The sequence below is a fragment of the Sinomonas cellulolyticus genome, assembly GCF_014656475.1.
GTDB lineage: Bacteria > Actinomycetota > Actinomycetes > Actinomycetales > Micrococcaceae > Sinomonas > Sinomonas cellulolyticus.
In genome coordinates this window covers 1-47,955 of record NZ_BNCM01000019.1, presented here as the reverse complement: position 1 = coordinate 47,955, position 47,955 = coordinate 1, and the positions used below count along the sequence as shown (strand labels likewise).

The window sequence follows — 47,955 nt, the reverse complement described above, 5'->3', positions numbered from 1 at the left end:
CGGCATGAGGAGGCGGAGGCCTCCTTCCGGCAGGCGCACGCCCTCTACACCGAGGATGACAACCCGGGAGCCGCCGCGCTGTGCCTGGAGTGGATCGCGGACACCTACGCCGCACGCGACCGCCACGCCGACGCCGAGGAGCACCGCAGAGCCGCCGTAGAGGCGTACGAGGGCCTCGACCGTCCCGTGGATGCGGCCCGGATGCTGGACCTCGTCGCTGACTCCATCCGGTTCCAGGGGAGGCACGAGGACGCCCTGGACGCGTACCGGAAGGTCGTGGACTGGGAGGAGGAAGTGGCGGCTGGAACCATCGCCCGGGCCTACCACGGCAGGGCCTTAGCCTTGGGCAGATTGGGCAGGCTCAGTGACTCGTCCCTCGACTACCGTCGAGCCTGGTGGGCATACAGGGCGTTGGGGGATTCAACAGCGGCCGCTCGGTCTATGCTCGGAATCGCACGCAACCATCGCAATGAGCAGAGCCCGCACAGGGCCGTACATGCTTGCCGCGCCGTAATCCGACTGCTGCGTTCGCGGCCTGATCCTGATGGACTATGTGGCGATGCGCACCAGCTTCTCGGACAGATATTCGCCTCTTCCGGTGAGACTGTCTGGGCGGTAGAGGAATACGGGAAAGCCATCTTCGAGCACACACGTGCCAGGTGCCTTGGGGACGTCATACGGGACCAGATGCTGCTGGCCATTGTTTCCCTCGATGATGGCTTAAACAAGGCAAAGATCCTTCACCTAGGCGCCCAGGCAAAAGCGGTGGCCGCCTCGGACCGGAAGTCAATGCTGACTGCAGCGGGAATCTTTGCGCATGCGTTGGCGTCAAATGGGGACCCCGCAGGTGCTCAACGCGTCCTCGAATCCGCGGGTGTCGGGCGAGATGAGGCGGATGAGGAGGACATCCCCGAGCTCCGGCTCGCCAAGGGTGCCCTTGCAGTGGTCCGCGACTTCAGCGCCGACGGTTCTGGCCGATCATCAGGATCAGGCCGACCGGGTTCGCCCCTTGCACGGGCAAGCCTGGCGCTCATGGGACAGGATTGGGAGGCTGTGATCTCCATCCATCGAGAAGTCAACTCAGACCCGACGGCCCGGTGCAGCCAAGGAACAGCCGCATTCGGCGCGTTCCTCCGCATCTGCGCTGCGGCCTACATTGCAAGGGATCGGTGGCTTGAGGCCGAATCCTGCCTTGATGAATGCCTCAATGTCGTCCACCGGCTGCCTGAGGGGCCGGCGAGGTGGAACCTCAACTCTGGCGCGGAGGCCCTGCTGGGCCAGGTCCGTCTGGAGACCGGCAGGGCAGAAGAGGCCTACGAGCATTTCCGCGCAGCGCACGCTTCGGCCCAGAAGTCGCCGGTCCCCGCAGTGAGGGTACAGGGCCAGGTGATGCTGGGGCAGGCAATTGCGCATCCGGGGGCTTCGGAGAAGATGCTTCGCCTTGCGGCGCGGGTCCTCTACGGTGCCGCAACAGAGGCGTTCGATTCTGGCCTGTCTGCACAGGCCATCGGCGGGGACTGCCTGCGAGCGATAGTCCACGCGAAACTCGGCGACAACGAGTTCGCACTCAAGATCCTCGATTACGACATCGGCTACGCACGCCGCCACGGGATGCCCCAATCACTGTCCTCGCTGCTGACGACCAAGGCAGTCCTCCTCGAGGCGTCCGGGGCGGCCGAGGCATCAGCCGACGTTCTCCGCGAGGCCGCCGAGGCTGCCGAGGCCGAGGGCCTGTTCGAGGCGCTTGGCGATTCGCTCCGGGATCTCGCACGTGTGACCGCAGGCCTCGGCCGGGACCTCGGCGAGGTCCAGAGCATCGCAGATTCGGCGGCAGATGCCTACTGGAGGGCCGGGCTGCCCCAAGAGATCGCGCGGCTGAGACTCGACATCGTCGATGAGCTGTGGGAGAAGTCTGATGATCGAGGACGCGCACGTACGCGTTCGGAATTCCTGGCCACCGCGCTGCCGGCAATGAGGTACCTCGACTCGATCCGCTACGACTTCCTCTCCGCTTCCGAGCGGGCTTCGTGGCAGCGGCAATACCTGTGGGGCCGAAGCCTCACGTTCGAGATGGCCGCTTCGGGGGGCGGATCCGACACGGTGTCAGACCTGATAGAGACCCAGATCAATGCCTCCGTCTTCGGATCCGCCGGGCAGCAGGGGGCCAAGACCCTTGGGGCCCCGCCCGCCGTTCACGACCCCCATGGTCAGGGGCCGATCGAGGCGAAGCCGACCGCCGGACTGATGGCGGGCTTCCAGCTTGCTGCCACCGCCAGCGGCACCGGGGTCCATCTCGTGAGTTCGGCGCTGCCTGTCTCCCCGCCGCCGAACCTCCTCATTCCCTCGGCAGGGGGATGCCGTGTCGCCCTCGCCCGGTTTCCGGCCGGCGAAGACCTCACCATCCCTGCCGATGAGGCGTCCGTCCGGACATGGTAGCCGGCAGCGGAGCCGCCCGGGTGGCGGCTCCGACCCGCTGGGCTTGTGCATTCTCCACGATGCGCGCCGCTGGGCTGCGGTCGGGTGCCATGGGCCAGGGCAGCTGCGCAGGGTTCAGGTCGGTGCGTAGGCGGCTTTGGCTGCTTGGATCTCTTCCTCGGTCAGGGGTGCGGGGGTGGGTGCGTGGTGGGTGGTGAGGGCGGCCCAGACAAGGGGATTCGAATCAGCTCTGCCGTCCCCGCTGGTCCAGTCCCGGAGGCGCCGGAGCTGCCAGTCCCGGATGGCGCGGATGGGGTCGGGCCCGGTGTGGGCAGTGTCGACGGCGAGGACGGCCTCGGTGGTGACCATTTCGACGGTGCCGCAGGCGTCGTGGAAGGCACTGTCGGTGGGCAGGGTCCAGCGGGTGGAGGTGACGGTCTCGGCGCCGGCGTTGAGCAGGGCGATGACCATGCCGAAGGTCTCCAGTGCCCGGTGGTCGGCTCCGCTTTCGCAGCCGATGAGCGCTGCGCGGGAGGGGATCGGCCAGATGGCGTGCCCGGGGGTTTCGTCGGGGCCGGGGTAGTCGAGCCCGTCGCCGTCCCGGCGGTAGGCGTCCATGGTGCCGCGGAGGAGGTCGAGGGCGGTGAAGGGCCTGTGGCCGTTCACCGGTGAGGCCTGGCCGTAGACGGCGGCGTCGTCGGTGAGGTGGATCGCGGCGGAGCCGGGCTCGTGGGGCGTCGAGTCGGCGTGCCCGTAGTAGAGCAGCCTGGTGGGCAGCTCGCCGGCGGTGAATCCTGTCGCTTCCGCGGTGTCCTTGTCGGTGGGTTCGCCGCGCAGCAGCCTTCCGAGTGTGGTGCGTCCGAGTTCGACCCCGGGCACTGCCCCGTGGTGTTCGAGGCGTTCGATCAGGAGGTCTTGGGCGGCGGAGGCGATGACCTCGTTGCCGTTGTGCCGTCCTGGCCGGTTGGGCGGTTCGAGGAGGTAGAGGGGCCGGTCGGGGGTCTGGGGGTCCCAGGGCTCCGGGTAGCGGCCGCGGTTGGCGTTGACCACGGCCGGGGCGTCGAGGCGGACGGTGGCCGCCTCGAGGATCCGGCGGCCGGAGGGCAGGGGAAGCAGGTCCCAGGGGACGCGGGCCAGCCGTGGGCTGGGGATGATGCGCAGGACTATGTCCTCGCCTGCGCAGCTGCGGCGGTCCAGGTCCTGGGCGAGGCCAGGGGGCAGGAGCCGTTGGGCCAGCTCGGCGGACCAGGCTGCCTCGCGGGCGGGGTTCGAGAGGGGCCCGTCGCGCAGGGCGCGGCGGGTCGGGTCGAACCTGTCGGGGCCGTCTCCGTCGATCCGGTCGACCATGGCGGAGGCGATGAGGTCCTGGGCCTGGGCGACCGTGTCGGGGGTGAGGACGGTGTGCTGGGGGTTGTCGGGGTCGTCGAGCCAGCGCCAGTATGCGTAGGTGCTGCCGCTGTCGGCCATGCGGAAGAGGACCTCGGTGGGTCCTGTCCCGCTCATGCTGCTGTTCGCGCGGTCGTTCATGCGGGCAGGGCCTGGGGCGCGGCCAGTGCCCCGGCGAGGTCCAGTTCGGCCAGGGTCACCGGGGCCGGCAGCTGTCCCCGGAGCGCTGGCATTGCGGTGACGCGGATGGCCTTGGCGGCGGTGCGGTCGAACAGCCGGGGGGATTCTGCAAGTGCCGTGCGTTCGCGGGTGCGGGCTTCCCTGATCCAGCTGAGGGCGTAGGCCGGGTTGGAGCCGGGGATCTTCTCGAGGCGGTCGGACAGCTCGGCCGCGGCCTGGGCGGTCTGCTTCCAGGCCAGGGAGGCGGTCTTGGCCAGGCTGCCCAGGGCCTCGTCGGGTGCTCCGCCGGCCTGGGCGGCGGCCACGAGCCGGTGGACGGAGAAGGCGCGGGCCGCGCAGCGGCGGACCTGGTCGATCCTGCGCCGGGTGAGGTCGGTCTCGACGGCCTGGGCGGAACCGGGGTGGCGGATGTCCAGCACGTCGGTGGGCACGAGGGGCCGGGCGAGCGGTCCCGTGCCTTCGAACATCGTCCGTGCGGCGTTGGGCATCAGGGGGATGAATGCGAGGACGTCGCCGTTGATAGCGTCGGTGATGATGCCGTGGTAGTAGGGTGCGTCGGCGGGGTCGTAGTCGCCCGCCTCGGGACGGCCCTCGGCTCCTTGGACGGGGACGCGGATGAGGACCTCGTCACTGTCCGTTCCGGTGCAGACTGCTGTGATGGTGTCCTCGGCGGTGGAGGCCATGCCGATGCCGGTGAGGCGCCAGTCCGGGGAGTCCACGAGACGCTCGACGTGCCCGTCGTCGCCCATGTGGGGGGTGTGGGCGACGGGTGCTCCGAGGCGGAGGTACCCCAGGCGGGAGTCCACGATCATCCCGACATCCGTGAGGTCGTCCTCCTCGGCCGCTGGGAGGGACTGCGGTTCGGTCTGCCAACCGGCCGCGGACGCGGCGTCGGCGACGATTGCGGCCGCGGCCGGGACGAGCCTGCCGTCCTGCCCGAGCGGGGCGAGGCGGTCCAGGGCGGCCCGTGCCGCGGGGCGGGCTTCGCGCTGCGCGCCGATGCCGAAGGGACCGGCGGCCGCGGCGGCGGCGAGCCGGTCGACCGCCATCAGGCCGGGGTCGAGGGGGAAGCAGTTCCAGTGCAGGGACCACTGCTGGAATGCACACGCGGCGAGGGCTTCCCAGAAGGGGCCCGGGATGAACGGGACCTCCAGTGCCTGGGGGTCGTCGAGGAGGTCCGCGGCGGCTGAGCCGAGCAGGCCGCGCAGGTCGATCTCGGCGGCCTCGGCATCGAGGATCTCCACGGACACGGGTGCGCGGACGTCGGTCGGGTCGACCTCGACCCGGATCCAGTCGCCGGCGTCGACGGTGGCGGTGGGGACCGGCCCTGCGGCCGGTCCGGACAGGCGTATCCGGCCGCCGTCGCGGAGCACCCGCAGCCTGGCGGGGGACGTTCCGGTCTCGGCGGGGACGGTGCCCTGTGAGGGGGTGGCCTGTTCCATCAGCCCTCCTGTTCGGTGTAGGCGTCGAGGATGAGGCCGGCTGCCAGGTGCAGGCAGGCCTCGGTCCGGGCGGGGTCATCCTTCCAGACCCGCTTGGCGTAGTCGGCAAGTGCTCTCTGCAGCGTCGCAGCCTTGGCTGCCGTGGCGCCGGGGTTGGCGCTGAAGGCCGAGATGGTCTGGGCGGCTTCGCGCAGCCTGCGCCCGTTCGGGGGAACGGGGCAGACCGTGCGGGCCGCCTCGGTCACCGGCGTGTACGAGGCATCCTCGGACGCGGTGGACAGGGCGCCCAGGCGTCGTCTGACGGTATCCGAGCGCAGGGCCGTCAGCCACAGCGGCGAGCCGTCCTCTTTGACCTTCTCGGGCGATTCCGTCCCTGCCAGGTGGCGGTTTGCCAGGACTGCGCCCGGGATGAGGTCGAGGTCGGGGATGTCCTCGAGCGGTGTCCCGGGTTCCAGTCCCGCCCTGAGCATGGCGGTCCGGGACTGGTCGTGCAGGGCCTCGGTGAGCCGGTCGGGGGCCGTGTCCTCGTAGTAGGCGCGCCCGCACCCGGACGGGATCGCCGCACCGGGGCGGGTGAGGGAGTGATGCTCGGTGCGGATGCGGGTCAGGACGCGGTCGTTGATCTTCCTGAAGCGGCCCAGCTCGGCACTGGCCTGGTGCTGCAGCTGCCCGCCGCCGAGGAAGGCGTTGGTCGACAGCAGGGACATCCGGCGGAAGGCCCGCGGCTCCGGCTCAAGGTCCGTGTCCTGCACGTCGTCGGGTTCCTGGGGCGTGCCGGGGCCGGCCTTGCCGGTCTCGGTGTTGACCAGGACGTTCCTGAACTCGTGCAGGGACCGCATCCTGATGCTGGTGCGCGCGTGCTCGGCATGCGGCAGGCTGAAGGGGCCCGGTCCGTCGTCCATGGGGGTGCCCCCGTCCGCCTCCTCGCCGTCGCGCGGGGCGGGCGTGCCGCCGCGCTGGGCCTGGAGGTCCCGGTGGATGATCTCCTCGATCCGGCGCCCTATGGACTCCCAGTCGTTGTCCGTCCAGTCCGGCGTCTCCGCCAGTGGCACGGCCTCGGCAAGGAGCCGGGGCCCTTCATCGGTCTGCGCCCCGCCGCGCAGGAGTTCCTTGAGCACTCCCGGCGGCCACCCTGCTCCCGTTTCCGGGGCGTGCTCCTCGCCCTCGGCGGCGAGGGCGCCGCCGAGGATGCGGAGGAAGTCCAGGCCGGAGAACGCGGTTGTGCTCTCGCGGTGGCGGGCCGGGGCCAGTGCTGCGGCTGCCATCGGGTTCCCCTCGGCCCGCTGCCGCACATCGGCCGCCCTGCCGCGGATGTCGGCTCCGGGAGCGATGCCATGGACGAGGAGGACGGCCGCGGCCATGGTGGCGATGGATTCCCGGTCTTTGAGCCCGAACGGGTAGGCCGCCCTGGCGGCGATCTCATGCCGGCGGGCGCCCAGGTCCGTGGCCGGGGGGTAGTGCCGTGCGAGGTCCTCGGGGCGCCAGTCCAGCAGGCTCCGCCGCTGCCCGGCGCGGCGGCGCCTGTCCGGGTCGTGGTCGGAGGCAAAGGTGTACTCGTCGTCGACCAGCGGGGCGAAGGCCAGGACCTCGCTCAGGCCAGCGCCGGCCTCGGCAGCTGCGCCCTGTTCGGCTTCGCGTGCCTCGGCGGCGAGGGCGGCAAGGTCGGGTGCCGGCCCGTCCGCGTGGAGTCCGGCGTAGTCCAGGACGCTGTTCCAGTAGCTGGCCGTGGCCTGGCTCAGGGTAAGGCTCATCTTCCGCACGGCGGCCAGGTCCCGTCGCTCGCCGTTGCGCAGGTGTGCCTCCGCCTCGCGGATCCGCTCGGGCGAGAGGCCCGGGGGAAAGCCGGCCTGCGATTCGAGCATGGCCTGGATCTCGTCCCTGAGCAGGCGGAGGCGGTCAACGGTGGTGCTGCTGCACCTGCGGAACGCCGCTCCCACTGCCCCCGGGGTGATCCCCTCGGAGGCCTGCGGCGGCAGGTCCGCGGTGAGGCCCGCACGGTACTCGGGGCCGTTCCCCTTCAGGTCCTCGGCAAGCTGCCTGGCCAGGATGCAGGCCAGGGCCTCGGGCCCGTCGGGCATGCCCTCCAGGAGCTGCGGGCGCTGCCGGTAGAAGGCACGCGCGATATCAAGATAGGAAGCCACGATGCGCTGTCCCCCCCAACTGCCGAATCCGTCAGGAGCAGACTATCCCCTCCGGGCAGGTGCACGGCACCCCGTGCCGTCAGGTTCCCCGGCATGTGAAGCATCGTTCCCCGCGATGTGACGCGCTCGGTGTTGGCGCGAGGGATCGGGCCCGTGATGGACTGTCCCCCAAGCACACCTTTGAGGAGATCCGCATGGCACCTGCACCAGCACCGCAGCCTGCCGGGGAGGCCATCGCCCGGGAGATCCTGCGCCCCGGCCGGCGGCACCCCGTGGTGGTGGTCTCGCAGAACCGGCAGTTCCCCGAGGCGGTGATCGATGCCAGGTCCCTCGAGCGCGACCTGAACGGCATCGCCGCCGTGTACGTCATCGACGACACGGCCGCGCATGGCCTGCCCGGCCGCCTTCCATCCCAGGCGGACGTGTACGGCAACGCCGCCCGCGTCTACGAGCCCCGGGCCCTCGCCGACGGCCGCCCTCCCCGGTTCCCGCCCCGCGTCGCCTTCGACCGCCGTTCCGCCTGGGACGCCGGCGGGAAGGCGATCGACGACGCACGGGCCTGCGCGGCGCCGAAGGACAGCCCGAGCGCTGCCGGCGGCCCCCGCACCGTGGACGCGACCGTCCACGGCTTCCTCCAAGGCGGACAGCACGCCCTCGCCCGCACCGCAGAAGGCTCCCTGGCCACCATCGACGCCGACAGGACCGTCCCCGGGATCCCCCTGGACTGGTACCTCTCCCCCGGCCAGCGGGTCACCGGGAAGGTCCTGCCCGGCGGGCAGATCGACATCAGCTCGATGCTCCTGGGCCACCGCCTCAGCCTCGTCTACCCGCCGGGCAGCACCGTCCTGGCCCTCGCCCGCAACGTCACCGCCGCCGCCGCCGAGCTCACCCTCTTCCCCGGCACCGCATGGACCGTGCCCGCCCCCGACGGGATCGCGGCGGAGGGCGAAGTCGTCTGCGCCCTCTACACCCATGACCGCGGGGCCGTCCGCCTCTCCCTCACAGATGCCGCGGACGAGCCCACCGCCGAAGCCCCGCCCCTCGTGGCCGACGGCCCCCCCTGGCTCGTCCTCGGCCGGTCCCTGCACCCCTCGGCCCCGGAACCGGAGGGCCCCGCAGCCGAAGCGGCTCCCCCCGCCGATCCGGCCGGCAGCACGGTGCCCGGCACCGACGGCTCATCCGGCCCCGCACCGGGCCCGGACGAGGACCCCACGGCGCAGGACGGCGTCACGGACGGACCGCTCCCCGGCAGCCCGGAGGCCGGCACCGGACCTGCCCGGCAGCAGGCCCAGGCGGATCCCCGGCCCGCGGCACCCGGTCCGGCCGGCGCCCGGCCAGGGCCGGCTCCGCTCCCGCGCCCCGGAACCGTGCACGTGGCCCCCAGCGCCGAGGACCTCGAAGAGGGACAGACCCGGCTGGCCGCCGAGCTCCGGCACGTCCTGCAGGAAGGGGCGGAGCTGCGCAGACAGCTCGACATCGCCCAGGACGAGATCCGGCACCTGCGGGCCGAGGCCGCCGGGCTCAGGAAGAAGCTCAAGGCCCAGGCCCGCGCCGCAGCCCCCCGGACGGGCCTCTTCGCCGACCCCCTCGACGGCCTCAGGCACGAGATCTACACCACCTGGGCCAGCTACCTCGGGCCCTTCGACAAGGACCGCTACCCGGCACCGTCCGGGTACAGCATCGGCCCCGAGCTCCCCGGCACCCTGGACGCCCTCCAAGACCCCGCCGACCGGGAGAAGGCCCTCGAGACCATCGTGGACCTGCTGGTCCACCGCGTGGAACGGCAGCGGACCATGGCCATCAAGCCGCTGCTGAGCACCAAGAGGAGGCAGCACCAGCGCTGGGACGGCGCCCTCGCGTGGCGGGTCCGCATCGAGAACAGGACAGCGGCCGCGCTCCGGCTCCACTACTGGGCGCTCCCCGACGGGTCCGTCGAGCTGTGGACCGTGAACAGCCATGACGACTACCCCCGCTCCACCGCAGACTCAGGCCCGGCCCTCCTCGTCGGCTGACGCCCCGGAGCCCTCGAAGGCCGCGGCCTGCGCCTTCCGCCTGGCGAGCCACTCGTCCAGGAAGGAGCTCCCCGAGCCCGCCGGGGCAGGCCGCTGCGGGGGACGCTGCCCCGGCCGCGGCGGCGGGAGCTGTCCGGGGGCCTCGTCTTCGGGATCGTCAGGTATCCCGCCGGCGCTGCGGCCCAGGGCCTGATGGGTGGACTCCTCCAGCGCGCGGAGCCCGTCCGGGCCCCTCTGAGTGCGTCCATGAGCCACGGTGAGCGTGTGCGGGTGCGCCGTCGTCGGCCCTGCCGTGCGCTGGAGGAGGGCGGAGAGGTCGGGCAGTGTCGTGTACCCCTCAGCGGCCACCACTGCGCCCATGCGGTGGTGCAGGGCCTCAGCGTCGGCGCGGCCCGCCCGGAAGGCGACCTGCGTGGCGGTGTTCCCCGCCAGGGCCCGGGAGAGCTCGGCAGGCAGCTGCCCCAGGTACTGGTGCGCGAGGACGACCGACAGGCCGAACTTCCGGCCCTCGGAGAGCATCTCCGGCAGGGCGCCCGCCATGAAGGACTGGGCCTCGTCGACCATCACCGTGAACGGCCGGGTGCGGGTCTTCGCCTGTGCCGCCGTCCAGGCCCGCGTCATGTACACGAAGCCGAGCAGCTGGGCCGCCGGCCCCCCGACCGCGCCCTTGGACAGGTCCACCAGGACGATACGGCCCGCATCCATGGCCCCCTCCAGATCCAGTGAGTCCTCCCCCGAGCCCAGCACCGCCCTCAGCGCGGCCGTGTTCGTGAAGCGCTCCCACTTCGAAGTCACCCAGGCGACCACGTCGCCGTACTCATTGCTGCGCGCCGCAGCATCCTGGTTCTCCCAGAACCTCGCCAAGGCCGGGTCCGTGAGGCCCCGGCGCGCACGATGCTGGAAGGCCCGGTCCGTGAGCAGCCGCGGAACCTCCAGCAGGCCCGCACGGGGACCGCGGAACTCGACCAGAGTCCGAAGGCACATCCCCACCATCTGCTCGAACCTCGGCCCGACAATGCCCGTCGACCCAGGGTCGAAGATCGTGGCGAACGCCGCGAGGATGTCCGCGACCGCCATGTCCCTGCGGACCGGGTCCGCCACGGCCAGGGGATTCACCGGGACCGGCCGGTCAAGGTTCCCCGCCCGGATCAGAGACGCCCGCCCCAGGGCATCCTCCGGGAGCTCCCCGGCGATCCTGTCGACGAGGGCACCATGGGGGTCCAGAACCAGCATCCCCTGCCCGGCTTCGGCCGCCGACACCGCCATCCCCGTCAGCAGGGTCGACTTTCCCGTTCCCGTGCGCCCCGTGACGTGCACATGACGGAGCTGCTCCTCCTCGCCGAGCAGCACCGGTTCGGCCTGCCCGCTGAACGAGACAGCACTGCCCAGCAGGACTCCAGCAGCGGGCCTCACGCTCCCGGGCCTGTGCCGGACAGGAACCGGCGCTGCGGGTGCCGTGTCCATTCCGGCAATCGTGCCCGTGCCATCTAGTGGCAGCAGCGGCAGGCGGACCGCGTCCCCATAGCGGAGCACAACGCTCCCATCCCCCGGAAGGAGCCGGCACCCCGGTATCGCCCGGTCCAGGACAGCCGCTATGTCCAGAGGGGGAGCCTCCCCCGCGTAGTCCGCTGCAGCGGCAGTAGCCTTGACGGTGAAGAGGGGAACCACCTCGCCCCGTACCCCAGGGCGGGCCTCAAGGGTCACACGCACCGTCCTCCCGGGCGAACCCAGGACTGCCTCCACCACATCCCGGAACCTCGGAGCAGGCATGCCGACCTCGCCGACATCCACAGGACGGACAGCCTCCTGAGGGACGAACCCCGCACCGGTTGCACGGACAATCGGCCCCAAAGCCCACCGCGCCGGTACACCGCCCTTCGGGACATCTCCCTCCGCCAGAAGAGCCAACGGCGTAAGCAGGCGCACCACCGCCTCACCCAGCTCCACAGCCCGCGCACCTGCGCATTCCACCCCGACCCTCGCGGCACCCGCTCCGTCCGACGCGAATGAGAAGGCCAGCGACGTCCCTTCGCCCGCAGCCGTCAACGTCGACAGCAGCGCGGGAAGGGTCCGTTCCCCCAGCACCTCGAGCGAACGATGGTCGAGCTCCCGTACTCCCGCTACACGGAAGCCAACCAAATGTTCCACCAAGCATCCCCTCGCCGTCATCCGATCCTGCAGGGACTCTACAAGGACTGCCAGACGGGGCACGAGGGCAACCGGTTACCAGGTTCGGATGGGTGTGGCGGTGGTGTGGGGGCGGGGGTAGGGGGTGGTGGGGAGGTTGAGGATGATTCGGGCTGGCGCGTTGCCTGTGGGGGCGAGCAGGGGTGGGGGTGGTGCGGCGGGCAGGACTGCGGTGGCCACAAGGAGGGTGGTTCCCGCGGCGGTCGCGGCTGGGCCCCCATCGGCGGGGTCCGGTGTGAAGGGGTGGGGTGTGCGGGCGAGGGCGGCTTCTGCGGCCTCGATCCCGAGGGCCCGGGCCGCGTCGATCACTTGGCCGGGGCCTCCGCCTGTTCCGGCTGTCCCGGTGGTGTGGGCGGTGCGGTTGAGGTGGGTTTCGACGGTGTCGGCGATCAGGGCCGGGTTGCCGGTCTCCGCGGCCAGGGCGAAGACCAGGTCCAGGGCGTCGGAGGCCTTGGCGGACCAGGCGATGCGCTCGGGCGCGGTGGCGAACTGGAACCGGACCGCGTCCAGGTGCAGGGCCGCCGGCAGGGCCAGGGACAGGGCATCGGCGGCCGGGAGCAGCCCGTTGGTGTAGAGCGCGCGGGCGCAGGCGATGTCTGTGGAGGCCGCCTCCTGGGACAATCCCTGGGACAGGAACGCCTCCCGTGCCAGCCCGTGATGCACCTCGGCCTCGACCGGGTTCCCCAATTCCGCGGACAGCACCGCCAGCCCTTCATGGGCCCGGCCCACACCCGCCAGCAGGCCCAGCCCGGTGTAGAGGTCCAGAGCCGCCTGGTATTCGGTGCGGGCCTGCTCCCACCGGCCCGCGTCACTGTACAGCGCCCCGAGGTTGTGCCGCACCATCGCCTGCTTCTCAGGCAGTCCCCGGTCTGTGAAGAGGCCCAGCGCCGCCTCGTACTCGGCCAGCGCCTCCTCCCACCGGCCCGCAGCCCGATGGAGGGCCCCGAGGTTGTTCCGCACACTCGCCTGGTCCCCGGGCAGGCCCAAGCGGGTGTAGAGGCCCAAGGCCGCCTCGTATTCGGTGCGTGCCTGCTCCCACGAGCCCGCATCCTGATGCAGGTTGCCGAGGTTGTTCCGCACCCGTGCCTGTCCCTCACGGTCTCCGATGGTTGTGTAAAGGTCTAAAGCCGCACGATACTCGGCCAGCGCCTCCTCCCGCCGGCCCGCATCCTGGTGCAGGCCGGCGAAGCTGTTCCGCACACTCGCCTGGTCCCCGGGCAGGCCCAGGCGGGTGTAGAGGTCCAGGGCCGCCTCGAACTCGGTGCGGGCCTGCTCCCACCGGCCAGCATCCCGGTGCAGAACCCCGAGGTTGCTCCGTACCCGCGCCTGCCCCTCACGGGCCCCGAGCTCGGTGTAGAGGTCCAGCGCCGCCCCGAACTCAGCCAGTGCTTCCTCCCATCGGCCCGCGGCCTGGTGCAGGTCCCCGAGGTTGTTCCGCACTCTCGCCTGGTCCTCGAGCAGGTCCAGGTCGATGTAAATGGCGAGGGACGCCTCGAACTCAGCCAGTGCTTCCTCCCATCGGCCCGCGGCCTGGTGCAGGTCCCCGAGGTTGTTCCGCACTCTCGCCTGGTCCTCGAGCAGGTCCAGGTCGATGTAAATGGCGAGGGACGCCTCGAACTCAGCATTGGCCTGCTCGCATCGGCCCGCATCCCGGTGCAGAACCCCGAGGTTGTACAGTACTCTCGCCTGGTCCTCGGGCAGGTCCAGGCGGGTGTAGAGGTCCAGGGCCTCTTGGTATTCGGTGCGGGCCTCGTCCGACCGGCCCGCATCCCGGTGCAGAACCCCGAGGTTGTACCGGGCCCGGGCCTGCCCCTCACCGTCCTCGAGCTCGGTGTGGAGCCCCAGCGCCGCCTCGAATTCAGCCAGCGCCTCCTCCCACCGGCCCGCGTCCTGGTACAGGTCGGCGAGGTTGCTCCGGACCCGGGCCTGCCCCTCACGCTCCCCGAGCTCGATGTAGAGTCCCAGCGCAGCCTGATACTCGGTGCGGGCCCCGTCCGACCGGCCGGCGTCCTGGTGCAGGACCCCGAGGTTGTATCGGACCCGGGCCTGCCCCTCACGGTCCCCGAGCTCGGTGTAGAGGCCCAGCGCAGCCTGATACTCGGCCAGCGCCTCCTCCAACCGGCCCGCGTCCTGGTGCGTGCCCGCGAGGTTGTTCCGCACCACTGCCTGCTCCTCGGCCAGGCCCAGCTCGCTGTAAATGGCGAGGGCCTCCTGGTATTCGGTGCAGGCCTCGTCCGACCGGCCCCCGGCCCGGTGCAGGCCGGCGAGATTGAACCGCGCCACTGCCTGCTCCTGACGGTCCCCGAGCTCGGTGTAGAGGCCCAGCGCAGCCTGATACTCGGCCAGCGCCTCCTCCCACCGGCCCGCGGCCCGGTGCATGCCCGCGAGGTTGTTCCGCACCACTGCCTGCTCCTGACGGTCCCCGAGCTCGGTGTAGAGGCCCAGCGCAGCCTGATACTCGGTATGGGCCTCCTCCCACCGGCCCACGGCCTGGTACAGGACCCCGAGGTTGTTCCGCACCCCCGCCTGTCCCTCACGGTCCCCAAGGCCGGTGCCGAGCTCGAGCGCCGCCTCATACTCGGTATGGGCCTCCTCCCACCGGCCCGCGGCCTGGTGCAGGCCGGCGAGGTTGAACCGCACCCGCGCCCGCCCCTCACGGTCCCCAAGGCCGGTGTGGAGCTCCAGCGCAGCCTGATACTCGGTACGGGCCTCCTCCCACCGGCCCGCATCCTGGTGCAGGGTGCCGAGGTTGTCGCGCACCCGGGCTTGCCCCTTACGGTCGCCAAGGCCGGTGTAGAGGCCCAGCGCCGCCTGATACTCGGTATGGGCCTCCTCCCACCGGCCCACGGCCTGGTACAGGACCCCGAGGTTGTTCCGCACCCCCGCCTGTCCCTCACGGTCCCCAAGGCCGGTGCCGAGCTCGAGCGCCGCCTCATACTCGGTATGGGCCTCCTCCCACCGGCCCGCGGCCTGGTGCAGGCGGGCGAGGTTGAACCGCACCCGCGCCCGCCCCTCACGGTCCCCAAGGCCGGTGTGGAGCTCCAGCGCCGCCTGATACTCGGTACGGGCCTCCTCCCACCGGCCCGCATCCTGGTGCAGGGTGCCGAGGTTGTCGCGCACCCGGGCTTGCCCCTTACGGTCGCCAAGGCCGGTGTAGAGCTCGAGCGCGGCCTCATACTCGGTACGGGCCTCCTCCCACCGGCCCGCGGCCTGGTGCAGGCCGGCGAGGTTGAACCGCACCCGGGCCTGCCCCTTACGGTCCCCGAGCTCGGTGTGGAGCTCCAGCGCCGCCTCATGCTCGGTACGGGCCTCCTCCCACCGGCCCGCAACCTGATGCAGGACCCCGAGGATGTCCCGCTCCCGCGCCTGCTCCTCGCGGATGATGCGGGTATTGAGAGCCAAGGCCGCCTTATATTCGGCCAGCGCCTCCTTCAACCGGCCCGAGCCATAGTGCACGTCCCCGAGACCGTCCCGTACTCGCGCCTGCCCCTCACGGTCGCCGAGTGCGGTGTAGATGTCCAGAGCCACCTCGAACTCTACGCAGGCCGCGACATCCTCCCCGCGTTCCTGCCGGACGCGACCAGCTACTGCATGGAAGGCGGCGGCCTTGGACCGATCGAACGGCCGGGTCCGCAGCGTCGCTTCAAGCTGACGCCGCAGGGCGTCATTGTCTCCCGTCCCCCGACGCACAGCCTTCAGAATCCCCTCCAGACGGCGGAGGGAATCCAGCGGCCAGAACCGGCCCTGATCCTTCAGTCTGTAATGCAAGGCCTTCCTCCTGACATCATCGCCTGCTGTCACCTGCATCCGACCGGCGACTTCAAAGACAACTCTGCACAAGCCTAGAGGAACCACCTTCCCGCCCTCCCCCGGCCATCCGCCGCCACCGGAGATGCCTGCCCCCCGAACCGCAGGGATTTGTATTTGTTGGTCCTTCCCGGCAGCTGCCGATCTTGTGTCACCCGGAGCTATCTGAAAACCAAGGCGGAAGGGATCTCTGGACCGACCGTCTATTCGCGATACTGTGCAATCGTGTGGTGTCGACCTGGCGCGGCATCCCGACTTGTTAAGCCCGGCGTGTGAAGACTGAACTGAACACCCTCCTGACCACACTCTACGTCCACCTCGAGGACCGGATCCTCCCTGCGGTCGGGTTCTCCCGTGACCACCGCCCGGGCAGGAAGCCGGTGCTGGAGGATGCCGAGCTGCTGTGCCTGCTCGTGGCCCAGCACCTCCTCGGCGTCGCCTCGGAGCGCCGATGGATCCGGTACGCCAGGGCCCATCTGATCGGGATGTTCCCCCACCTGCCGCACCAGTCCGGCTGGGGCAAGCGCGTCCGGGCGGCCAGCGCGCTGATGTCCGCCGTGATCACCGAACTCGCCCGCGACACCCCCACATGGCACGAGCTGACCCGTCTGGTCGACTCCACGCCCCTGCCCTGCGGGAAGTCCCGCGAAACCGTGAAGCGCTCCGACCTGGCCGGCCACGCCGGCTACGGCTACTGCGCCTCCCACTCCCGCTACTTCTGGGGCTTCCGGCTCTACCTGCTGTGCACGCCCGAGGGGATGCCGGTGGTCTGGGGGCTGGCGAACCCGAAGATCGGCGAACGCGAGGCCACCGCCGTGCTCCTGGACCACGACCGACACCTGCTCCGGCCCGGGCAGGTCATCGTCGGTGACAAGGGCTTCGCCGGAGCAGAGTTCGAGTCCTTCCTCACCGAACAGCTCGGAGTCAGCCTCATCCGCCCCGACCGCAAGGACGAGAAGCCCCGGTTCGGCAAGCTCGGAGGCATCCGGCAATGGGTCGAGTCCGTCTTCGACACCCTCAAAGGCCAACTCACCCTCGAGGAGCACGGCGGAAGGACCCTCGCCGGAGTCCTCTCCCGCGTCGCAGCACGCCTCCTCGCCCTCGCAGCCGGGATCTGGCACAACTGGCTCACCAACGCACCCGCCAAACGATCCCTCATCGCCTACGACCACTGAACCAAACGGACTCACTCATCTAGTCCGTGTGTCAATGGCCAGTGGTTTCTGCCCACCTGCGGTCAGTGGATGTGCCTCATAAGCGACGATGGATATAACAATTCAAGCAGATGGTTGCGTGACATGGTTCTGAGTATCATGCGCGCCTATGGGATCCCGTGATCTCAGGCGAAGCTCGGTAGCTTCAGGTGTCACGGCCTGGTCCCCGTGAGATGTCTCGGATCCTGAGGGTTGCAAGGCGATCGACGTCTTCAGTGGGCCTTAGTCTGGCAACAGGCCGGTCTGGCTGCGTACCCGCGGTGAGCAGGCAGGTGGCGGTTGAGCTAAGCTCTCGATCTGGCCCACTAGAGCTGCCCGTCCTGCGTCGACGTGCTCATCGGATGGCCTCCCGGAGGAGTCGATGATGATCTTCCTGGGTGACCCGACTTCCCCGTTGATTCTGTCCAGAAGCAGCCGGGCCGCGTGCGCACCAATCTCACGGGCTTGAAGCGGGACGACGTGGACGGCATAGCGTTCCCAGGGAACGAAGGGGAGGTCCCCGAAGACTGCGAGACCGAATTCGGGGGGTTGGAGCCCAGATTCTCGCAGCGCGCCGATTGCTCCCATAGCCATGAGGTTGTTCGCAACGAACGCGGCGTCCGGCGGGGTTTCCAGTCCCAAAAGCCTCAGCATGGCTGCATGGCCTCCCGCTGCATGGTAGTCCGACCATAGGAGATAGTCCTCGTTGAGCGGTCCGTGGGCGTGCGTGGCTTCAGCCCATCCGGCCCTCCGCTGGCGAGCCGTTGTAACGTGACGCGGTCCCGTGATGCAGGCAACACGTTTGAACCCTTGGCCGTAAAGCCACTCGGTGCCTTCAGCCGCGCCGGCGACGTTTGCTGCCACTACGAGGTCTGTCGGAATGCCTGCTGAACGGTCGACGGCAACCACCGGCAGCTCGATGGGGGAAGGGGCCAAGTACTGGCAGCAGGTCCTGGCCGAGATCCGCAACCGCGGTGTCGAGGACGTCCTGATGCTCGTCTGCGACGGCCTCAAGGGGCTCCCCGACGCGGTGGGCAACGTGTGGCCGGCCACGCTCGTGCAGACCTGCATCGTGCACCTGATGCGCAACAGCTTCCGCTACGCGGCCCGGCAGGACTGGGACGCGATCTCGCGGGGCCTCAAGCCCGTCTATCAGGCGGCGACCGTGGAGCAGGCCGAGGAGCGCTTCCTGGAGTTCGGCGAGCAATGGGGCAAGAAGTACCCGGCGATCGTGCGGCTATGGGAGAACGCCTGGGCCGAGTTCGTCCCGTTCCTGCAGTTCGACCGGGAGATCCGCCGGATCGTGTGCACGACGAACGCGATCGAGTCCGTCAACGCCCGGATCCGCAAGGCCGTCAAGGCCCGCGGCCACTTCCCCAACGAGCAGGCAGCGCTCAAATGCGTCTACCTCGCCGTCATGGCCCTGGACCCCACCGGCAAGGGAAGAGCCCGATGGACCCAGAGATGGAAGCAGGCCCTGAACGCCTTCGACATCACCTTCGACGGCCGGCTCTCCGCAGCCCGCCGCTGACCCGACAATCACAACCCACTTACACCGAAAAATTGACAGTCCCCGCCCAGGTCCATGGGGGGATGGCCGGGGCGCCGCCCCGCCAGTCTAGTGCCAGATTCTGAGTCCGTTCTGAGTGCGGAAACGATCGATCGTTCCCGAGACGGAGCGATGGGCCTCTCGAGCAGCCGCGAATTTCTTGGCCCCAAGTTGGCAAGCTTGTCGTGTACGCGCCTATGTCCTGCATTCTCCTGTTTCTGACACATTCTGGGGATGCGCGTGGGTACGGGGGGTCTCGATTAGGGACCAGCATGTCGATGCCCAGCAGGATGCCCTTGCCGCCGCCGGCTGCGAGTAGGTCTTCGTTGACTTGGCCTCCGGGAAGCTGGCATCCAGGCCGGGACTGGAGAAGGCACTTCTCTCAGCGAACCGGGCCAGGGGACCAACTGGTGGTGACCAAGCTCGACGGGCTCGAGCGGTCGCTGGAGAACCTGATTGAGCTCTCTGAGCAGCTGCAGGCCACGGGCGTGGACCTAGTGGTGCTGGGCCAGGGGATCGACACCTCGACCCTGGCGGGGAAGATGTTCTTCCACATCCTAGGCGCCGATCGCGGAGTTCGGCAGGTGCGCTGATGTCCGAGCGGACCCGGGATGTCCTCGCGGTGGCTAGGGCCAGGGGCCGACGGGCGGCCAGAAGCCCAAGCTCGGGTCCCGCCAGGTGGCGCCTTGCCCGTCAAATGTACGAGGAGACCGGGGCCTGACGGTAAGCGCGCCTACACGGTGGAGCAGATCGCCGCCGGGGTCGGCGTCACGCGCCCGACCATCTACCGGTACCTCTCCGAGCAACCCGGCAAGGTCGGGCGGCGAGCCCGCGGACTGGGCTGGGCTGACAGGGCACGCCGTGCGAATCCCAGAGGTGTAGTTCCACGCTTGTGTTTCGCCTCGCTGCCTGTCACATTAAAAGTAGAGGCCGGGCGCGTCAACGCCCGACCTCTGAGGGCCCTAGGGCCCGAACTATTCCAGTCCAAAACTCTAGGGCCCTCGTTCCAGTCAGTCAATTACCGAGAACGAGGAAAAAATGGTCACCCCAGCGGATGACAAGCAAGTCAGAACACTGTTTGCGGGACAAGGGATCGCGGAGTACTTGGCGTCAAAGATGCAAAGCTACGCGGATGATCTGAAGCATTGGAATCCGGACGACCTGCTGGCGCGAACGCCAGAGGACATCGCCGCCGAACTCCTCGAACGCCATGGAGTCGTGAGCCTTACACTTCTGGGCCCAGACCGCCAGCCGGACTCGGTCGACAGGACCGTCGACCTCGGACGTCAATTTTCCTTCTCCGATGTGCGCCGGACCGTGAAGGTGTACCGACTCTCGGTCCCGTTCACCGGGGACGCTCAGCTGTTCTCCGTCCGTCCCACGACATACAACCTCAACCCGCCAGCGGGCCACGTGGACACCTCTATGCGCCGGCTCACGATTGAGTCTGTTCACCCAGCGGGCGAGGTCCCAGACCCGGAGAAGATCGGCCAGAGCTTCCGGGAGACACTGCGGCGGGTCAACTGGCACCTCGACCAGCACCGTGATGCAGCGGAACGCCACAACGCCCAGATCGCGGCTGTGGGCCCCATCCAGCAGCGAATAGCTGCCATCAGGGCAGACCGGGAAGTCCTGAGCAAGATTCCCCTCCCCAGAGGGACTGACGCACAGGGCTGAGGCTCATGCGACCGTCGCGGCTAGGCCAAAGTGACACAAAGGAGGGCCGCTTCGGCAAACCGAGCGGCCCTCCTTGGTGGTGCTGAGGTCGCTTGCCATCAAACACCAAGATGAGCTGATTCCCAGAAAATGGGAGTAGGACCCATTGTTGGGACGCTCTGCGGACCTCGGAACTTCCCGGGATCTTCGAGGTGGTGCGCGATGCTTGGAGGCCGGCTCGAATCTTCCGAGGCTGATCCGTCAATGGAACCTTGATCACCCCACTTACGTGGCTATCAGGCCTCGGGTGGTGGCGCCCCGCCGGCAGACGCCCGTGACAGGTAGGTGCCCTTTATCCTCGCTCAGGCTGCCCCCGTCTCGGGAGCGGGACCTCGGTTCCAGGACTCTGCCCGCTGGATCCTGTCCAGCAGGGGACCGAGGGGTGCGGCTGCTTCCTCGACTGCGTTGAGGTCGGCAGCGGTGTAGCTCCCGGCCCGGTCGAGCAGGTTGATGCACCCAACGAACTTCCCCCCTTGTGACACGACGGCGTTGATCGCGGCGCCGAGGTCGAGGGAGGCGAGCATGTCGTGGTGCTCGAAGGCGTCCGTCGTGAGATCGGCTGGGCTGTCCGCCAGATACGACTCCTGGCGGACGATGCACTGCTCTGCCCACTCGGGTCCGAGGTGGGCCGAAATGCCACCAAGGCGGTAGAGCTCCGGAAGCGAGGTGTACACCCGCACGAGGTCCTGGGACTCCGGGCGCCACAGGGACACCGTGACGAGCCTGGCCCCGACCCTCGCGGCCGCAGCGTCGGCTGCTGTAGTGATCGCCAGCAGGTCCTCTCCGCTGAGCTCGACCGGCACGACGTCCTCGGCGACTGGTGGTGCCGCCATGAGTCGGGGCATCCCGGCCCCCGCGCCGCGCTGTTGCCGGTGTGCCTTGGTCACTATTACGACGCCGGCGAGGGCGACCACCCCGCCGATGACGGCGCCGATGGTGGGGACCTGGCCGAGTAGGGCCCATCCGAAGGTGAGGGAGAAGACGGGCACGGCAAAGAGGAGCGCGCCGCCCTCGGACACGCTGGTTGCGGCGAGGGCGATGTTCCAGAAGCTGTAGGCGAGGACCGTGCCGGAGAGGATGAGGGCGGCGAGGGCGACCCAGGTCCCCGCCTGCCACTGGCCGGGGTCGAGGTGGAACGGGGCGAGGGGAAGGGTGGCCAGGCCGCCGATGAGGCAGCCCCAGAAGACGAGCTCGATCGGGTCGATCCGCCGGAGCAGGGGCTGCTGGACGATGAGGAAGAGGCTGAGGATCAGGGCAGCGGCCAGGATCGTCAATGCGTTCCAGTCGAACCCGACCGCCCCCGACCCCATCAGGGCAACAGCTGTGGTGCCGGCGACCGCCAGGGCCATGCCCGCTACCGCCCGGCGGGAGACCCTTTCGCCCAGGAGCAGGGCCCCTAAGGCCGCGGCGAACACCGGTGACATGTTCAGCAGCAGGCTCGCGGTGCCCGCGGGGACAGTCGTCTGGCCGAGGTTGAGCAGGGTGCCGTAGCCGCCGTACCCGATGAGGGAGATGGCCACGACGGTCCACCGGTCGCGGGCCGATGCGCCACTAATCGACCAGCGTCCGCGCCGCCGCCATGCGAGGTACGCGCCGAGGACGGCTGCCGCGACGAGGAACCGCAGGGGGGTCAGGTCGAAGGGGCCGACCCGGCGCAGGACCTCGCTGGTGGCCACGTAGGTCGGGGCGGACGTGAGGACCATGAGGACATCCGGTCGTCGCATCCAGGACACGTTCACGTCAGGGGCTCCACTCGCCAGCATTCATAACGAGCATCTTGGACGACTCTATTGCGCTTGTCCAGAACATAATCGTACAGTGCAGCAATAAGATCGTCCCAGCGTGGGGACGACAAAGGTGGAAGGTCGCAAGCATGGATAGCTCCGTCTTCTCCGCGGCAGGGAAGCCCCTGTCCCGCCGCACGCTCCTGGCCGGCTCGGGGCTGGCGCTCTTGTCGACTGTGGCCCTGTCCGCGTGCGGTAGCGGCGGCCCCGCGGTCCAGGCCTCGGGGTCGGCGTCCTCCGCCGCGGCCAAGCAGGGGGGCACCCTGCGCATCGCGCGGCCGCCGGCGTCGAAGGCGGAGACCCTCGACCCGGCGAGCTCGCTCTCCGCCTACGAGTACCTGGGCGCGCTCTACAGCCGCCTGGTCCGGCTCGATGAGTCCAACACCGCCCAGCCAGACCTCGCCGAGTCCTGGCAGATGTCCAAGGACGCCATGACCTGGACCTTCTCCCTGCGCAAGGGCGTCAAGTGGCACGACGGGAAGCCCTTCAGCGCCAAGGACGTCGCCTATACGATCCAGCACATCCTCGACCCGGCCGTCAAGTCGCCGCAGGCCGGCGTCCTGGCCCCCTTCATCAAGGGCAGCTCGGTCACCGCCAAGGACGACACGACGGCGGTGTTCACGCTGACCACGCCGAATGCGGAGTTCGTCAGCCTCCTGGCCGGGTACAACTGCTACATCATCCCGGAGGGCTCCGCCGACACCATCGGCAAGAGCGGCATCGGCACGGGCCCGTTCAAGCTGGACTCGTTCACCGCGGCCGGCCCGGGCAAGATCGTCCGCAACGAGGACTACTTCGGCGGCAAGGCCAAGCTGGACGTGATCGAGTTCTCCTCCATCGCCGACACCCAGGCGCGGGTGAACGCCCTGCTCGCCGGCCAGGTCGACCTCATCTCCCAGACCAACCTCGACTACGCGACCTCCCGCACGGTGATCGCGTCCGCGGGCGCGACTGTCGCGACGGTCAAGAACGCCCAGTGGTACACGGTCCCCATGCTCAACACGGCTGCTCCGTTCACCGATCCGCTGATCCGGCGGGCGCTCGCGCACGCATACAACCCCAAGGACGTGATGCAGCTCGCCGTGAACGGCAACGGCACGCTCGGGCACAACAACCCCGTGCCGCCCTCGGACGCCTACCGTCTGGACTACGGGCTGGAATACGACCTGGACAAGTCCAAGGCCCTGCTCAAGCAGGCCGGAATGTCCACCCTTGCGGTCGAGATCTACACCTCCACCTACGACTCGGTGCTCACACCCCTGGCGCTGGCCCTCAAGGGCAGCGTGGCGGACGCGGGCATCACCCTGGACGTGAAGAATGTGTCCTCGGACTCGTACTACACCGACATCTGGATGAAGAAGCCGCTGATGGTCAGCTACTGGTACGCGGGGCGGCCGATCGACCAGCTTCTCAACCAGATCTTCCGCAGCGGTTCGTCGTACAACGAGAGCGGCTACGCCAATCCGCAGTTCGACAAGCTCCTGGACGACGCACGGGCGACGGTCGACGACGCCAAGCGCAAGACCCTCTACCAGGATGCGCAGAAGCTGCTCATCGACGACGCCGCCTCGCTCACGCCCTTCTTCGCCGATCGCCTCGTCGGCCTGAGCAAGAAGGTCGCCGGGTACAAGGAGTATGGCTTCGAGTTCGACTACCTCAACATCGGCCTCGCCGCCTGACGATGATCGCCCGCCTAGTCCTGACCCGCCTGGGGTGGGCCGTTGCCACGGTCCTCCTCTCGGTCATCCTGGTCTTCTCTGCGGTCCAGTCCCTGCCGGGCGACGCGGCAACCCAGATCCTCGGGCAGAACGCGACCCCGGAGGCCGTGGCCACCCTCCGCGCCCAACTCGGGCTGGACAGGTCTCCGCTGGCCCGGTTCGGGTCATGGCTGGGAGGGGCGCTCACCGGGGACTTCGGCACGTCGCTCGTGAGCGGCCAGCCCGTCGGCCCCGAGGTCGGCCGGGCGCTGCTGAACACGGCGCTGCTGGCCGGGACGACGATCGTCCTGGGCTTTACCCTTGCGCTCGTCCTCGGGCTCGTGGCGGGCCTGTTCCGCAACCGCTGGCCCGACTCGGTGATCTCGACGGTCTCCCTCGTCGGGATGAGCCTTCCGGAGTTCATCGTCGCGACCCTGCTCGTGCTGCTCTTCTCGATCACCATCCCCATCTTCCCGGCGGTCGTCGTGGCCGGGCGCGACGCCGGCATCGGCGAGCTGCTGCCCTCGATCGCGCTGCCGGCGCTGTCCCTGACCATCGTCGCGGCGGCCTACATCATCCGGATGATGAGGACCTCGGTGATCGACGTCCTGGAGACCGACTTCGTCCGGACCGCGACCCTGAAGGGAATCTCCCCGGCGAGGCTGGTCGGACGGCACATCATCCCGAGCGCGATCCTGCCGACGCTGAACGTGCTGGCCATGAACATCGCCTGGCTCATCGGCGGAGTCGTCGTGGTGGAGAGCATCTTCAACTACCCCGGGATGGGGACCCTGATGATCCAGTCGGTCCAGAGCCGCGATCTGCCCACGATCCTGCTCATCGCCGTCCTCAGCGCCGTGACCTATGTCGTGTGCAACCTGCTGGCAGACATCGCTGCCATGCTGCTCAATCCGCGACTGCGGCACCCGAGGAGGGCCCGATGACGACCGTCGCAGCAACCCCCGCCACGGCCCCGGGCCGTGCCGGAGGCCTCAAACGGGTGGTCCGCTCCATCCTCCGCTCGAAGATGGCAACGATCGGGTTCGCCCTCGTCGTCATGCACCTCCTCCTCGCCTTGCTCGCACCGCTGATCGCACCGCACGACCCCACCGCGAACAACCCCTCGGCGGTGCTCTACCTGCCCGGCGGCACCTACCCGCTCGGAACGGACAGCCTGGGCCGCGACATCCTCTCCAGAACGCTGTACGGCGGCCAGTACGCCCTCGGCGTGAGCCTCACCGCGACCACTATCGCCGTCGTGCTCGGCACGCTTATCGCGGGCCTCGCGGCATACTACGGGGGCTGGTTCGACCAGATCGTCACGAGGGTGCTCGACTCCGTGCTCGCGGTCCCGGCGCTCCTGGCCCTGCTCGTCGTCGTGACGATCTTCGGATCCGGCCTGTGGGTCATCGTCCTCGGCGTGGTCGTCGTCTACACCGGCGGCGTCACCCGGATCGTGCGCGCGGCCGCGATGGACGTCATGCCCCTGGACTTCATCACCGCCGCCCGCGCCCGCGGCGAAGGCGTCATCTACGTCCTCACCCGCGAGGTGCTCCCAAACATCCTCGACGTGGTCCTCGTCGAGTTCGCCATGCGCGCGTCCTGGGTGGTGCTCCTCATCAGCTCCCTGTCCTTCCTCGGCTTCGGGGCCAACCCGCCGACGCCGGACTGGGGCCTCATGGTAGCCGAGAACCGCAGCCTCATGGCCGTGGTCCCCCTGGCGACGCTCGCCCCCATCATTTCCCTCGCCACACTCATCATCGGCCTGAACCTCGCCTCCGACGGCCTGGCCAAGAGCCTGGGCGTGGACCGGATGAAGGAGATCATCGGATGAGCGCAGAACCGCTCACCAGTCCACTCATCGAACTCCGGCACCTCGGGATCGCCTACCTCTCCGGCTCCCGACAGGTAGACGTCATCACCGACATCGCCCTCAGCCTCGGCGCCGGAGACGTGCTGGGCCTGGTCGGCGAGTCCGGATCCGGCAAGTCGACCCTCGCAAGCGCCCTCCTGGGATCGCTGCGGACCTCCTCGTTCGTCTCCTCAGGATCGGTGCGCGTCGCCGGCCAGGATCCCTTCGCGCTCAAGGGCAGGGCACTTCGGCGGTTCCGGTCATCGACGATCGCCCTCGTCCCCCAGAACGCGGGCGCAGCGCTCACTCCGACCATGCGGGTAGGCGACCAGCTCATCGAGACGATCAGCCTCCAGCGCACGATCCCCGGACCCGGGCGGCGGGCCGAGGCCGAACGCCTCCTCAGACTGGTACGCCTGCCGAACCCGGCCGAGGCGCTCGAGAAATACCCCCACCAGTTCTCCGGAGGCCAGCAGCAGCGCATCGGCATCGCAATGGCCCTCGCGGCACGCCCCGCGGTCCTTGTCCTCGACGAGCCGACGACCGGGCTGGACGTCGTCACCCAGGCCGCGATCCTGGAGACGCTCGAGCAGCTCCAGCACGAGCTCGGCATGTCCATGGTCCTCGTCAGCCACGACCTCGGCGTCATCGAACGCCTCTGCTCCGACGTCGCGGTCATGCGGCAGGGGCGCGTCGTCGAGTCAGGGCCCACCGCCCAGGTCCTCAGCCGGCCGCAGCACCCCTACACGCGCGGACTGATCGCCAGCATCCCCAGGATCGCCGCACCCGGGATACCGCCAAGCCTCGACGAGACCGTCCTCGAGGCGCACGAGCGCGGCCAGCAGGCGGAACCCCGGACCGACGTGCAGGTCCGCCGCCCCCCTGCTGGCACCCGGAAAGTGCTGGAGATCCGGGGCCTGACCGTCGACTACCGCCGCAAGCCCTCACCCGGAACGGGGCCCACCGTGGAGGACGTCGACCTCGACATCTTCGCCGGCGAGATCGTCGCGCTCGTGGGGGAGTCCGGATCGGGCAAGTCCACGATCGCCAACGTCGTTGCGGGCCTCCAGACCCGCGAGGCCGGCACGCTCACTCTTGAAGACGGCGAAAAGCTCGGTGACACCGCGTCCCGGCGCCCCAGGCCGATCCGCAAGGCGATCCAGATGATCTTCCAGAACGCCGACACCTCGCTCAACCCGCGGCACACCGTCGGGGACGCCGTGGGAAGGCCCGCCCGGCTCTTCGGACTCCGCGGCCGATCGGTCGAGGCAGCCCTGGCGGAGGTCGACCTGCCCGCAACATTCAGCGCCAGGCTGCCCGGACAGCTCTCGGGAGGACAGAGGCAGCGCGTGGGCATCGCGAGGGCGATCGTCGCGGAGCCGACCCTGGTCCTGGCCGACGAGATCGTCTCAGCGCTGGACGTCTCGGTCCAATCCTCGATCCTGCGCCTGATGGACCGGCTCTCGGTCGAGCGGGAGCTCGGATTCCTCTTCATCACCCATGACCTCGCCGTCGTCCGGGCCGTGGCCGACCGCGTCGTCGTGCTCTACCTGGGCCGGATCGTCGAAGAGGGCCGCTCCGACGAGATCTTCAGCGGGGTTTCCCACCCCTACACCAGGCTCCTGCTCGACTCCGTGATCGAGCTCGGCCACACGAGACACCCCGTCCTGACGGTCGGCCGCGACGAAGTGCCCGACGCCCCGCCGGCGACCGGCTGCCCGTTCGCCGGCAGATGCCCGCTCGAACTGCCCGCCTGCCGCACCGTCCGGCCGCCCGTGATCGAACTGACCGCCACGCATCGGCTGCGCTGCCATGCCAGCGTCGAGTCGCTCGAGGCGCTTTCGGGAAGGGCCGCAGAGAAAAGCCCCGGGCCCGACGGCGCCGTCATCCGCTGACCACAACCTCAACCTGAACAGGAACACCGTGAGGATCGCCACCGAATTGCCGCGCACGCCTACCGTGCTGGAACACGTCTGGATACCGATGGGCGACGGCACCCGCCTGGCCGCCACGATCTGGCTGCCCGAGGACGCCTACGAGCATCCGGTCCCAGTCCTGCTGGAATACCTGCCCTACCGGCGCGGAGACTGGACCGCTCCGCGCGATGCCCAGCGGCACCCCTGGTATGCAGGGCACGGCTACGCCTCGGTGCGCGTCGACATGCGGGGATCAGGCGATTCGGAAGGGGTGATGCTCGACGAATACCACCCCCAGGAGCAGGCGGACGCCGTCGAGGTCATCGCCTGGCTCGCCGCACAGCCCTGGTCGACAGGGAACGTCGGCATGTTCGGGATCTCCTGGGGCGGCTTCAACGCCCTGCAGGTCGCCGCGGAACGGCCCCCCGCGCTCAAGGCCATCGTCACTGTGTGCTCGACCGACGACCGGTACGCCGACGACGTCCACTACTACGGTGGAGCCCTCCTCGGGATCGACATGTCCGCCTGGGCCGCGACGATGTTCGCCTTCCAGGCCCGCCCGCCCGCGCCATGGCGGGTCGGCGACGCCTGGAAGCAGGTGTGGGACGAGCGGCTCGCTGCCCTCGAGCCGTTCTCGCACATCTGGATGGCCCACCAGGAGCGCGACGACTACTGGAAGCACGGGTCGGTGTGCGAGGACTACCAGTCCATCGACGCCGCCGTCCTGGCCGTCGGGGGCTGGGCCGACCCCTACCGCAACACCGTCCTGCGCCTCGTCGAGGGCCTCGCCGCCCCATGCCGGGGAATCATCGGACCGTGGTCGCACCAGTACCCTGACATCGAGCGGACCCCGGGACCGACGATCGGCTTCCTGCAGGAGACACTCCGCTGGTGGGACCACTGGCTCAAGGGCGCCGAAACAGGCGTCATGGACGATCCGCTCCTGCGGGTCTACCAGCAGGACAGCGTCCGGCCGGCGACCCAGTACGCCGTGCGCGAGGGCACCTGGGTCGGGCTGGACAGCTGGCCCTCACCGGAGGTCTCGGAGATGGCCTGGAATCTCCGCACTGACACGCTGACGCTCGCGGCAGGGACGGACGGCCACGCTGTCGTCGATACCCCGCAGCACAACGGCGTGGACGCCGGCCGCTGGTTCCCGTTCGGCAACCCCTCCGACCTGCCGCCCGACCAGAGGTCCGAGGACGGCCGGTCGACGCTCTTCGACACGCCCCCGCTGGACAAGGACGTAAACATCCTGGGCAACCCCCGCCTCCGGCTGCGCCTCCGGTCGCACACGGCGCGGGCAAACATCATGGTGCGGCTCTGCGACGTCGCCCCCGACGGCTCCTCGACCCTCATCACGCGCGGAGCACTGAACCTCGCCAAACGCAACGGGATGGACCGCTCAGACGACCTCGCCCCCGGCGAATGGGTCAACGCCGAGGTCGAACTCACCGCCATCGCCTGGAACGTGCCCGCAGGCCACCGCATCCGCGTCGCTCTGTCCACGACCTACTGGCCATGGCTGTGGCCCCACGGCGGGCACACAGCGCTGACCGTGGACCCAGACCATTCCGAGCTCGTGGTCGGCCATCTGGCACCCGAGGCGCTGCTGCGCAAAGACATCACCTTCGAAGTGCCCGAACAGGCCGCGCCACTGGGCGTCACGCCCGGCCCACCGGAGGGAAGCCGACCCGAGCGCGAAGTGCGCTACGACCCGGAAACCGACACCTGGGTCCTCACAGTCGACCCCAACTACGGCGGCCACCGCATCTACCCCGATGGCCTCGTCTACCGGGAGTCCGCCCTCGAGACCTACACCATCTCCGGCAACGACCCCCTCACGGCCGAGGCACGGTCGACATGGACGGTAGGCCTCCGGCGCGACGACTGGGACGTGCTCATCGAGACCGACTCACGGATCACCGCAACGGCAACACACTTCCGGCTCACGAGCCACATCACCGTGCACCTCGATGGAGACGAGTACTTTGTCAGGGAATTCGACTCGCGCATCGAACGCACTTCGGTCTGACGGGAGAGGAGCCATCGTGGTGGCCAGGCCATCGGCACAGAGGCGCCCCCGGGCCAAGTCGGAACGGGAGCGCAGCCGCCAGCCCACGGAGGTCCGCCGCCGCCTCGTGATCGAGTCCGCGCGCGACCTCATCGCCGACAAGGGCCTCTTCAATGTGCAGATCCGCGATATCTCGAAGGTCTGCGAGGTGTCCCCAGGAACGATCACCTACCACTTCCGCAGCCTTGAGGAGCTCCTCTTCGAAGTGGTCCAGGCAGAGACCCGAGAATTCTACGAACCGCTGCGCACGAGCGCCCGCACGGCAGGCGAAGACAGCGGCACCGCCGCCATAGAGCTCCAGGCCATCGTGGGAGGCCTTTTCCTCGACGACCTCAAGACCCGGAGGCACTGGCTCATCTGGATCGACTTCTGGTCCGCCGCCGCCCGGGACGAGACGTACGGCCGGTGGATGAGCACCCACTACGACAGCTGGCGCCGGACCCTGCAGGAGATCATCGAACGCGGAGTCCAGCAGGGGGAGTTCTCCTGCGACCAACCCATTGCGCTCGCCCGCGACATCGCCTCACTGGTCGACGGGCTCGCAGTGCAGTGCTACTCCCTGCATTCCTCAATCACCGTCGACGCGGCAAGGGAGGCGATCACCCGCTACGTCGCACAACGGCTCGGCCTTGGCCTTGACGCATCGACGAGCGCCGACCGCCCCACCTGACCCGCGCAGGATCCAACACGCCAGAGGGCCCGGATCGTCATTCTGATCGGCAGGCAACTGCAGCCGCCCAAACCCCGGTGGCCCGCGGCAGATGGCCGGCACGACGCCTCCCATACACGTCCGCTCCAACCCCTGAAGGAACGCCTTGAGCAACGCAGACCCCACCTATCAAGTCGAGGTGATCGAGCACCTCGTCATCCCGACCCGAGATGGGCGCCAGCTCTCCGCGCGGGTGTGGAAGCCGGCCACGACAACGCCCGTCCCCGCGATCCTCGAGTACATCCCGTACCGCAAGCGGGACTTCACCCGGGCGCGCGACGAACCGATGCACGGCTACTTCGCCCAGCATGGCTACGTTTCGGTCCGCCTGGACATGGCCGGCTCCGGGGAGTCGCGCGGAGTCATGGTCGACGAGTACGCGCTGCAAGAGCAGGACGACGCCGTCGACGCGATCGCATGGCTCAGCAAGCAGCCCTGGTGCAACGGCTCAGTCGGCATGATCGGCAAGTCATGGGGCGGGTTCAACTGCCTGCAGATCGCAGCCCGGCAACCTCCCGCGCTTCGGGCCATCGTCCCAGTCTGCGCCACAGACGACCGCTTCGGCGACGACGTCCACTTCATGGGCGGGACCCTGCTCGTCGACGGCATCGACTGGGGCGCCGCCCTGCAGACATTCCTTCCACGCCCACCGGACCCAGAGGTACTCGGTGCGTCCTGGCGGGAGGCGTGGGACGAACGACTCGCAGGCCTGGCCTTTCCGCTCGAGGAATGGCTGCGCCACCAGAGCCGTGACCAATACTGGAAGCACGGGTCAGTCAGCGAGGACTACCACCAGATCAAGGCAGCGACCCTGCTCGTCGGCGGTTGGGCAGACGGCTACAGAACGGCCATGCTCCGCATGGCCGAGAAGCTCCCGGCGCCCACGAAATGCATCATCGGCCCCTGGGCCCATCTCTACCCCCACATCGGGGCGCCGGGTCCGGCGGTCGGCTTCCTCCAAGAGGTCCTCCGCTGGTACGACCACTGGCTCAAGGGCGCGGACAACGGCGTCATGAACGAGCCCAAGCTGCGCGCGTTCCTCCAGTCCAGCGAGACCCCGACGACCCAGCGGGCCGTCCGGGCCGGGCGCTGGGTGGGGGAGCAGCAGTGGCCCTCTCCATCCGTCTCCGACGTCGTCTGGAACCTCGCCGACTCGGGACTGACCACCTCCCACGCAGAACTGTCCGAGAAGGCGCTCCCCTTCGAGCTCTCAGTCGGCCAGGTCGGCGGGGACTGGGGCGGCTTTGCACTGCCACACGAACTCGCCCCCGACCAGCGCCCAGACGACGCACTGTCCCTCTGCTTCGACAGCGAACCCCTGACGGATTCCCTGGAAATCCTCGGGACGAGCCGCCTCCGCCTGCAGGTCAGCTCGGACAAACCCGTGGCCATGATCGCCGCACGGCTCAACGACGTCCGACCGGATGGATCGGTCGCCAAGATAGCCCACGGCCTGCTCAACCTCACCCACCGGACCGGCTCGGAGGCACCCGAGGCTCTCGATCCCGGACACTGGTACGACGTCGAGATCGACCTCAGCGCGACCGGCTACACCCTCCCAGCCGGACACCGCCTCCGCATCGCCCTCTCACCCTCCTACTGGCCGATGGCCTGGCCCGCGCCGGAGGCGACACAGGTCCTGGTCCGCGGCGCCAGCCACCTCACCCTCCCCGTCTACGACTCGGCGAACGCCTCCGAGGTCGCCTTCGCACCCCCGGAGTCAGCGCCCGGCCCCGAGATCGTGGCCCTCGACCAGGGCCAGCAGTACCAGCGGCTCGTCACCCTCGACGTCGCGGCCAACAAGGTGACCAAAAGGGTCGTCGGCGGCGTCGGTGCGTACGCCGGCGACGGGATGAGCCTCTTCCGCGAAATCAACTGGGCCATGGAGTACAAGGTCGAGCGTGAGCAGGTGATCGAACTCCAGGACCCCGCCAGTGCATCCACCGAGTTCCGCCAGGAGATCACCTTCCAGCGCGACGACTGGAAAGCAACAGTCAACTCAATGGTCCGGTTGAGCTCCACACCCCAAGACTTCCTCCTGAACTGCAACCTCGTCGTGTCCGAGGGAGAGCAGCCTGTCCTGAACCGCACCTGGAACCCGGTGATTCCACGCCAGAACATGTGAGGAATGGCTCTTAGAAGTGGTCTGCGGCCCCGACCAGCCTGGACTCAGAGGGGGATACGGCTGGACGTTGTGAGGCATCTTGCAGGGCTCCGGATACGAGACGCCTCACCGGGCCGAACAGCCACGACGGCAGGTGACCAGCTTCCATTCAAACCTGCCCAGAAGGCCTCGAGCGTTTTCCAGAACTCGGCACCGGGTGATGGATGGGGCAGAAGGCCACACAGGGCCGTAGCACAGCGGAACGGAAACCGTGAGAAAGAGCAGTGCCCCGGTCCATGGGGGGATGGCCGGGGCACTGCTCCGCAAGTCTAGCGCCAGATTCTGAGTCCTTTCTGATGTGGAAACGATCGATGTCCTTGATCGATCGTTCGCGAGACGGCTGAGGGACATCCTTGAGTCACTGCGGAATCATGGCCTCTGCTTTGTAATGCTTGGCGTGTACGCGCCTATGTTGTGCACTCCCATCTTTCGGATACCGGCTGGGTATGCGTGTGGGGAACTTGATGCGATACGACGAGATCAGGGTGCGGGTGTCCAGAGTCGGATCGTGCTAGCCTGATTCCACTACATCCCCCACGCCTCTCCACGATGCGCACTTGGGGGATTTTCTCTGTCCCGGCCAGGAGGATCTCCGTTTGCCTCGACCGATGCGGCCCCGCGGTTCGCTCGTTTTCGACAAGCCGCCGCTGGGCCTGGACGAGCTCGTGGACCGCCTCCTCGACCGAGGGCTCTCGGTCCCCGACCGGGCTCGCGCGCAGCGGTACCTGCGCCACATCGGCTACTACCGGCTCTCGCCCTACACGATCCCTTTCCAGCAGGACGGTCCGGGGCATGTCCTTCGCGAGGGGACCACGTTCGACGACGTCCTTGACCTCTACGTGTTCGACCGGGCGCTGCGCCTGATGGTCCTGGATGCCCTCGAGAGGGTCGAGGTCGCCGTGCGCGCTGCACTGACCGACCACATGTCAACGACCTACGACGACGCTCACTGGTACACGGACCCGGCGCACTTCCGCGACCGGGGCAGACACGCGGGGCTGGTGAAGATCGTCAGGGACACCTGCGTGGAGCGGCTGCGCGGGACGCCCGACGCCGGCGAGGACGCGCTGGTCCACCGCTCGGCCCTCGAGCACTACCTGACGACCTACGGCTTCCCCGAGCTGCCGCCGTCCTGGCTTATGGTGGAGACGCTGACCATAGGGCAGCTGACGAGCGCGTACCGGAACCTGGAGCGGCGCGCCGACAGGACCGCGGTCGCCAGGAGCGTCGGGGTGACAGCGCCGGTGCTCGAGTCCTGGATGCAGACCTACGTCCGTGTGCGCAACATCTGTGCCCACCACGGCCGGCTGTGGAACGTCGGGCTCGGAGTGTACCCGGCGATCCCGACTTCGCCGTCGGTGCCCTGGCTCGCGGGCGCGCTGCCGGAGAGATCGAGGAAGCGCCTCTACCCCGTCCTGGTGACGCTGCAGTCGATACTCGACTCCGTCTCGCCGCACAGCAGCTGGGCGCGCCGGCTCCACGGACTGCTCAGTGCACGGCCCCCGATGAACCTGGGGGGCATGGGCGTCCCCGAGGAATGGGCCGACGACCCGTTCTGGAGCCGACGGATCTCCTGAGCGGACCTGTCCGATCGGAAGCAAAGGAATCGGCAGGGAATCACCCGGAGAGTTCCCGATGATGCCCTGCCGGCGTTCCGTCCTGACTCGATTCGGTTACTTCTGCTGTCCGGGCAGGCCCTCGTAGGCGATGTTGCCGGTGGTGAGGTTGTCCTCGATCAGCTTGGGAAGGCCTGTGATGAAGGCGTCCTTGTCGGTGACGACGTTCTTGAGTGCCTGGTCCACGTTGTCCTTGGTGATGGCGGGCATCTTGTAGATGGGCTTGGCGTCCACCTTCTCGCCCTTGGCGAGCTTGACGGCGACGGCGAGGCCGGTCGCCATTTCCACGGTTCCGTGCTGCAGGGACGTTCCGATGAACTCGCCGGACTTGACCGCCTTGAGTCCGTCCTCGATGCCGTCGATCCCGACGATCGGCACGCCGCTGATGCCGGCTTCCTTGAGTGCCTGGAGCGCACCGAGGCCCATGTCGTCGTTCTCCGCGATGACGCCGTTGATCTGTCCGCCGAAGGCGGAGATCCAGTTCTTCATCTTGTTCACGGCCTGATCGCGCTTCCAGTTGGCGGTGTCCTTGGCGAGCACCTTCATTCCCGGGTTGGCGGCGAGGACCTTGTCGATGCCGGCTCCGCGGTCGATCTCTCCGGACCCGCCGAGCGGGCCCTGGAGGATGACGACGTTGCCCTTGCCGTTGAGGGCCTTGGCCATCATCTCTGCTTCCTGCTGGCCGGCTGCGACGTCGTCGGGCTGCACGGAGCCGTTGAGGGCGTCGTTCTTCAGGGATGCGTTGACGTCGATGAAGGGGATGCCTGCGGCCTTCGCGGCGGCGACCTGTGGCTGGAGGGATCCGGCCTGCACGGGGTTGACGAGGATGGCGTCGACCTTCTGGTTGATGAACTGGTCGATCTGTGTCGCCTGGGTGTTCACGTCGAGGTTGGCGGAGTTCCAGAGCACGTTGACGTTGTTCGCCTTGGCGTAGGCGTCGATGCCTTCTTTGCCTTGGGTGACGAAGGAGGACATGTCGTAGACGCTGACGCCGATGGTGGTCTTCTTGTCCTTGGCGCCTGCTGCTGAGGCATTCGGGTCGCCGGCGCCGCAGCCGGTGAGGAGGAAGGCTCCGATGCCCAGTGCAGCGATGGATGCGGTCGTACGGCGGGGAAGGCGGAATTTCATTGGTGCTCCTTTGCAGATTCTTTGGCGGTGGGGGTCTCAGTTGGCACGGCGTTCGTTGGCCCAGACGTCGACGGCGACCGCCGCGACGATCAGGACGCCCTTGATGACGTTCTGCCAGTAGGCCGGGACGATGAGGAGATCGAGTCCGTTGTTCAGGGTCTGGATGAGAAGCAGGCCCAGGGCCGTTCCCCAGATCGTGCCGCGCCCTCCCATGAGGGAGGCGCCTCCGATGACGACGGCGGCGATGGCGTCGAGTTCGTACCCGGCGCCGAGGTTGGGCGCGCCGGAGATTACCCGGGATGCGAGCATGATGCCTGAGAGGCCCGCGAGGACGCCGCTGATCATGTAGACGCTGAAGAGGATGCTCCTGCTCTTCACGCCGGCGATCTCTGCGGCGTGGCGGTTGCCGCCCACGGCGTAGACCCTCATCCCGTAGACGGTGCGCTTCATGACGACGGCCAGGGCGACGATGAAGACGATCATGAGCAGGACGGGGATCTTCAGGCCGAGCACTTCGGTGTTCGCGAAGGCTCCGAATCCGGCGGGGAGGCCGTTGATGGGCGCGCCGCCGCCGACTACGTACGCGAGGCCTGAGGCCAGGGTCAGCATGCCGAGGGTGGCGATGAAGGGCGGGACGTTCATGCGTGCGACGACGAACCCGTTGACGGCTCCGGCCACGAGGCCGACCACGACTGCTGCGGCCAGTGCGAGCCAGAGCTGGTCGGGGTTGTTCTTGGCCACGAGCGCGGCGACCATCGCGCTGGCGGCGATCACGCTTCCGACGGAGAGGTCGATCCCTCCGGTCAGGATCACGAGGGTCTGGCCGAGGGCGATGAGGGCGAAGGGGGCGGCCGCGACGAGGATGGTGGAGAAGTTCTCGACGGTGCCGAATCGTGCGCTTCGGTAGAGGAAGAACGCGATGACGAGGAGCATGACGACGATCATGGCGTTGTTGATCAGGAGCTTGCGCAGCCATGCGGCGGTGAATCTCGGGGGCCGGGGTCCCCTGGCCGCCGGAGTGTCCGTGGTGTCGCGCACCGCGGCGGGGTTGTTAGCTGTGGGCATTTCGTGGTTCCTTGTTCGCGGCGGCTTCCTGGCCGGAAGCGTGACGGAAGATTCGGTCCTGGATGTCGGGGGCGGCGAGCTGCTCCTGGGTGAACGAAGCGGCGACGGCTCCTTCGCGCATGACCAGTGCGCGATGTGAGAGGGAGAGGATCTCGGGCATGTCCGAGGAGGCCATGACCACGGCCATTCCCTGGGCTGCAAGGCCGACGATGATGCGGTAGATCTCGTTGCGTGCGCCGACGTCGACTCCGCGCGTGGGTTCGTCCAGGAGCAGGACCTTGACCGGTCCGGTGAGCCAGCGGCCCAGCACGACCTTCTGCTGGTTGCCGCCCGAGAGCGTCTCAACCTGCTGGTCCAGGCTCCGACGCTTCAGGGACAGGGAGTCCATCACAGCGGATATGGAAGCCGTGCGCCGGCCGTTCAGGAGCCAGCCGCTCAGCGAGAAGGCGCCGGCACGGGGGAGGGTCGCGTTGTCGAGGATGGACATGCCCATCACCGCTCCCGCTCCCTTGCGGTCCTCGGGGACCAGGACCATCTCGGCGGCGATCGCGGATGCCGGCTCGCCCGGCCTGATCTTCCTGCCGGAGACGTGGACGCTTCCTGCATGGGAGCGTCGGAGCCCGTAGATCGTCTCGAGGAGCTCGGTCCGGCCCGCGCCGACGAGCCCGGCGAGTCCCACGATCTCGCCCTCGCGGACTTCGAGCGAGATCGGGGGCCGCCCGTCCACGACGAGGTCGCGCACCTCGAGCAGTACGTCGTTGCCGGGCGCGGGCAGCTCGGGGAAGAGGTCTTCGAGTTCCCTGCCGATCATCGCCTCGACAATGCCGTCATCGGTGATGGCATCGATCGGGCAGTCTTGGACGAGTGCCCCGTCGCGCAGGACGACCACGCGGTCGGCCATTGCCCGGATCTCCTCCATCTTGTGGGTGGTGAAGAGGAGGGCGACGCCTTGATCCTTGAGGGTCCGGACCACGTGCTCGAGCTGGGCCACCTCGTGTTCGGCGATGGCGCTGGTGGGCTCGTCGAGGAGCAGGACGCGGGCGCCGCGGCTGGCAGCCTTGGCGATCTCGATGATCTGGCGCACACCGACGGGCAGGGCTCCCATGCGTGCTTCCGGATCGATGTCGACTCCGAATGGGGCGAGGAGCCTGCGCGCCTCGTCGGTCATGGCACGTCGGTTCAGGAAGGGCCCGCGGCGCAGTTCGCGGCCGACGAAGAGGTTTTCGTAGACCATCAGTTCGGGGATCGAGGCCAGTTCCTGGGGGACGATTGCCACGCCGAGGCGGTTGGCGGCCTGCGGATTGCCCGCGGGCAGCGGGTGTTCGCCGACGTGCACCGTCCCTTCGTCGGGGACGTACTGCCCGGAGGAGATCTTCATCAGGGTCGACTTGCCTGCGCCGTTCTCGCCGGCCAGTGCGGTGACCGTTCCGGGCTCCAGTGCCAGGGAGATGCCCTTCAGGACCGGGATCCCGGCGAAGGCCTTGGAGATGTCCGTGCAGCGCAGGGCCGCAGGGGGTGGCTGTGCGGTCATCTGTTCACAGCCCGGGGGAGACGATGGTCTTCAGGCTGGTCGGCTGGGTGGACTCGATGAGCGCGTCGGCGACCTCGTCCAGGCCGTGGCGTCCGGTGACCATCGAGTCGAGGTCGACGCGGCCCGTGCGCACTAGGTCGATCGCGGTCGGCCAGGTGTTGGCGTACCGGAAGACCCCGGTCACGACGAGCTCGCGGTTCTGGATCGCAGGGATCGGCAGCGAGACCGCGTCCGCCCCCATGCCGATGAGCACCATGCGCCCGGCCGGGGCGAGGGCGGCCAGCCCCGATAGCACCGCCGGGGTGGCGCCGGAGCATTCGAGGAACGCGTCGACCTCCAGCCCCAGGCCGGCGACGTCGTCGGTACGCGGGTTCAGGGTACTCGTGGCCCCGTACTTCAGTGCCTGTTCCCGCCGCCGGTCGTCGAGGTCGCTCACGATGATCTCGGTCGCACCAAAGGCCCTGGCGGCCTGGGCGGCGAGGATGCCGATGGGGCCGGCTCCGGCGATGAGCACGCGTGATCCCGCAGTGATCTCCGCCTTGCGGGCGGCAGCGATCCCCACGGACAGCGGCTCCATCAGCGCCGCGGCATCGTCGGTGACGGAATCGGGGACGTCGAAGGCGAAGTGGGACTGGATCGTCACGTACTCGGCGAACGCCCCGTCGACCGGAGGCGTGGCGTAGAAGCGCATGTGGGGGCAGAGGTTGTACCTGCCGCTGAGCGTCTGCGGCGAGGTCGATGAGGGATGCTGCGGCTCGATGGAGACACGCCGGCCGATCCGGTCAGCGGGAACGCCGGCGCCGACGGCGACAATCGTTCCCGCTGCCTCGTGGCCCAGGACCAGCGGCCGGTCGACAACGAAGTCACCGATCCGCCCTTCCTTGAAGTAGTGGACGTCCGAGCCGCAGACGCCGACCGAGGCGACCTTGACCAGGACCTCGTCGGCGGCGGGGCGGGGCACGGGCCGCTCCTCCACGACGAGGCTTCCCTGCTTGATCAGGACGCTGGCGCGCATGGTTTCCGGAAGATGTTCAGGCATGTCGTTCCCGTCGAGTGGGTGGTCCGGCCGGCACAGCGGCGTCAGCGTCGGACCTTGGGGTGGGGTCGTGATGAGTATGGCCCCAATCACGACACATGTGCAAGCAGTATGTTCACATGTTCAATTCTGATGATCTGGACGTAAGATGATCAGAAGCATTCGGAAGGGGTGCAAGTGTCGAAATCCACGGTCGGACCGGAGCGGCTGGTCCGGCTTGCCTACATAGCCAGACGCCATTACCTCGAGGGACGCACCCGCATCGAGATCGCCGAGGAGCTCGGAATGAGCCGGATCAAGGTCGGCCGGATGCTCGACGACGCCATAGCCTCCGGCATCGTCACCTTCAACATCGCCGCACCGGATGGCCTGGACGTCGAACGTTCTCTTGCGCTCCAGCGCAAGTACGGCCTCAAGCACTCCGTCGTCGTCCACACGCCGACCGAGGCGTCCGAGACCATCCAGCGCGAGCTTGGGCGGGCGGCGGGTGACCTGCTCGCTGAGATCGCCACGGCGGAGGACGTCATCGGAATGACCGCGGGACGCACGCTCAGCAGCATGTCCCAGCAGCTGCGGGAGCTCCCTGCCAGCGAGGTAGTCCAGCTTGCGGGGATCGCCGGCCCCGTGCAGGCCACCGGGGTCGAGGTCATCCGCCGCGTCAGCTCGGTGTCCGGCGGCAGGGCCTGGACCATCTACGCGCCTATCATCACCTCGGACGCGGCCGCGGCGGAGGCCATCACACGGCAGCATGAAGTCCGCCAGACCTACGCGCAGTTCGCCCGTGTCTCCATCGCTCTCGTCGCCATCGGCAGCTGGGCCCCACCGGACTCCCAGCTCTACGACAACCCGGCGCTCTCCTCCAGCGAGCGGCGGGCCGTCCTGGACGCCGGTGCCGCGGCCGACATCGGCGCGATCCTGATCGACCGCTCCGGCAAGGTGATGGACGTGCTCCCGGGCCGAAGCGTCGCGATCGACGAGCCGGGCCTGCGCCGTATTCCCGAGGTGATCGGCGTCGCCGGCGGGACGAACAAGACCAAGGCCGTTGCCTCGGCCTTGGCCTCCGGCCTCATCTCGTCCCTTGTCACCGATTCCGCCCTCGCGGGCCGCCTCCTCGAGGAGAACCCATGACGTCCAGGACCATCGTCTCGGGCATCGATTCGTCCACCCAGAGCTGCAAAGCCGTGACAGTCGACGCGGAGACCGGCGACATCCTCAGCACGGCCTCCGCCGCCCACCCGGACGGGACCGCCGTCGACCCGCGGCACTGGTGGAAGGCACTGCAGGACTGCACCCCGGACGGGTTCGCGGACTCGGCGGCCCTCGCCGTGAGTGCCCAGCAGCACGGCCTCGTCGCCCTCGGCGCCGACAACCGGCCCGTGTACGACGCCCTCCTGTGGAACGACACCCGCTCCGCGCCGCAGGCAGCCCAGCTGCGAGAACGGTACGGTGACCCATGGTGGGCCCGTGAGATCGGTGTGGTCCCGGTGTCGTCGTTCACGCTGACCAAGCTCGCCTGGCTCGCCCAGAACGAGCCCGCCGTCGCCGCGGCGACGCGCACGGTGCTCCTCCCGCACGACTGGCTGACCTGGCAGCTGGCCGGAACGAAGGAAGCCCCGACCACTGACCGCAGCGATGCCTCCGGGACCGGGTACTTCTCCGTCCCCCAGAACAGCTATAGGCCCGAACTCATAGAGGAGGCGTTCGGATCCGTGCCGCAGCTGCCAAGGGTCCTCGCGCCCAACGAAACCGCGGGCCGGACGCCCGCCGGAACCCTGCTGGCCGCCGGCTGCGGAGACAACGCCGGCGCCGCCCTCGGCCTTGGACTCCGCCCAGGAGAGGTCGTCGTCAGCATCGGCACCAGCGGCACTGTGTTCACCTCCACGCCCAAACCAGTCGAAGACCCGTCGGGAGCGGTCGCCGGATTCGCCGATGCCACGGGCCAGAACCTCCCCCTGCTGGCCACCATCAACGCCGCCCGTATCCTCGCGAGCACCGCACGGCTGCTGACCGTCGACCTCCCCGAACTGGACCGCCTTGCCTCCGCGGGACCGGTCGACGCGGCCGGGCTGACACTCGTGCCCTACTTCGACGGAGAGCGCACCCCCAACCTCCCCGACGCACGCGGCACCCTCCTGGGCATGAGCAGGGCCAACCTCACCCCTGAGAACCTCGCCAGATCAGCTGTCCTGGGGCTCCTGTGCTCTCTCGCGGACGCCCTCGACGCGCTCCGCGCGCAGGGAATCGCTGCAGACCGCGTCCTCCTCATCGGCGGAGTGGCGAAGTCGGGCAGCGTGCGGGCAGCCGCAGCAGACATTCTGTCCGCCGAGATCCAGGTCCCCGAGCCAGCGGAATACGTGGCCCTCGGCGCCGCCCGCCAGGCAGCCTGGGCACTCTCCGGCGACGCCGAGCCCCCACAGTGGAAACGGCGCATCCAGACCTCCTTCGAGCCCACTCAATCAGGGTGGGCCGCAGACGTCCGAGGACGATTCAAGGACGCGAAGGAGCGGCTCTATGGAGTCTGAATCCGCACCCGCCACGACGAGCCAGGGAATCGAACTCGAGGCGAAGGCCATCCTCTTCGATCTGGATGGCACACTGATCGATTCCACCCAGGCCACCGAGCGCTCCTGGAACAAATGGGCGGAAGCACTCGGGATCGACGGATACCGCCACAACGGCCACGGGCTCCCCGCCAGGGACATCGTCGCGCGGCACGTCGCGCCGGACCGGCGGCAGGAGGCACTGCGCCTGGCGGAACGCCTCGAAGAGCAGGAGACCGAGGGGATCGCAGTCAAGGAGGGCGCCCGTCGACTCCTCCGAAGCATCCCATCTGGCCGATGGGGCATCGTCACCTCATGCACCGCGGACCTCGCACGGGTCCGCATGGACGCCGCGGGACTGGCCGCACCCGCCGTCATGATCACGGCCGACGACGTGGTGCACGGCAAGCCAAGCCCTGAGGGATACCAGGCGGCCGCACGGTCGCTCGGATTCGACCCGATCGCCTGCCTCGTCGTCGAAGACACAGCAGCAGGGCTCGAAGCCGGCCGCTCGGCCGGATGCCGCACGGTCGGCGTGGCAGGCACCCTCGCCGCACCAGAGCTCGACGCGGACTATGTCATAGAGTCCATGACGCTGGTGTCCATCCGCCCCACGGAGACCGCAGTCGTCGTGCACCTGGCTGCCCCCCAACAGCCACGCTGACCCCCTCGGCACCCATCACGCAGAGCCCCGTGCCCAACCGGCGTGGATCCGATGAGCCAGCCGGCGCGGTCGAGGGCGGCCGTCGCGTGCTTGTAGTCGGGTTCGGCATGCCGGATCATCGCGCGTTCAGGGGCGGCGATGAAGTCCTGCCTAGGTCGCGTTCGCGTAGCATTCGCCGAGAAATCGGCGGAAGCGCCGGTTGGCCTCGGAAGGTCATCGGCCTCGACCGATCCGCTGGGTGGACGAAGGCGGCCCCAGGCCGAGGGCCGGGGCCGCCATTGTGCGGTGTTCCTCCTTGGGGTGGGCGGACTACAGTGATCCTGCCTTCAGGGCTGCGCCGAGGATTGCGGTCCCTGCTTTGGACTGGGTTTCCCGTCCGAGCAGCCGGGTGATCTGGGCTCCTGCCCTGGTGACGGCGTCGAGGTCGATGCCTGTGTTGATGCCGAGCCCGTCGAGCATCCAGACAAGGTCTTCAGTGGCGAGGTTCCCGGTCGCGCTCTGGGCGAATGGGCAGCCGCCGATGCCGCCTGTTGAGCTGTCGAAGCAGGTCACTCCGCTGAGGAGTCCGGCCAGCACGTTGGCCAGTGCCTGGCCGTAGGTGTCGTGGAGGTGCAGGGCGAGCGATTGGGCGCCTATGCCGTCCGTGGCGTGGCGGTCGATGAGGTCGAGGACATGCCCTGGGGTAGCCGTCCCGATTGTGTCACCGAGGCTTACCTGGTCGCAGCCTGCGTCTAGGAGCGCCCGCGTGCATTCGGTGACGGCGGGGGCGTCCACCGGGCCTTCCCAAGGGTCGCCGAAGCACATGGACACGTAGCCGCGGACGGTGAGGCCCTTGTCCCTTGCCTTGCCGGCAATCGACGTGGCCGTGCCCGGCCTCGCACCAGCCACGGAGGCCCGTCGTGCCAGGGGGCAATCGGCGCGCCGACAGGGAAGCAGTCCGTGCTGTCGAATTCGCATCCGATGCGAACATGTCACCCTCTACTTGACATAATCTCCGTTATCGGCGTTCGACTAACGGGAGTTGCATCTGGTGCGAGAACTCCCGTTCGACCGCGATTCCGGCGTTTGCGCAGGTCAGCCTTGGATTCGGTGCCCCGCGGAGATTACCCTGGATGCCGTCGATTTGGCCGGCTTGGCCAGCCCGCCGTAGGTTACTTGCATCTAATGCATGTTTCCATGGTTTAGGGGTGGAGTGGAAAGCGCTGTTCCGGGCTCCGTGCCGCGGCTGCTCAGCGATCCCGGCGTCGGACTGTTCCGCGCCGACGAGCGCGTCTTCATCGAGATGCTGGACCGCTGGCGGGCGCAGATGCTGGCCCGCGGGCTGACCGCCGGGACGATCAAGGGCCGCTGCGGCGTGGTGGGCAGGTTCCAGGAGTTCACCGGGGAGTTCCCGTGGCAGTGGCGCCCGGTGGACGTCGAGGAGTTCCTGGCCGAGCTGCGCTCGGGTGAGAAGCCGATCAGCCTGACCACCCTGCGCTCGTACAGCAACGCGATCGCGATGTTCTGCGCCTACCTGACCCATCCGGCCTACGGCTGGGGCGAGTTCTGCGAACGCACCTTCGGCGGCATCCCCACGCAGATCTGCTTCGAGTGGAACACGCCCCGGCACACCACCGACGACGCCGTGCCCGCCGGGCGGCGGGCGTTCACGGTGCAGGAGCTGCAGCGACTCTTCGACCACCAGGACGACCTCGTCGACCGCGAGTACGCCGCCGGCAGCAAGCGGTGGCTGCCCCTGCTGCGGGACTCGATCGCGTTCAAGGTCTGCTACGCCTACGGCCTCCGCCGACGGGAGCTTGCCATGCTCGAACTGGAAGACTTCGGCCCGAACCCGCACGTGCCCGACTACGGGCGCTTCGGCGCCGTCCAGGTCCGCTGGGCCAAGGGCACGGCCGGCTCCGGCCCCCGCCGCCGGACCGTGCTGACCGTGCCCGAGTTCGACTGGGTTGTCGACCTGCTCAAGGACTGGACCAGGGGCGGGCTGCGCGAGCGTTTCGCCACCGCCGACCGGTCCTCCGCGCTCTGGCCCAGCGAGCGGGCCGACCGTGTGGCCGTGGGCAGCCTCGGAGACGCCTTCGCCCAGGCCCGGGCCGCGGCCGGGCTGCCCAAGGAGCTCGGCCTGCACTGCCTGCGGCACTCCTACGTCACCCACCTGATCGAGGCAGGCTACGACCCGGCCTTCGTCCAGACCCAGGTCGGGCACGCCTACGCCTCCACCACTGGCCTCTACACCTCGGTATCGTCGGACTTCAAGCAGAAGACCGTGCAGAAGATGATCGCCCGGCGCACCGCCAAGCCCGAGGAGGAATCCAGTGCCTGAACAGCGCCGGATCGGCTACCGCTGGAACCTGCGCGCCCTGATGGCCCAGCGCAACCTCTGGAAGACCACCGAGCTGATGCCCCTGCTCCGCTCCCGCGGGATCAACCTCTCCGAGAGCCAGATCTACCGCCTCGTCACCAGCACCCCCGAACGCATCCCGGCACGGACGTTCGCGGCCCTCTGCGACATCCTCGACTGCACCCCGAACGACCTCTTCGAGCCCTACGTCGAGATGCGCGCCGCCGCGACGGCGAACGCTCCGAAGCGCAGCGAGGACCTGGGCATCCAGCCCCGCAGCCCCATTGCCAAGCGCATCCGGCTCGTCAACCCGGACGAGGGTGAGTAGGCCCCGCAAGGCCGAGGACCCCACCCGCTGGCCGGTCCCCTGCACCCGCTGCGGCCAGCACCACCAGACCGTCGCCAGCTGGCCCGACGGCGGGGTCTGCGGCTACTGCTACCAGCAGGCCAAGCGCATCCGGGGAATCTGTGGCTGCGGGCACGAAGGCATCCTCCCCGGAATCGTCGACGGCGCGCCGGCATGCCGGGCCTGCACAGGAGTGAAGCTCAACGTCGACTGCGTCTCCTGCGGCGCCGAGGACGAACTCCACAGCGGCGGGAGGTGCTGGACCTGCACCCTGGCCGACACCGTCGAGGGCCTCCTCACCGACCCCGCAACCGGGACCATCGCTCCCGTGCTCGTCCCGCTCGCCACAGCCCTGAAGTCGATGAAGCGCGCCAACAGCGGCCTGACCTGGATCCGCCAGAAGCACGTCACCGAGTTCCTGCGCCACCTCGCGATTGCCCCGAGGGTCACCCACGAGGCCCTCGACCAGCTGCCCAGCTCGCGCACCCGCGAATACGTCAGAGGCCTGCTCGCCGAACACGGCGTCATCCCCCGCCGCGACGAACTCCGGGCCCGATACGACCGCTGGGCCGAGGAAGCCCTCGAGCGCGTGGCCGACCCGGCGAACCGGGACCTCGTCCGCCGCTACATCCGCTGGCACCACCAGCGCCGGATGAACCAGATGGATGAAGTCCGCCAGGGAACCTTCGAGCGCAGCAAGCAGACCGTCACCGTGGCCATCGACTTCCTCAACTGGCTCACCGAACACGCAACCAGCCCCGCAGAACTCCAGCAGGCCCACCTCGACGCCTGGCAGGCCCAAGGTCCGACCACCCGCGGGATCGCCACCCGATTCCTCACCTGGGCCATCAGGGCCCACGCCGTTCCACCGGGCCTGAAGATGGCACCCCACCGGCGCGGCACGAGCCCCAAGCTCAGCGCGGACGACCAGGAGGCGGCCCTGCAGCAGGTGGTCCATACCGACGAACTCATCCCCCGGGACCGCGCCGCAGCCATCCTCGTCATCGTCTTCGGCCAGCAGATCGAGAACGTCGCCGCCCTGACCTGGAACGATGTCACCGTCACCGAGGAACTCGTCACAGTCAGGCTCGGCAGCATCGAGATTGCCCTGCCCGACCCCCTCGATCGCCCCTGGCGCGACCTCGCATCCGATCCCGGCCACGGCCTCACCGCAGCCCACCCCGACAGCAACTGGGTCTTCCGCGGCACCTCCCCCGGACGCCACATCACCACAACCCACCTGCGCTCACGGCTCCGGACCATCTTCAGTGCACGTGCAGCCCGGCTCGGAACCCTCCACGAGCTCACCAAGCTCGCACCCGTGCCCCTCATCGCCGAAATCCTCGGCTACTCCCCCGCCACCATCGAACGCCACGCCACCGACTCGGCAGCCGCCTACGCCCAATACATCGCCGCTGCACGGCAGACCGGCACGCGCCGCCAGGACGCAATCCGCCCGCTGCCTGATGGCGCGTAACAGGTTCACGAATCCAGACAGGTGTAGGTATGCGGAAACAAGCAAAGGGAACCGGACGTGAAGCCCGCTTTGCCCAGCTCTACAACGATGCCTATGAAGACCTGCTGCGGTTCGTTCAGAGGCGAGCGGGCCCCGACCAGGCCGAGGACATCGTCCACGACGTCTTCGTGGTTGCATGGCGCAGATTCGATGACATGCCCTCCGAATCCAGCGATGCGCGCGCCTGGTTGTTCGGAACGGCACGCAACTGCCTCCTAGCGGAGCAAAGGATCCATCACCAACGAGGGGCCCTCGCCATCCGCATGGCCGCAGAGGCCGAAGCATTCGTCGCCTCACCGGACGATTCCATTGCACTTCAGCTGGACATCGCCACAGCCTGGGGGCGCCTGACGCCGGACCATCAAGAAGCCCTTGCCCTCACGGCGTGGGAGAACCTCACGTCCTCGCAGGCAGGCAAAGTCCTCGGGATCTCTGCCGTGGCATTCAGAGTCCGCCTTCATCGCGCTCGGGCATCCCTGCGCAGGGCGCTCGGCAATACGACAGCGACCACCACAACCGACCAGTACTCAGCAACGGAGCAGCTGACATGAAGACCGACCACCTCCTGAACAAGCTACGTGAGTTCGATCCCGCCCCAGCTGCCACCGCCCACCCCACGGAGCGAATCCGACGGGCCGCACGCCTCGAACAGATCCTCGCGGACCGGCCAACAGAAACAGCTCCCGAGCGCCGGCCTCGCAGCCGATGGCTCCGATGGCTGGCGGTGCCCGCCGCCGCGCTCACCCTGGCGGCCGCCGGGACCGTGCTGCCAATGCTGACCGGCAACGCCGATGAGGCCTACGCCTCCTGGACTGCTGTTCCAGATTCCCTCAGCCCCGCGGACCAGGCCATCGCCGCGGATGCGTGCGTCGCCGCAGGGCTGTCCATGACTTCACCCTCACTAGAGATTGCGGAACGTCGAGGCGAATGGGCCGCACTGCTCTACATCGGTGCCAACTCCACCTCCGCAACCTGCATCGCCCACGTCCCAGCAGGCGCCAGCCATGCAGGAGAGGTGAGCTTGGCCCGAAACGGCGGAAAGAGCGCTGAGCCCATGGGAGACCAATTCACCCAGAACGCCATCACTGAGTTCAGCGACCGCTGGGCCCTGATTCCCAACACCAGGCCGCACATCTCATTCACCGTGGGCGAAGTCGGCGCAAACGTCGAAGGTGTCAGCATCAGAACGGCAGACGGGGAAACCATTCAAGCGTCCGTGAAGAACGGACACTACGTCGCGTGGTGGCCGGGCCACGCGCTAGGGAACAAAACCGAAGCGAACGGAGAACCCACCGCCGACCTTGAATTCAGCCTCACCCTGACCGACGGCCAACAGATCCCAAACGCGCAGCCCCTCAAGCCTTCCTAGCAAGCGATAGACCGAAAGGACGGACTCGACGCCGATCGAGTCCATCCTTTCGGCTCTCCCAACAGCGTCCTGAGGATCAGGAGCAGCTACTCCCGTGCAGCCAATACCCGCTGCTGCCAGTTAACTACCCGGAGTTGCATCTGATGCGAGAACTCCCGTCCCATCGTGATTCCAGTCTTGAGCCCGGGATCGATCAGAATGACTGAATGGGAACGAATGCCAGCAATATGCACCGATGGTACCGGAAGAACTTCAGAGGTCATGCTCTCTCGATCACGCAACTCGCAATTGAATTTGAAGACCGAGACCTACAGCGCGCCCTACTCAACGGCCACATCACTCGCCGGATAGCAACGATCGGTGATATCAGGGCCTATGCTCTACTCCCTTACGAGAAGAGGGTGGCAGCGCTCAACGCGGCGCGCTATGCGTCTGCATTCAACGCCGCCTCCGCGACCCCTGTCGTTTTGGCGCTGATTGCGCTCTGCGTCGCGTTCGTACCAAAGCAGGCCGAGGGACTGTACTTTCAACGGTGTAACTCTGATACAGGAGGTACCCGATGAGCGTTGATGTTGAACCGGC

34 protein-coding genes and 1 pseudogene are annotated in these 47,955 nt (G+C 68.5%); 23 read left to right on the top strand and 12 right to left on the bottom strand.

Features of this window, described 5'->3' with window-relative positions:
- Positions 1–2,436, top strand: a 2,436-nt coding sequence (locus IE231_RS17140; protein WP_189695213.1) for a tetratricopeptide repeat protein, incomplete at its 5' end; no start/stop codon positions are given.
- A gap of 114 nt (positions 2,437–2,550) precedes the next feature.
- Here IE231_RS17140 and IE231_RS17135 read toward each other — a convergent pair.
- From IE231_RS17135 to IE231_RS17125, 3 genes are read right to left on the bottom strand one after another with little or no spacing between them, the layout of a single operon-like run.
- Positions 2,551–3,918, bottom strand: a complete 1,368-nt coding sequence (locus IE231_RS17135) for a CHAT domain-containing protein (protein ID WP_189695212.1) — start codon at positions 3,916–3,918, stop codon at positions 2,551–2,553.
- Positions 3,919–3,938: 20 nt separating this feature from the next.
- On the bottom strand, positions 3,939–5,423 hold the full coding sequence (locus IE231_RS17130; protein WP_189695211.1) for a hypothetical protein: 1,485 nt from the start codon (positions 5,421–5,423) through the stop codon (positions 3,939–3,941).
- A complete protein-coding gene (locus IE231_RS17125; RefSeq protein ID WP_189695210.1) occupies positions 5,423–7,564 on the bottom strand; it encodes a hypothetical protein in 2,142 nt (713 codons plus the stop codon). Before IE231_RS17125 ends, IE231_RS17130 begins: the two co-directional genes overlap by 1 nt.
- 194 nt (positions 7,565–7,758) lie before the next feature.
- Between IE231_RS17125 and IE231_RS17120 the strand changes: the two genes are divergently transcribed.
- The gene (locus tag IE231_RS17120; protein WP_189695209.1) at positions 7,759–9,576 is read left to right on the top strand and encodes a hypothetical protein; all 1,818 of its coding nucleotides are present in this window, start codon (positions 7,759–7,761) and stop codon (positions 9,574–9,576) included.
- On the opposite strand, the gene IE231_RS17115 is transcribed toward IE231_RS17120, so the two are convergent.
- Entirely contained in the window at positions 9,550–11,040 is a 1,491-nt protein-coding gene (locus tag IE231_RS17115) for a type IV secretory system conjugative DNA transfer family protein (protein WP_189695208.1), read from the bottom strand. The genes IE231_RS17120 and IE231_RS17115 overlap by 27 nt on opposite strands.
- A 759-nt stretch (positions 11,041–11,799) precedes the next feature.
- A complete protein-coding gene (locus IE231_RS17110) occupies positions 11,800–15,291 on the bottom strand; it encodes a tetratricopeptide repeat protein (protein WP_189695207.1) in 3,492 nt (1,163 codons plus the stop codon).
- A gap of 551 nt (positions 15,292–15,842) precedes the next feature.
- Here IE231_RS17110 and IE231_RS17105 point away from each other — a divergent pair.
- On the top strand, positions 15,843–16,745 hold the full coding sequence (locus IE231_RS17105; protein ID WP_189695206.1) for an IS982 family transposase: 903 nt from the start codon (positions 15,843–15,845) through the stop codon (positions 16,743–16,745).
- Positions 16,746–17,006: 261 nt separating this feature from the next.
- On the opposite strand, the gene IE231_RS18575 is transcribed toward IE231_RS17105, so the two are convergent.
- Positions 17,007–17,627 (bottom strand): substrate-binding domain-containing protein, encoded by a 621-nt coding sequence (locus tag IE231_RS18575; protein WP_374189470.1) that lies wholly within the window; start codon positions 17,625–17,627, stop codon positions 17,007–17,009.
- 58 nt (positions 17,628–17,685) lie between these two features.
- Here IE231_RS18575 and IE231_RS17095 point away from each other — a divergent pair.
- The 3 genes and pseudogenes from IE231_RS17095 to IE231_RS17085 form a co-directional block, all read left to right on the top strand.
- Positions 17,686–18,294, top strand: a pseudogene (locus tag IE231_RS17095) (IS256 family transposase); the annotation flags it as partial.
- 431 nt (positions 18,295–18,725) lie between these two features.
- On the top strand, positions 18,726–18,905 hold the full coding sequence (locus IE231_RS18355) for a recombinase family protein (protein WP_229867342.1): 180 nt from the start codon (positions 18,726–18,728) through the stop codon (positions 18,903–18,905).
- Positions 18,906–19,350: 445 nt separating this feature from the next.
- A complete protein-coding gene (locus tag IE231_RS17085) occupies positions 19,351–19,989 on the top strand; it encodes a hypothetical protein (RefSeq protein WP_189695204.1) in 639 nt (212 codons plus the stop codon).
- Positions 19,990–20,330: 341 nt separating this feature from the next.
- On the opposite strand, the gene IE231_RS17080 is transcribed toward IE231_RS17085, so the two are convergent.
- Positions 20,331–21,752, bottom strand: coding sequence for a DMT family transporter (locus IE231_RS17080; protein ID WP_189695203.1), 1,422 nt, complete (start codon positions 21,750–21,752; stop codon positions 20,331–20,333).
- 149 nt (positions 21,753–21,901) lie between these two features.
- Between IE231_RS17080 and IE231_RS17075 the strand changes: the two genes are divergently transcribed.
- The 8 genes from IE231_RS17075 (at position 21,902) to IE231_RS17040 (ending at position 33,801) form a co-directional block, all read left to right on the top strand.
- A complete protein-coding gene (locus IE231_RS17075) occupies positions 21,902–23,491 on the top strand; it encodes an ABC transporter substrate-binding protein (protein WP_189695202.1) in 1,590 nt (529 codons plus the stop codon).
- A 2-nt stretch (positions 23,492–23,493) separates the two neighbouring features.
- Positions 23,494–24,453 (top strand): ABC transporter permease, encoded by a 960-nt coding sequence (locus tag IE231_RS17070; RefSeq protein ID WP_189695201.1) that lies wholly within the window; start codon positions 23,494–23,496, stop codon positions 24,451–24,453.
- Entirely contained in the window at positions 24,450–25,343 is an 894-nt protein-coding gene (locus IE231_RS17065; RefSeq protein ID WP_189695200.1) for an ABC transporter permease, read from the top strand. Before IE231_RS17070 ends, IE231_RS17065 begins: the two co-directional genes overlap by 4 nt.
- Entirely contained in the window at positions 25,340–27,256 is a 1,917-nt protein-coding gene (locus IE231_RS17060) for an ABC transporter ATP-binding protein (RefSeq protein ID WP_189695199.1), read from the top strand. The genes IE231_RS17065 and IE231_RS17060 overlap by 4 nt, the downstream gene beginning before the upstream one ends.
- Positions 27,257–27,284: 28 nt before the next feature.
- The gene (locus IE231_RS17055; RefSeq protein WP_201896958.1) at positions 27,285–29,312 is read left to right on the top strand and encodes a CocE/NonD family hydrolase; all 2,028 of its coding nucleotides are present in this window, start codon (positions 27,285–27,287) and stop codon (positions 29,310–29,312) included.
- Between the two features lie 16 nt (positions 29,313–29,328).
- Positions 29,329–30,021 carry a TetR/AcrR family transcriptional regulator gene (locus tag IE231_RS17050; RefSeq protein WP_189695198.1) on the top strand — a complete coding sequence of 231 codons (693 nt, stop codon included), beginning with the start codon at positions 29,329–29,331 and terminating at the stop codon, positions 30,019–30,021.
- Positions 30,022–30,166: 145 nt separating this feature from the next.
- Complete coding sequence (locus IE231_RS17045) at positions 30,167–32,185, top strand: CocE/NonD family hydrolase (RefSeq protein WP_189695197.1); 2,019 nt, start codon at positions 30,167–30,169, stop codon at positions 32,183–32,185.
- A 635-nt stretch (positions 32,186–32,820) separates the two neighbouring features.
- Entirely contained in the window at positions 32,821–33,801 is a 981-nt protein-coding gene (locus tag IE231_RS17040) for an Abi family protein (protein WP_229867338.1), read from the top strand.
- 96 nt (positions 33,802–33,897) lie between these two features.
- Here the strand turns inward: IE231_RS17040 and IE231_RS17035 are convergent, their stop codons facing one another.
- From IE231_RS17035 to IE231_RS17020, 4 genes are read right to left on the bottom strand one after another with little or no spacing between them, the layout of a single operon-like run.
- Positions 33,898–34,968, bottom strand: a complete 1,071-nt coding sequence (locus IE231_RS17035) for a substrate-binding domain-containing protein (protein WP_189695196.1) — start codon at positions 34,966–34,968, stop codon at positions 33,898–33,900.
- Positions 34,969–35,004: 36 nt separating this feature from the next.
- Positions 35,005–36,033, bottom strand: coding sequence for an ABC transporter permease (locus IE231_RS17030; protein ID WP_201896957.1), 1,029 nt, complete (start codon positions 36,031–36,033; stop codon positions 35,005–35,007).
- Positions 36,020–37,564 carry a sugar ABC transporter ATP-binding protein gene (locus IE231_RS17025; protein WP_189695195.1) on the bottom strand — a complete coding sequence of 515 codons (1,545 nt, stop codon included), beginning with the start codon at positions 37,562–37,564 and terminating at the stop codon, positions 36,020–36,022. The genes IE231_RS17030 and IE231_RS17025 overlap by 14 nt, the downstream gene beginning before the upstream one ends.
- Before the next feature lie 4 nt (positions 37,565–37,568).
- Positions 37,569–38,579, bottom strand: a complete 1,011-nt coding sequence (locus IE231_RS17020; RefSeq protein WP_189695194.1) for an NAD(P)-dependent alcohol dehydrogenase — start codon at positions 38,577–38,579, stop codon at positions 37,569–37,571.
- Between the two features lie 198 nt (positions 38,580–38,777).
- Here IE231_RS17020 and IE231_RS17015 point away from each other — a divergent pair, with 198 nt between their 5' ends.
- Genes IE231_RS17015 through IE231_RS17005 form a run of 3 tightly spaced genes read left to right on the top strand, consistent with a single transcriptional unit; the run spans position 38,778 to position 41,804 of the window.
- On the top strand, positions 38,778–39,728 hold the full coding sequence (locus IE231_RS17015; protein WP_189695193.1) for a sugar-binding transcriptional regulator: 951 nt from the start codon (positions 38,778–38,780) through the stop codon (positions 39,726–39,728).
- Entirely contained in the window at positions 39,725–41,122 is a 1,398-nt protein-coding gene (xylB, locus tag IE231_RS17010) for a xylulokinase (RefSeq protein ID WP_189695192.1), read from the top strand. Before IE231_RS17015 ends, xylB begins: the two co-directional genes overlap by 4 nt.
- A complete protein-coding gene (locus IE231_RS17005; RefSeq protein WP_189695191.1) occupies positions 41,112–41,804 on the top strand; it encodes an HAD-IA family hydrolase in 693 nt (230 codons plus the stop codon). Before xylB ends, IE231_RS17005 begins: the two co-directional genes overlap by 11 nt.
- Before the next feature lie 309 nt (positions 41,805–42,113).
- On the opposite strand, the gene IE231_RS17000 is transcribed toward IE231_RS17005, so the two are convergent.
- Positions 42,114–42,692: a hydroxymethylglutaryl-CoA lyase-like TIM-barrel protein gene (locus IE231_RS17000; protein ID WP_306341576.1), complete on the bottom strand. Its 579-nt coding sequence runs from the start codon at positions 42,690–42,692 to the stop codon at positions 42,114–42,116.
- A gap of 304 nt (positions 42,693–42,996) precedes the next feature.
- Here IE231_RS17000 and IE231_RS16995 point away from each other — a divergent pair, with 304 nt between their 5' ends.
- The 6 genes from IE231_RS16995 to IE231_RS16970 all read left to right on the top strand — a co-directional run bounded on the left by IE231_RS16995 (position 42,997) and on the right by IE231_RS16970 (position 47,936).
- Positions 42,997–44,124 carry a tyrosine-type recombinase/integrase gene (locus IE231_RS16995; RefSeq protein ID WP_229867331.1) on the top strand — a complete coding sequence of 376 codons (1,128 nt, stop codon included), beginning with the start codon at positions 42,997–42,999 and terminating at the stop codon, positions 44,122–44,124.
- Positions 44,117–44,470: a helix-turn-helix domain-containing protein gene (locus IE231_RS16990; protein ID WP_189695188.1), complete on the top strand. Its 354-nt coding sequence runs from the start codon at positions 44,117–44,119 to the stop codon at positions 44,468–44,470. Before IE231_RS16995 ends, IE231_RS16990 begins: the two co-directional genes overlap by 8 nt.
- Positions 44,463–45,965, top strand: coding sequence for a site-specific integrase (locus IE231_RS16985; protein ID WP_189695187.1), 1,503 nt, complete (start codon positions 44,463–44,465; stop codon positions 45,963–45,965). The genes IE231_RS16990 and IE231_RS16985 overlap by 8 nt, the downstream gene beginning before the upstream one ends.
- Before the next feature lie 29 nt (positions 45,966–45,994).
- Entirely contained in the window at positions 45,995–46,555 is a 561-nt protein-coding gene (locus tag IE231_RS16980) for an RNA polymerase sigma factor (RefSeq protein WP_189695186.1), read from the top strand.
- Complete coding sequence (locus tag IE231_RS16975; RefSeq protein ID WP_189695185.1) at positions 46,552–47,373, top strand: hypothetical protein; 822 nt, start codon at positions 46,552–46,554, stop codon at positions 47,371–47,373. Before IE231_RS16980 ends, IE231_RS16975 begins: the two co-directional genes overlap by 4 nt.
- A 206-nt stretch (positions 47,374–47,579) precedes the next feature.
- Positions 47,580–47,936, top strand: a complete 357-nt coding sequence (locus tag IE231_RS16970; protein WP_189695184.1) for a hypothetical protein — start codon at positions 47,580–47,582, stop codon at positions 47,934–47,936.
- The last annotated feature ends 19 nt before the right edge of the window (positions 47,937–47,955 follow it).

Coding starts and splice junctions, on each gene's coding strand:
- IE231_RS17130 (WP_189695211.1), bottom strand. CDS start 5,423: ATGGAACAGGCCACCCCCTCACAGGGCACCGTCCCCGCCGAGACCGGA.
- IE231_RS17085 (WP_189695204.1), top strand. CDS start 19,351: ATGGTCACCCCAGCGGATGACAAGCAAGTCAGAACACTGTTTGCGGGA.
- IE231_RS17120 (WP_189695209.1), top strand. CDS start 7,759: ATGGCACCTGCACCAGCACCGCAGCCTGCCGGGGAGGCCATCGCCCGG.
- IE231_RS17135 (WP_189695212.1), bottom strand. CDS start 3,918: ATGAGCGGGACAGGACCCACCGAGGTCCTCTTCCGCATGGCCGACAGC.
- IE231_RS17025 (WP_189695195.1), bottom strand. CDS start 37,564: ATGACCGCACAGCCACCCCCTGCGGCCCTGCGCTGCACGGACATCTCC.
- IE231_RS17115 (WP_189695208.1), bottom strand. CDS start 11,040: ATGGACACGGCACCCGCAGCGCCGGTTCCTGTCCGGCACAGGCCCGGG.
- IE231_RS17060 (WP_189695199.1), top strand. CDS start 25,340: ATGAGCGCAGAACCGCTCACCAGTCCACTCATCGAACTCCGGCACCTC.
- IE231_RS17070 (WP_189695201.1), top strand. CDS start 23,494: ATGATCGCCCGCCTAGTCCTGACCCGCCTGGGGTGGGCCGTTGCCACG.
- IE231_RS17080 (WP_189695203.1), bottom strand. CDS start 21,752: ATGCGACGACCGGATGTCCTCATGGTCCTCACGTCCGCCCCGACCTAC.
- IE231_RS16970 (WP_189695184.1), top strand. CDS start 47,580: ATGGGAACGAATGCCAGCAATATGCACCGATGGTACCGGAAGAACTTC.
- IE231_RS17075 (WP_189695202.1), top strand. CDS start 21,902: ATGGATAGCTCCGTCTTCTCCGCGGCAGGGAAGCCCCTGTCCCGCCGC.
- xylB (WP_189695192.1), top strand. CDS start 39,725: ATGACGTCCAGGACCATCGTCTCGGGCATCGATTCGTCCACCCAGAGC.
- IE231_RS17035 (WP_189695196.1), bottom strand. CDS start 34,968: ATGAAATTCCGCCTTCCCCGCCGTACGACCGCATCCATCGCTGCACTG.
- IE231_RS17030 (WP_201896957.1), bottom strand. CDS start 36,033: ATGCCCACAGCTAACAACCCCGCCGCGGTGCGCGACACCACGGACACT.
- IE231_RS16980 (WP_189695186.1), top strand. CDS start 45,995: ATGCGGAAACAAGCAAAGGGAACCGGACGTGAAGCCCGCTTTGCCCAG.
- IE231_RS17065 (WP_189695200.1), top strand. CDS start 24,450: ATGACGACCGTCGCAGCAACCCCCGCCACGGCCCCGGGCCGTGCCGGA.
- IE231_RS17020 (WP_189695194.1), bottom strand. CDS start 38,579: ATGCGCGCCAGCGTCCTGATCAAGCAGGGAAGCCTCGTCGTGGAGGAG.
- IE231_RS17005 (WP_189695191.1), top strand. CDS start 41,112: ATGGAGTCTGAATCCGCACCCGCCACGACGAGCCAGGGAATCGAACTC.
- IE231_RS16975 (WP_189695185.1), top strand. CDS start 46,552: ATGAAGACCGACCACCTCCTGAACAAGCTACGTGAGTTCGATCCCGCC.